57 protein-coding genes and 2 pseudogenes (1 of these 59 only partly in view) are annotated in these 53,535 nt (G+C 62.2%); 35 read left to right on the plus strand and 24 right to left on the minus strand.

The window, feature by feature from the left end; genetic code table 11:
- A pseudogene (araG, locus tag V6M90_RS22560) lies at positions 1-281 on the plus strand (L-arabinose ABC transporter ATP-binding protein AraG); the annotation flags it as partial.
- Positions 282-290: 9 nt separating this feature from the next.
- A complete protein-coding gene (gene araH, locus V6M90_RS22565) occupies positions 291-1,259 on the plus strand; it encodes an L-arabinose ABC transporter permease AraH (RefSeq protein ID WP_003173358.1) in 969 nt (322 codons plus the stop codon).
- A 54-nt stretch (positions 1,260-1,313) separates the two neighbouring features.
- Here araH and V6M90_RS22570 read toward each other — a convergent pair whose 3' ends face one another.
- Entirely contained in the window at positions 1,314-2,462 is a 1,149-nt protein-coding gene (locus V6M90_RS22570) for an aldose epimerase family protein (protein ID WP_332847157.1), read from the minus strand.
- Positions 2,463-2,598: 136 nt separating this feature from the next.
- Between V6M90_RS22570 and V6M90_RS22575 the strand changes: the two genes are divergently transcribed.
- Positions 2,599-3,366, plus strand: a complete 768-nt coding sequence (locus tag V6M90_RS22575; RefSeq protein WP_003173360.1) for an SDR family NAD(P)-dependent oxidoreductase — start codon at positions 2,599-2,601, stop codon at positions 3,364-3,366.
- A gap of 138 nt (positions 3,367-3,504) precedes the next feature.
- Here the strand turns inward: V6M90_RS22575 and V6M90_RS22580 are convergent, their stop codons facing one another.
- Positions 3,505-4,101: a glutathione S-transferase family protein gene (locus tag V6M90_RS22580; protein ID WP_332847158.1), complete on the minus strand. Its 597-nt coding sequence runs from the start codon at positions 4,099-4,101 to the stop codon at positions 3,505-3,507.
- Positions 4,102-4,243: 142 nt separating this feature from the next.
- On the opposite strand from V6M90_RS22580, the gene yghU reads away from it, so the two are divergent.
- Positions 4,244-5,077 (plus strand): glutathione-dependent disulfide-bond oxidoreductase, encoded by an 834-nt coding sequence (yghU, locus tag V6M90_RS22585; protein WP_003173362.1) that lies wholly within the window; start codon positions 4,244-4,246, stop codon positions 5,075-5,077.
- 66 nt (positions 5,078-5,143) lie between these two features.
- On the opposite strand, the gene V6M90_RS22590 is transcribed toward yghU, so the two are convergent.
- Genes V6M90_RS22590 through V6M90_RS22600 form a run of 3 tightly spaced genes read right to left on the minus strand, consistent with a single transcriptional unit; the run spans position 5,144 to position 7,870 of the window.
- Positions 5,144-6,070 carry a sugar ABC transporter substrate-binding protein gene (locus V6M90_RS22590; protein WP_141064992.1) on the minus strand — a complete coding sequence of 309 codons (927 nt, stop codon included), beginning with the start codon at positions 6,068-6,070 and terminating at the stop codon, positions 5,144-5,146.
- A gap of 19 nt (positions 6,071-6,089) precedes the next feature.
- A complete protein-coding gene (locus V6M90_RS22595) occupies positions 6,090-6,836 on the minus strand; it encodes a TIM barrel protein (protein WP_141065024.1) in 747 nt (248 codons plus the stop codon).
- A 29-nt stretch (positions 6,837-6,865) separates the two neighbouring features.
- Positions 6,866-7,870 carry a Gfo/Idh/MocA family oxidoreductase gene (locus V6M90_RS22600; RefSeq protein ID WP_332847159.1) on the minus strand — a complete coding sequence of 335 codons (1,005 nt, stop codon included), beginning with the start codon at positions 7,868-7,870 and terminating at the stop codon, positions 6,866-6,868.
- A gap of 184 nt (positions 7,871-8,054) precedes the next feature.
- Here V6M90_RS22600 and V6M90_RS22605 point away from each other — a divergent pair, with 184 nt between their 5' ends.
- Together V6M90_RS22605 and V6M90_RS22615 are read left to right on the plus strand one after the other, a co-directional pair.
- Positions 8,055-10,016, plus strand: a complete 1,962-nt coding sequence (locus V6M90_RS22605) for a sigma-54 interaction domain-containing protein (protein ID WP_332847160.1) — start codon at positions 8,055-8,057, stop codon at positions 10,014-10,016.
- A 168-nt stretch (positions 10,017-10,184) separates the two neighbouring features.
- A complete protein-coding gene (locus V6M90_RS22615; RefSeq protein WP_137220402.1) occupies positions 10,185-10,709 on the plus strand; it encodes a DUF2867 domain-containing protein in 525 nt (174 codons plus the stop codon).
- A gap of 35 nt (positions 10,710-10,744) precedes the next feature.
- Here V6M90_RS22615 and V6M90_RS22620 read toward each other — a convergent pair whose 3' ends face one another.
- Together V6M90_RS22620 and rtcR are read right to left on the minus strand one after the other, a co-directional pair.
- Complete coding sequence (locus V6M90_RS22620) at positions 10,745-11,044, minus strand: DUF6124 family protein (protein WP_003173369.1); 300 nt, start codon at positions 11,042-11,044, stop codon at positions 10,745-10,747.
- 379 nt (positions 11,045-11,423) lie between these two features.
- Positions 11,424-13,004, minus strand: a complete 1,581-nt coding sequence (rtcR, locus tag V6M90_RS22625; RefSeq protein ID WP_332847161.1) for an RNA repair transcriptional activator RtcR — start codon at positions 13,002-13,004, stop codon at positions 11,424-11,426.
- 212 nt (positions 13,005-13,216) lie between these two features.
- Here rtcR and V6M90_RS22630 point away from each other — a divergent pair, with 212 nt between their 5' ends.
- From V6M90_RS22630 to rtcA, 3 genes are read left to right on the plus strand one after another with little or no spacing between them, the layout of a single operon-like run.
- The gene (locus V6M90_RS22630; RefSeq protein WP_332847162.1) at positions 13,217-14,443 is read left to right on the plus strand and encodes an RtcB family protein; all 1,227 of its coding nucleotides are present in this window, start codon (positions 13,217-13,219) and stop codon (positions 14,441-14,443) included.
- A 14-nt stretch (positions 14,444-14,457) separates the two neighbouring features.
- Positions 14,458-15,258, plus strand: a complete 801-nt coding sequence (locus tag V6M90_RS22635) for a nucleotidyltransferase domain-containing protein (protein WP_332847163.1) — start codon at positions 14,458-14,460, stop codon at positions 15,256-15,258.
- Entirely contained in the window at positions 15,255-16,280 is a 1,026-nt protein-coding gene (gene rtcA / locus V6M90_RS22640) for an RNA 3'-terminal phosphate cyclase (RefSeq protein WP_332847164.1), read from the plus strand. Before V6M90_RS22635 ends, rtcA begins: the two co-directional genes overlap by 4 nt.
- Here rtcA and V6M90_RS22645 read toward each other — a convergent pair.
- Entirely contained in the window at positions 16,277-17,320 is a 1,044-nt protein-coding gene (locus V6M90_RS22645; protein ID WP_141065000.1) for a LacI family DNA-binding transcriptional regulator, read from the minus strand. The two genes, rtcA and V6M90_RS22645, sit on opposite strands and share 4 nt — an antisense overlap.
- Before the next feature lie 162 nt (positions 17,321-17,482).
- Between V6M90_RS22645 and V6M90_RS22650 the strand changes: the two genes are divergently transcribed.
- The 4 genes from V6M90_RS22650 to V6M90_RS22665 are packed head-to-tail and all read left to right on the plus strand — an operon-like array spanning position 17,483 to position 20,962.
- Positions 17,483-18,577, plus strand: coding sequence for a fatty acid desaturase family protein (locus V6M90_RS22650; RefSeq protein WP_332847165.1), 1,095 nt, complete (start codon positions 17,483-17,485; stop codon positions 18,575-18,577).
- A gap of 26 nt (positions 18,578-18,603) precedes the next feature.
- On the plus strand, positions 18,604-18,924 hold the full coding sequence (locus V6M90_RS22655; protein ID WP_003173381.1) for a MocE family 2Fe-2S type ferredoxin: 321 nt from the start codon (positions 18,604-18,606) through the stop codon (positions 18,922-18,924).
- A 2-nt stretch (positions 18,925-18,926) separates the two neighbouring features.
- The gene (locus tag V6M90_RS22660) at positions 18,927-20,126 is read left to right on the plus strand and encodes an NAD(P)/FAD-dependent oxidoreductase (RefSeq protein WP_332847166.1); all 1,200 of its coding nucleotides are present in this window, start codon (positions 18,927-18,929) and stop codon (positions 20,124-20,126) included.
- Between the two features lie 2 nt (positions 20,127-20,128).
- Complete coding sequence (locus V6M90_RS22665; protein WP_141065003.1) at positions 20,129-20,962, plus strand: sugar phosphate isomerase/epimerase family protein; 834 nt, start codon at positions 20,129-20,131, stop codon at positions 20,960-20,962.
- 318 nt (positions 20,963-21,280) lie between these two features.
- Here the strand turns inward: V6M90_RS22665 and V6M90_RS22670 are convergent, their stop codons facing one another.
- Positions 21,281-22,153, minus strand: coding sequence for an undecaprenyl-diphosphate phosphatase (locus V6M90_RS22670; RefSeq protein WP_332847167.1), 873 nt, complete (start codon positions 22,151-22,153; stop codon positions 21,281-21,283).
- A 177-nt stretch (positions 22,154-22,330) separates the two neighbouring features.
- Here V6M90_RS22670 and V6M90_RS22675 point away from each other — a divergent pair, with 177 nt between their 5' ends.
- Positions 22,331-22,837 (plus strand): GNAT family N-acetyltransferase, encoded by a 507-nt coding sequence (locus V6M90_RS22675; RefSeq protein ID WP_080547080.1) that lies wholly within the window; start codon positions 22,331-22,333, stop codon positions 22,835-22,837.
- On the opposite strand, the gene V6M90_RS22680 is transcribed toward V6M90_RS22675, so the two are convergent.
- Positions 22,815-23,759 (minus strand): GlxA family transcriptional regulator, encoded by a 945-nt coding sequence (locus V6M90_RS22680; RefSeq protein ID WP_003173388.1) that lies wholly within the window; start codon positions 23,757-23,759, stop codon positions 22,815-22,817. The genes V6M90_RS22675 and V6M90_RS22680 overlap by 23 nt on opposite strands.
- Positions 23,760-23,930: 171 nt before the next feature.
- Here V6M90_RS22680 and V6M90_RS22685 point away from each other — a divergent pair, with 171 nt between their 5' ends.
- From V6M90_RS22685 to V6M90_RS22705, 5 genes are all read left to right on the plus strand, one after another.
- Positions 23,931-24,539 carry a TetR/AcrR family transcriptional regulator gene (locus V6M90_RS22685; RefSeq protein WP_141065005.1) on the plus strand — a complete coding sequence of 203 codons (609 nt, stop codon included), beginning with the start codon at positions 23,931-23,933 and terminating at the stop codon, positions 24,537-24,539.
- 15 nt (positions 24,540-24,554) lie between these two features.
- The gene (locus V6M90_RS22690) at positions 24,555-25,232 is read left to right on the plus strand and encodes a type 1 glutamine amidotransferase domain-containing protein (RefSeq protein WP_003173391.1); all 678 of its coding nucleotides are present in this window, start codon (positions 24,555-24,557) and stop codon (positions 25,230-25,232) included.
- Between the two features lie 78 nt (positions 25,233-25,310).
- On the plus strand, positions 25,311-26,438 hold the full coding sequence (locus V6M90_RS22695; RefSeq protein ID WP_332847168.1) for an alkene reductase: 1,128 nt from the start codon (positions 25,311-25,313) through the stop codon (positions 26,436-26,438).
- A gap of 102 nt (positions 26,439-26,540) precedes the next feature.
- Complete coding sequence (locus V6M90_RS22700) at positions 26,541-26,813, plus strand: CopG family ribbon-helix-helix protein (protein ID WP_042944530.1); 273 nt, start codon at positions 26,541-26,543, stop codon at positions 26,811-26,813.
- Positions 26,801-27,094, plus strand: a complete 294-nt coding sequence (locus V6M90_RS22705) for a type II toxin-antitoxin system RelE/ParE family toxin (RefSeq protein ID WP_042944532.1) — start codon at positions 26,801-26,803, stop codon at positions 27,092-27,094. Before V6M90_RS22700 ends, V6M90_RS22705 begins: the two co-directional genes overlap by 13 nt.
- 3 nt (positions 27,095-27,097) lie before the next feature.
- On the opposite strand, the gene V6M90_RS22710 is transcribed toward V6M90_RS22705, so the two are convergent.
- Both V6M90_RS22710 and V6M90_RS22715 read right to left on the minus strand, forming a co-directional pair.
- A complete protein-coding gene (locus tag V6M90_RS22710; RefSeq protein WP_003173395.1) occupies positions 27,098-28,096 on the minus strand; it encodes an NAD(P)H-quinone oxidoreductase in 999 nt (332 codons plus the stop codon).
- Positions 28,093-29,319 (minus strand): YbfB/YjiJ family MFS transporter, encoded by a 1,227-nt coding sequence (locus V6M90_RS22715; protein WP_003173396.1) that lies wholly within the window; start codon positions 29,317-29,319, stop codon positions 28,093-28,095. The genes V6M90_RS22710 and V6M90_RS22715 overlap by 4 nt, the downstream gene beginning before the upstream one ends.
- A gap of 108 nt (positions 29,320-29,427) precedes the next feature.
- Here V6M90_RS22715 and V6M90_RS22720 point away from each other — a divergent pair, with 108 nt between their 5' ends.
- Together V6M90_RS22720 and V6M90_RS22725 are read left to right on the plus strand one after the other, a co-directional pair.
- Positions 29,428-30,303 carry a LysR family transcriptional regulator gene (locus V6M90_RS22720; RefSeq protein WP_305429292.1) on the plus strand — a complete coding sequence of 292 codons (876 nt, stop codon included), beginning with the start codon at positions 29,428-29,430 and terminating at the stop codon, positions 30,301-30,303.
- Positions 30,304-30,381: 78 nt separating this feature from the next.
- Complete coding sequence (locus V6M90_RS22725; RefSeq protein ID WP_332847169.1) at positions 30,382-30,768, plus strand: DoxX family protein; 387 nt, start codon at positions 30,382-30,384, stop codon at positions 30,766-30,768.
- A 54-nt stretch (positions 30,769-30,822) separates the two neighbouring features.
- On the opposite strand, the gene V6M90_RS22730 is transcribed toward V6M90_RS22725, so the two are convergent.
- The 3 genes from V6M90_RS22730 to V6M90_RS22740 all read right to left on the minus strand — a co-directional run bounded on the left by V6M90_RS22730 (position 30,823) and on the right by V6M90_RS22740 (position 34,015).
- Positions 30,823-31,641 carry an alpha/beta fold hydrolase gene (locus tag V6M90_RS22730; RefSeq protein ID WP_003173399.1) on the minus strand — a complete coding sequence of 273 codons (819 nt, stop codon included), beginning with the start codon at positions 31,639-31,641 and terminating at the stop codon, positions 30,823-30,825.
- Between the two features lie 89 nt (positions 31,642-31,730).
- Positions 31,731-33,122 carry an alginate export family protein gene (locus tag V6M90_RS22735; RefSeq protein ID WP_042944536.1) on the minus strand — a complete coding sequence of 464 codons (1,392 nt, stop codon included), beginning with the start codon at positions 33,120-33,122 and terminating at the stop codon, positions 31,731-31,733.
- Positions 33,119-34,015, minus strand: coding sequence for a glyoxalase (locus V6M90_RS22740; RefSeq protein ID WP_332847170.1), 897 nt, complete (start codon positions 34,013-34,015; stop codon positions 33,119-33,121). Before V6M90_RS22740 ends, V6M90_RS22735 begins: the two co-directional genes overlap by 4 nt.
- Positions 34,016-34,162: 147 nt before the next feature.
- Between V6M90_RS22740 and V6M90_RS22745 the strand changes: the two genes are divergently transcribed.
- Positions 34,163-35,230 carry an NAD(P)-dependent alcohol dehydrogenase gene (locus tag V6M90_RS22745; RefSeq protein ID WP_003173404.1) on the plus strand — a complete coding sequence of 356 codons (1,068 nt, stop codon included), beginning with the start codon at positions 34,163-34,165 and terminating at the stop codon, positions 35,228-35,230.
- A gap of 87 nt (positions 35,231-35,317) precedes the next feature.
- Here V6M90_RS22745 and V6M90_RS22750 read toward each other — a convergent pair whose 3' ends face one another.
- The gene (locus tag V6M90_RS22750; protein ID WP_003173405.1) at positions 35,318-36,190 is read right to left on the minus strand and encodes a LysR family transcriptional regulator; all 873 of its coding nucleotides are present in this window, start codon (positions 36,188-36,190) and stop codon (positions 35,318-35,320) included.
- Between the two features lie 93 nt (positions 36,191-36,283).
- On the opposite strand from V6M90_RS22750, the gene V6M90_RS22755 reads away from it, so the two are divergent.
- From V6M90_RS22755 to V6M90_RS22770, 4 genes are read left to right on the plus strand one after another with little or no spacing between them, the layout of a single operon-like run.
- The gene (locus V6M90_RS22755; protein ID WP_332847171.1) at positions 36,284-36,841 is read left to right on the plus strand and encodes a DUF4865 family protein; all 558 of its coding nucleotides are present in this window, start codon (positions 36,284-36,286) and stop codon (positions 36,839-36,841) included.
- A gap of 53 nt (positions 36,842-36,894) precedes the next feature.
- Positions 36,895-37,449 carry a histidine phosphatase family protein gene (locus V6M90_RS22760; RefSeq protein WP_141065015.1) on the plus strand — a complete coding sequence of 185 codons (555 nt, stop codon included), beginning with the start codon at positions 36,895-36,897 and terminating at the stop codon, positions 37,447-37,449.
- A gap of 45 nt (positions 37,450-37,494) precedes the next feature.
- A complete protein-coding gene (gene cobF / locus V6M90_RS22765) occupies positions 37,495-38,250 on the plus strand; it encodes a precorrin-6A synthase (deacetylating) (RefSeq protein ID WP_141065016.1) in 756 nt (251 codons plus the stop codon).
- Positions 38,251-38,261: 11 nt separating this feature from the next.
- Positions 38,262-38,981, plus strand: coding sequence for an alpha/beta hydrolase (locus tag V6M90_RS22770; protein ID WP_003173411.1), 720 nt, complete (start codon positions 38,262-38,264; stop codon positions 38,979-38,981).
- Positions 38,982-39,045: 64 nt separating this feature from the next.
- Here the strand turns inward: V6M90_RS22770 and V6M90_RS22775 are convergent, their stop codons facing one another.
- Positions 39,046-39,600, minus strand: coding sequence for a DcrB/PsbP domain-containing protein (locus tag V6M90_RS22775; protein WP_003173412.1), 555 nt, complete (start codon positions 39,598-39,600; stop codon positions 39,046-39,048).
- Positions 39,601-39,673: 73 nt separating this feature from the next.
- Positions 39,674-41,482 (minus strand): monovalent cation:proton antiporter-2 (CPA2) family protein, encoded by a 1,809-nt coding sequence (locus V6M90_RS22780; protein ID WP_003173413.1) that lies wholly within the window; start codon positions 41,480-41,482, stop codon positions 39,674-39,676.
- Between the two features lie 206 nt (positions 41,483-41,688).
- Between V6M90_RS22780 and V6M90_RS22785 the strand changes: the two genes are divergently transcribed.
- Complete coding sequence (locus tag V6M90_RS22785; protein ID WP_141065018.1) at positions 41,689-43,242, plus strand: DUF726 domain-containing protein; 1,554 nt, start codon at positions 41,689-41,691, stop codon at positions 43,240-43,242.
- 41 nt (positions 43,243-43,283) lie between these two features.
- Positions 43,284-44,603: an Nramp family divalent metal transporter gene (locus V6M90_RS22790; RefSeq protein WP_141065019.1), complete on the plus strand. Its 1,320-nt coding sequence runs from the start codon at positions 43,284-43,286 to the stop codon at positions 44,601-44,603.
- A 26-nt stretch (positions 44,604-44,629) separates the two neighbouring features.
- Here the strand turns inward: V6M90_RS22790 and V6M90_RS22795 are convergent.
- Positions 44,630-44,950 (minus strand): annotated as a pseudogene (locus V6M90_RS22795) (type II toxin-antitoxin system VapC family toxin); the annotation flags it as partial.
- Positions 44,951-44,998: 48 nt separating this feature from the next.
- A complete protein-coding gene (locus V6M90_RS22800; protein WP_003173417.1) occupies positions 44,999-45,931 on the minus strand; it encodes a LysR family transcriptional regulator in 933 nt (310 codons plus the stop codon).
- A gap of 117 nt (positions 45,932-46,048) precedes the next feature.
- Here V6M90_RS22800 and V6M90_RS22805 point away from each other — a divergent pair, with 117 nt between their 5' ends.
- From V6M90_RS22805 to V6M90_RS22815, 3 genes are all read left to right on the plus strand, one after another.
- Positions 46,049-46,537: a DMT family transporter gene (locus tag V6M90_RS22805; protein ID WP_003173418.1), complete on the plus strand. Its 489-nt coding sequence runs from the start codon at positions 46,049-46,051 to the stop codon at positions 46,535-46,537.
- Positions 46,538-46,541: 4 nt separating this feature from the next.
- Positions 46,542-46,994 carry a DMT family transporter gene (locus tag V6M90_RS22810; protein ID WP_003173420.1) on the plus strand — a complete coding sequence of 151 codons (453 nt, stop codon included), beginning with the start codon at positions 46,542-46,544 and terminating at the stop codon, positions 46,992-46,994.
- 89 nt (positions 46,995-47,083) lie between these two features.
- Positions 47,084-47,251, plus strand: a complete 168-nt coding sequence (locus V6M90_RS22815; protein ID WP_078824314.1) for a metallothionein — start codon at positions 47,084-47,086, stop codon at positions 47,249-47,251.
- 146 nt (positions 47,252-47,397) lie between these two features.
- Here the strand turns inward: V6M90_RS22815 and V6M90_RS22820 are convergent, their stop codons facing one another.
- Positions 47,398-47,670 (minus strand): hypothetical protein, encoded by a 273-nt coding sequence (locus V6M90_RS22820; RefSeq protein ID WP_003173421.1) that lies wholly within the window; start codon positions 47,668-47,670, stop codon positions 47,398-47,400.
- A 142-nt stretch (positions 47,671-47,812) separates the two neighbouring features.
- Between V6M90_RS22820 and V6M90_RS22825 the strand changes: the two genes are divergently transcribed.
- The 3 genes from V6M90_RS22825 to V6M90_RS22835 all read left to right on the plus strand — a co-directional run bounded on the left by V6M90_RS22825 (position 47,813) and on the right by V6M90_RS22835 (position 49,827).
- Complete coding sequence (locus tag V6M90_RS22825; RefSeq protein ID WP_042944539.1) at positions 47,813-48,577, plus strand: AraC family transcriptional regulator; 765 nt, start codon at positions 47,813-47,815, stop codon at positions 48,575-48,577.
- 89 nt (positions 48,578-48,666) lie between these two features.
- Positions 48,667-48,840, plus strand: coding sequence for a DUF1427 family protein (locus V6M90_RS22830; protein WP_003173424.1), 174 nt, complete (start codon positions 48,667-48,669; stop codon positions 48,838-48,840).
- Between the two features lie 27 nt (positions 48,841-48,867).
- Entirely contained in the window at positions 48,868-49,827 is a 960-nt protein-coding gene (locus V6M90_RS22835) for a quinone oxidoreductase family protein (protein WP_042944540.1), read from the plus strand.
- Positions 49,828-49,892: 65 nt separating this feature from the next.
- On the opposite strand, the gene V6M90_RS22840 is transcribed toward V6M90_RS22835, so the two are convergent.
- From V6M90_RS22840 to V6M90_RS22850, 3 genes are all read right to left on the minus strand, one after another.
- The gene (locus V6M90_RS22840; RefSeq protein WP_141065021.1) at positions 49,893-50,918 is read right to left on the minus strand and encodes a purine-nucleoside phosphorylase; all 1,026 of its coding nucleotides are present in this window, start codon (positions 50,916-50,918) and stop codon (positions 49,893-49,895) included.
- A 14-nt stretch (positions 50,919-50,932) separates the two neighbouring features.
- Positions 50,933-51,880, minus strand: a complete 948-nt coding sequence (locus tag V6M90_RS22845) for a nucleoside-specific channel-forming protein Tsx (RefSeq protein WP_332847172.1) — start codon at positions 51,878-51,880, stop codon at positions 50,933-50,935.
- A 172-nt stretch (positions 51,881-52,052) separates the two neighbouring features.
- Entirely contained in the window at positions 52,053-52,973 is a 921-nt protein-coding gene (locus V6M90_RS22850) for an AraC family transcriptional regulator (RefSeq protein ID WP_042945693.1), read from the minus strand.
- A gap of 207 nt (positions 52,974-53,180) precedes the next feature.
- Here V6M90_RS22850 and V6M90_RS22855 point away from each other — a divergent pair, with 207 nt between their 5' ends.
- Positions 53,181-53,535: the 5' end (the start) of an ABC transporter substrate-binding protein gene (locus V6M90_RS22855; protein WP_332847173.1), read on the plus strand. The gene runs 956 nt beyond the window's last position; the window shows 355 of its 1,311 coding nt (coding positions 1-355); the start codon lies at positions 53,181-53,183; the stop codon falls past the right edge of the window.

Consider the following 53,535-nt stretch of genomic DNA (forward strand, 5'->3'; position numbering starts at 1 on the left):
TCGGCCGCTGGCTGTCGATGCCGATGAAGGTGCTGCTGCTGGACGAACCAACCCGAGGCATCGATATCGGCGCCAAGGCCGAGATCTACCAGATCATCCATAACCTCGCGGCCCAAGGCATTGCGGTGATCGTGGTGTCCAGCGACCTGATGGAAGTCATGGGCATTTCCGACCGCATCCTGGTGCTGTGTGAAGGCGCCCTGCGCGGGGAACAACTGCGCGAACACGCCACTGAATCCAACCTGCTGCAGCTGGCCTTGCCGCGCCGCGTGACGAACTGAGAGACGACCATGACCACTCAAAACAACGCGTTGCCAACCGCACGCAAACCCCTGGATATGCGCGCACTGCTCGACAACTGGGCGATGCTGCTGGCGGCGGTGGGCATTTTTGTGCTGTGCGCCTTGCTGATCGATAACTTCCTCTCGCCGCTGAACATGCGCGGGCTGGGCCTGGCGGTGTCCACCGTGGGGATTGCCGCGTGCACCATGCTGTTCTGCCTGGCATCGGGGCATTTTGACTTGTCGGTGGGCTCGGTGATCGCCTGCGCCGGTGTGGTCGCGGCCATCGTCATGCGCGATACCGAGAGCGTGATGCTCGGCATTGGCGCGGCGCTGCTGATGGGCCTGATCGTCGGGTTGATCAACGGCATCGTCATCGCCAAGCTGCGGGTCAATGCGTTGATCACCACCTTGGCGACCATGCAGATCGTACGCGGCCTGGCCTACATCTTTGCCGACGGCAAGGCGGTGGGCGTGTCCCAGGATCAGTTCTTTATCTTCGGCAATGGCCAGTTGTTCGGCGTGCCGGTGCCGATCCTGATCACGATCCTGTGCTTCCTGTTTTTCGGCTGGTTGCTTAACTACACCACCTACGGGCGCAACACCATGGCCATCGGCGGCAACCCGGAAGCGGCGTTGCTGGCGGGGGTGAACGTTGATCGCACCAAGATCCTGATCTTTGCCGTGCACGGTCTGATCGGCGCACTGGCCGGGGTGATCCTCGCGTCGCGCATGACCTCGGGCCAGCCGATGATTGGGCAGGGTTTCGAGCTGACGGTGATTTCGGCGTGCGTGCTGGGCGGGGTGTCGCTGAGCGGCGGTATCGGCATGATCCGGCACGTGATTGCCGGGGTGCTGATCCTGGCGATCATCGAAAACGCGATGAACCTGAAGAACATCGACACGTTCTATCAGTACGTGATTCGCGGTTCGATCCTGCTGCTGGCGGTGGTCATCGACCGCATGAAGCAACGCTGATTCAAAGCCCCATGAGCGGCAAATATGGGAGGGGGCAAGCCCCTCCCACGGTTTTTAATCAGCGCTGAACTTGAAGACGGTGTTCTGGGTGTAGGTTTGTCCCGGGTTCAAACGAGTTGATGCAAAGCTGGGCTGGTTAGGCGCATCCGGATAGTGCTGGGTCTCCAAGGTAAACCCGCTCCAGTGCAAGTAAGTCTTGCCAGCCTTGCCCTTCACCGAACCGTCGAGGAAGTTGCTGGTATAGAACTGCACCCCCGGCTCACTGGTGTAGAGCTGCAAGCGCCGGCCCGACTCGGGGTCATGCACTTGGGCGGCGAGTTGCTTGAGGTCGCCCTTGGTGTCCAGCGCCCAGTTGAAGTCAAATCCGCCTTGCTTCGGTTCGGCGAATTTAAGCTGCGGATGATCGTCCTTGATGTGCTGGCCGATCGGCGTGGGTTTGAGGAAATCCATCGGCGTGCCCTTGACTGGGGCAAGTTCGCCGGTTGGGATCAGCGTCGCATTGACCGGCGTGTAGTGGCTGGCATGCAAGGTGGCAACCTGTTTGAGGATGTCCCCGTTACCCGCACCGGCCAGGTTGAAGTAGCTGTGGTTGGTCAGGTTGAGCACGGTGGGTTTGTCGGTGGTGGCCTTGTAGTCGATGTGCAGTTCGTTTTTATCGTTGAGGCTGTAGGTGACCTCGGTTTTCAGGTTGCCGGGGAAACCCATCTCGCCGTCCTTGGACAGGTAGGTGAGGGTGACCCCAACCGAGTCCTTGCCCTTGACCTGCGCGGCTTTCCACACCTGCTTGTCGAAGCCCTGGGCGCCGCCGTGCAACGCGTTGGGACCGTCGTTGAGCGGCACCTGGAAGCGCTTGCCATCGAGTTCGAAAGCACCGCCGGCAAGGCGATTGCCGAAGCGCCCGATGGTCGCGCCGAAAAATGCCGTACCGGCCTGGTAGCCCTGTACGTCGTCGAAGCCGAGCACCACGTCGTCGACCTTGCCGTGTTTGTCCGGCACCTTCAGCGACTGCAGCACGCCGCCGTAGGTGATGACCGTGGCTTGCATGCCATGGCTGTTGCGCAGGATGTACTGTTCGACGGGCGTGCCGTCGTTGGTTTTACCGAAAGGTTTGTGCTCGCTGCTGAGCCCTGCCGCCTGGGCGCCGCCGCTGGCGATCAGCATGGACATGGCAAGGCCCGAGAGCAGGTATCGAGGGTGCTTCATGGTCGAACTTCCTTTTGTTGTTTTGAGTGGAATAGTTCTACTAATAGCGATATTTTGTCGGTGTGACAGCGAATTTATAGCCTTAAACGCCGATTTCGTAAAATAAAATAAGACTAATTGATCGAGGCACCGTTATATGAGTACTGCACAGGCTGTTTATCCCGACCTTGAAGGCAAGACCGTACTGATCTCAGGGGGCGCCTCGGGTATCGGCGAATTCATGGTGCGCGCCTTTGCCGCGCAAGGCGCCAAGGTGGCCTTTGTGGACCGCGCACAGAGCCAGGGCGAACGCCTGGCGGCGCTGTTGAGTTCACAGGGGCGTACGGTGGAATTCGTATGCTGCGACATCACCGACGAAATTGGCTTTCGGGCGGCAATCACGCGGTTTGAGCAGTCGCTGGGGCCGATCACGGTGTTGGTCAACAACGCGGCGAACGACGTGCGCCATACCTTGGAAGACGTTGACTCGCAGATGTTCGACCAGCTGATTGCGGTCAACCTCAAGCACGCATTTTTTGCCGCCAAGGCGGTGGTGCCCATGATGAAAGGCGCCGGCGGCGGCTCGATCATCAACCTGGGCTCGGTCGGCTGGATGATGGCCTCCGCCGGCTACCCGGTGTACGCCGCCAGCAAGGCCGCCGCCCACGGCATGACCCGTGGCCTGGCGCGGGAACTGGGGCCTCACCATATCCGCGTCAATACGCTGGTGCCGGGCTGGGTGATGACCGAAAAACAACTGGCCATGTGGGTGGATGACGCGGCCAGGGAACTCATCGCCCGCAGCCAGTGCATGCCCGGCAGCGTGATGCCGGAGCATATCGCCAATATGGCGTTGTTCCTGGCCTCGGATGCCTCGGCGATGTGTTCGGCGCAGAACTTTATCGTGGATGGCGGTTGGGTCTGAGCCGAACACGTCAGTTCAGACAACCCAGATCAATGTGGGAGGGGGCTTGCCCGATAGCGGTGGGCCAGCAAAGGAAGTATTGGCTGACCCTGCCTCATCGGGGGCAAGCCCCCTCCCACATTTAAAAAACGATGTTGCTTATTCGATCGGGTAACGCTTGAACGCCGGATGCTGCTCCAGCCGCTCGGCGTGGCGTTTCAGGTTGGGGAACGCATCCGCCTTGACCGCGGTCGCCACGGTGAACTGGCTGAACGACCAGGCGACTGCCGCAGTGATGGACGCCTGGGTGAGTGTTTCACTGTCGGCCAGTTGCTTGTCCAGCAACGCATACGCCGCCAGCAGTTGCCCACTGACGCGCTCGAGCCATGGCGCATGCAGCTTCTCGGCGGGGCGCAGGTTGTGCTCATAGACGATCTGCACGCTTTTCTCACAGGCTGCCAGGGCTAGCCCCAGTACCTGCAGGTCCTTGGCGCGAGCCACGAGTGGTTGGGGCAGCAGCTTTTTATCGGCCGGCGCCAGCGCTTCCAGATAATCGAGGATCAGGCTCGAATCCATCAACACCGTGCCGTCGTCGAGTACCAGGGTAGGGGCCTTGACCACCGGGTTGATTTGGGAAAATTCCGCGAAGGTGCTAAACACCGACAGCGGCTCATGCACAAAATCAATTCCGTACAACTCCAGGGAAATCGCCACGCGACGTACGTAGGGCGAGTCCAACATGCCGATCAGTTTCATGAAGCCTCCATTGCGTTCAGGGTGTTGGGCTCTGGAGACTAAGGCCGGCGAGTCGACGGACGCAAGAGGGATATGGGCTCCCACAATCACACCCTTTGGTTTAGTCTGGAGCGCTTCGTTGATCGCTTCAGGAGCAGTGAGCATGACCGAGTACGTACCTCCCACCGTATGGACCTGGGACACCGAAAGCGGCGGCACCTTCGCCAGCATCAACCGGCCTGTCGCCGGCGCTACCCACGACAAAGAACTGCCTGTCGGCAAGCACCCGCTGCAACTCTATTCCCTGGCCACGCCCAACGGGCAGAAGGTCACCATCCTGCTGGAAGAACTGCTTGCACTGGGCCATACGGGCGCAGAGTACGACGCCTGGCTGATCAAGATCGGCGACGGCGACCAGTTCGGCAGCGGCTTCGTGTCGGTCAACCCGAATTCGAAGATCCCCGCCTTGATGGATCACAGCGGCGCCACGCCGATCCGGGTGTTTGAATCCGGCGCGATCCTGCAGTACCTGGCCGAGAAGTTCGGCGCGTTCTTGCCCACTGAGCCTGCGGCCCGCGCGGAGTGTTTGTCGTGGCTGTTCTGGCAGATGGGCAGCGCGCCTTACCTGGGCGGCGGTTTCGGGCATTTCTACGCGTATGCGCCGAGCAAGATGGAGTACCCGATCAACCGCTTTGCCATGGAAACCAAGCGCCAGCTGGACGTGCTGGATAAGCGCCTGGCGGTGAGCGAGTACATTGCCGGTGACGAATACACCATCGCCGACATCGCCATCTGGCCCTGGTACGGTGGTTTGGTCAAAGGCCGTTTGTATGGCGCGGCGCAGTTTTTATCGGTGCATGAGTACACGCATGTGCAGCGCTGGGCGGATGCGATTGACGCGCGGCCGGCGGTGCAGCGGGGGCGGCGGGTTAACCGGGTTTCGGGCGAGCTTTCAGAGCAGTTGGCCGAGCGACATGACGCGAGCGACCTGGACTAAAAGTGTGGGAGGGGCGGTGCGACGATTCGACTTGCCCCTCCCACATTTGCAGCGGTGTAAGCCAGGTTATTTGTAGCGCTGCTCGAACACCGCCACCTGTTCGGGCTCGATCAGCTCGAACGGCACCCACACCTCGGCTTCAATCGGCTCACCCTTGATCATCCGGATCGCCGACTCCACCGCTTTGGTGGCCTGGGCCTTGGGATCCTGGAACACCGACGCCGCCAGCATCCCACGCTTGACCGCCGCCAGCCCGTCGGGCAGGCCATCGATACCGATAATAGCCACCTCGCCCTTGGCCCTGCCGGACTGTTGCAACGCCATGGCCGCACCGATCGCCATCTCATCGTTGTTGGCCACAATCGCATCGAATTGCGTGCCCGCCAGCAGCCAGTTGCTGGTCAGGTCCATGCTTTTGCTGCGCTGCCATTCGGCGCTTTGCTGCTCCACCACCTTGATCCCCGGAAAGTCCTTGAGCACCTGCCTGGCGCCTTCGGTGCGGTCGTGGGTGGCGTTTTGTGCGAGGTCACCCATGATGATCGCCACCGTGCCTTTGCCGCCGAGTTTTTGCGCCAGGTAGCGCATCTGCAATTGCCCGGCCTCGATGTCGTTGGAGGCTACGGTGACCACGCCCTTGGGCAGGGTGCGTTCATCCGGATGGCGGTTGACGTACACCAGCGGCGTCTTGGCGGCCACTGCGGCGCGGGTCATGTTGGCGGTGGCGGAGGTGTCCACCGGCAGCACGATCACCGCGTCGACTTTCTGGTTGAGGAACCCCTCGACCTGGTTGAGTTGGCGCACCACGTCGCCCTGGGCATCTTCGAACTGGATCTGTACATCCTGCTGCCTGGCGGCGGCTTCCAGGCCGGTGCGTACATAGGTCATGAAGTTATCGTCGACCCTGGCAATGCTGACCCCGATGCGGTAAGCGGCGAAGGTCCATTGGCTGAACAGCAGTAACAGTGCGGCAACGAGCAATGAATAACGAGGCATGAGGATGTTCCTTTTATTGTTATAGGGTGAATGCTTGGCGGAAACGCTCCAGGGCCAGTTCGCTGTCGCCGCTGGCCCAGCCTTCCAGGCCGACCACGCCGCTGTAGCCTATGCCGTGCAAGGCCCTGGCGATGGCCGGGTAGTGGATTTCACCGGTACCGGGCTCCTTGCGCCCCGGTACGTCGGCCACCTGGATTTCACCGATGGCAGAGCCTGCGCGGTGGATCAGTTCGATCAGGTTTCCTTCGCCGATTTGCGCGTGGTACAGGTCCAGGTTCATTTTCAGGTGCGGGCTGCCCACGGCTTCGATCAACGCCAGGGTGTCGTCGGCGCGGGCGAACGGGGTGCCGGGGTGGTCGACCTCGGTGTTGAGGTTTTCCAGCAGGAACACGCGGCCTGCGTCTTCCCCCAGGCGCGCGATTTTCTCCAAGGTCTTGCAGGCGCTCAGCCACATGCGCCCGGTGGTCTGGCTGACGGGTTGCACCGGCAGGCCACCGTCACCCAGGCCGGTGCCGTGCAGGTTGAGGCTGGGGCAATTGAGGCGCTCGGCGACGCTCAAGGACTCGCGGGCGCTGTCGAGCAAGCAGCGGCTGCCGTCGGGATCGGTGAGGGTGCCGCTGATATAGCCGGTCATCGAGGTGAAATTGGCGCCGGTGGCGGCGAGGGCGTTGATGTCCTTGTCTGTCCAGCTCCAGATTTCCGCGCAAAAGCCCAGTGCATGAATGCGTTTGACGCGCTCGACGAAGGGCAGGTCAAGAAACACCATCTCGGCGCTGATCGCCAGCTTGAACGGGATCACAGGGCCACCGCCTGGCCTTGCTCATAGGATTCGATGCAAGCGCGGGCAATCGCCAGCGCCGCTCGCGCATCTTCGCCGCTGGCCAAGGGCTTGGCGCCGCTGCGCAGGCAGTCGACAAAGTGGTTGAGTTCGGCAACGTAGGCGTCGCGCAGCAGGTCGGTGTCCAGGCGCTGGGTATCGGCCTGGATGCCCTGGGCCAGGTAGCGCAGCAGGTCGGACTCCTGCACGCCGCCCATGGTGAGCATGCCGGCGCTGCCGAACACTTCGCCGCGCACGTCGTAGCCATACACCGCTTGAAAGTTCGCTTCGGCGGTGGCAATCGCACCGTTGTCGAAGCGGATCGTGGCCACGGCGGTATCGAGGAAGCCTCGGCTTTTGTAGTCCGGGGCGATCAGGGCGTCGGCCATTACGTGGACTTGCACCGCCTCGGCGCCGGGGTTGAGGTAGCGCAGGGTGTCGAAGTCGTGGATCAGGGTTTCCAGGAAGATCACCCATCGTGGCGAGTTGGCCGGGTTGTTCAGCGCCGGGTCGCGGGTGAGCGAGCGCAGCAGTTGCGGCGTACCGATGCGCCCGGCCAGCACGTCGAGGTGGGCTGTGCGGAAGCTCTTGGCGAACCGGCGGTTGAAGCCGACCTGCAACGCAACGCGGGCATCGGCGGCGGCGGCAATGGCGCGGTCGGCTTCATCGAGGGTGATGGCCATGGGTTTTTCGCAGAAGATTCCTTTGCCGGCGCGGGCAGCGCGGATCACCAGTTCGGCATGGCTGCGGGCGGGGGCGGCGATGATGACGCCGTCGATGTCCGGGTCGTCGAGCAACTGTTGTGGGTCGGTGTAGACCTTGTCTACCCCCAGTTCAGCCGCCAGGCGCGCGGCCTGGCCGGGGGTGGGGTCGGCTATCGCGGCCAGGCGGGCGCCGGGGATATGCCGCGCGGCGGTCAGGCCGTGGAAGCTGCCCATGCGCCCGGCACCGATCAGGCCCAGGCGGATGATTTGTGTACTCATGTGGTGACCCCTTCTTATTGTTGGCCTCAGGACAGTCCTGGCGGCAAAGGGGTGAGAGCAAGGGCTGTGCCAATTTATAAGTTATTGATAATTAATGGTTTATATAAAATCTATAAACAATAAGTGTTCATTTTGATGACATGCCTATACTGACATGTCAAAAAAATGAACATGGAGACGGCGAATGAACATGGCCTTCAGCGTACAAGACCTCGATTACCTCACGGACCTGGGGCCTGCGGCGCTGAATGAGGGTCCCATCGCCGCGCTGGAGCAGGCGTGGCGTGATTGCCAGGACGGCCGGGTGCAACGCCCAGCCGGTGTCCGCCAAGTGATATGGGAATCCTGGCGGCGCAGTGTCCAGGCCGCTATCGACCCCGCCGACAGCCAGTACCGCTTTGTCGCGGCGCAAACCCTGGCGGCCACTCTGGCCACCCACCGAGTACTGATCGCCGCCGCCGCGCAGGTCATGCATGGCTTGCTGGCCTACAACCCTCGCGGGCATATCAACCTCACCGATGCCGATGGCACCACCCTGTATTTTTGCGGCCTGGATATCACCCCGGTGGGCAGCCGCTTGCTGGAATCGGTACAAGGCACCAACTGCACCGGCCTGGCATTGGCCGAAGACCGTCTGGTCTACGTGCTGGCCGAAGAAAACTTCGCCGTCGGCCTGCGCCAGCGCCGCATGCACTGCGCCGCCGCGCCGATCAGGAATGCCCGGGGCCAGACCCTGGCCATGCTCACCCTCACCGCCGAACCCGGCTGGTTCCACTTCCACACCCTGGGCACTGTGCAGGCCGCGGCGGAGGCCGTCTCCCGGCAGATGGCGCTACAAGCATTGCTCGAAGAACAGCAGGCCATGCTCGAAGTGCTCAACGAAGGGTTGGTGGTGCTGGATGAGCGCGGCTGCATCAAGGCGCTCAACCGCTATGCCCGGCAGTTGTTCGGAGTGGGGCTGGAGCTGATTGGCAGTCCGTTCCAGCGCCTGGGGCGCAGTGAATTGAGCGATCCGCCGAGTGAGCCTGTGCGCGACCTGGATTGCACCTTCCACCTGCACGACCGTAGCCAACTCGCGTGCCTGGTCTCGGTGTGCCCGCTGGAGCAGGGCGGGGTGATTGTGTCGCTGCGCGAGAACCGGCGCATTCGCGAAATCACCCGGCGTATTGTCGGTACCCAGGCGCGCTATACCTTCGACACCATCCAGGGTACATCGCGGGCGATCCAGGATGCGTTGCACCTGGCGCGTATCGCCAGTCGCAGTGATTCCACCACGCTGATCCTGGGGGAAAGCGGCACCGGCAAGGAGCTCTTCGCCCAGGCCATCCATAACGCCAGCGAGCGTTGCAACGGCCCGTTCGTGGCGGTCAACTGCGGCGCGATTCCCCGGGACCTGGTGCAGAGCGAACTGTTCGGCCATGTCGAGGGCGCCTTCACCGGCTCGGCCCGTGGCGGCTCGGCGGGCAAGTTCGAACTGGCCGATGGCGGCACCATTTTTCTCGACGAAATTGGCGACATGTCCTTCGACGCCCAGGTCAGCCTGCTGCGCGTGTTGCAAGAAGGCGAAATTGCGCGCGTCGGGGCCAAAAGCGCACGCCAAGTGGACGTGCGTATCATCGCCGCCACCCACCGCAACCTGAGTCAGGCCGTGGCGGAGGGTGCCTTTCGCGAGGACCTCTACTACCGCCTCAACGTACTGAACCTGACCGTACCGCCCCTGCGCATGCGCCGCGATGACATCCCATTGCTGGCGCGGCACTTTCTCACGCGCTGTGCACGCTCGCTGCGTAAATCGGTGCAGGGTTTTTCGCCGCAGGCATTGGCCTTGCTCTCGGCGCATGTCTGGCCGGGCAACGTGCGCGAGCTGGAAAACGCCATCGAACGGGCAACCAACCTGGCCATGAGCGAGTTGATCCAGCCCGGCGATCTGCCGTTGGACACCAAGCCTCGCCCACTGGTCCGTGCCTATGAGTCGCAACCCACGCAGGACCTGAGCAGCCACGAAATGCACGCTATCGTCGCCGCGCTGAAAAACACCAGCGGCAATATCCGCCTGGCCGCTCAACAGCTGAACGTGTCGCGGGGTGGGCTGTATAACAAGATGAGTCGGTTTGGGTTGAGTGCCGGGGATTTTCGGGGCGGATGAGAGGGTATGGCGCAACTCTGCGCTGGCGGGTGCCGGTCGGCGCACTATAGGATGGGATGGTTGGTTGATCTGGTTCGATGTCGGCAAGCGCCGTGCGACGTTGCGCCCGGTTCTGCCGGCTGGGTAGCAAGAAACCTATTGAGTAGTCAGATCTAAGGAGAGATCCCGATGCCCCGCGAAGTTGAACCCATTATGTGCGTACCCGTCCCATCGAGGTCCGGCATTACTCACCTTTACACGTCAACGAACCTGACAGACGCTTTTGCGATCCGGCTCCCGGTGGGCACATCGAGCAACCCGGATTTGCTGGCTCGATTCATCCTTTTCCACCAGCCGTCCTGGATCGGATGGCTCCTGAAAGTGCGAGACACTCTCGTTGTGTGTCTGGGGCTCAAGACAGCCAAGCATCTGGCATCACTGGCTGATCGGGTTGGCCCCTTCAAGGTCTACAGCACGAACCAGACTGAAATCGTGTTGGGAGAGGACGACATGCACCTCGACTTCCGGATATCGGTCCTGTGTTCTGAAGAGGCAGAGTCGGAAGGCAGTCGCCAACTGGTTTTTTCAACCGTGGTCCAGTGCCACAACCGTCTGGGCCGGGCCTACCTCTTCGTGATCGCCCCCTTTCACCGCTTGGTCGTCAAGGCCAGCCTGCGCCGTGCCGCACGCATCGGTTGGCCTCTGGCTGGCTGAGTCGGTGTGGCTTGGCTCCCACATTTGAACTGAGTTTAGGCCGAGGGCTTCATGCACTCGATAGAGCGATCCACTGTGGTCCTGGCAATCTCCAGCAAATGCCACACCGCCAGAATCTTCGCGCGCTGAGGATTGTCGAGTGCCTCGCCGCAATCCAGCGCAGTTGCCGAAGCACTGTCGAGCAAACTGGCGGTGTAGAGCAGAGCATCTTCGAAGCTCAGGTCTTCGTTGATGGCGTGAAAGCCTTGGGTGGGCAAATAGTGGTCGATGGCGCGGTTAAAGGCGGCACGGTCTTTGGCGGGGTCGCGGGGTGGGTCGGGTAGGACTTTATTCATTGTGTAACTCCTATTGAGCAAGGGAGCTACCGCCAACGCTGCTAAACGAGGGTGGCAGCTGTACGCGGGTTAGCAGACCGGTCAATAGGAAAACCAGCGCACCCGAGGGTGCCCCGCGCACAGCCACCATAAAACGCAGAGGTGAACCGTGTGCCTATTGACGTCAGGCTGCTAAACCCGATCACTGAAATCCAGCGACGCAGCGAAGACTAGCCACCGATTGCAACAGGCACAAGGCGGCGGAGATTGTCTAGGAAACGTCCTGCAATTAAAAGGGAGGCGCCTTGCTGGCCCTTTACAAGCCATGACCAAATGCAATTAGCCCCACATGGAAAATACGGTGCGTGAGCGAGCGCCTGCGCCGCGATTACCACCTGCGCTACGGCTTCAACTGCTTCCAATCAATCGAAAACCGCGCCAGGTATTTGCGCAGCCGATCCGCATCGTTCGGTTGCGCCTTGGCCTGGCGTGAGACGCCAAACAAGCGTCGGCCTGCATCGGACAGGCTGTCGGCTTGCAGGCATACGTCGATAACGGCTTTGAGTTGTAGCTGGTCAAACAGATCCAGGTCGGCCGGCAGGCACGCGTGGGGTGCGCTGATGCCCCAGGCATAACGCAGGCGCTGTATTTCCTCCTCAACCTGGGCTTGATCGATACGCCCGCTGTCGGCCAGTGTCGCCATGCGTGTGAGGGAGGCCGACAGTTCGCGAAAGTTGCCCAGCCAGGCCGCCTCGCTGGAGCAGGCAAATGCCAGGTAGCGGCGCCGCGCTTCCAGATTGAAACGCACGCGACGGCCTTGTTCGCGGGCGTGGCGCTCCAGCTCGAAGTCGAGGTTCGGCTCGATGTCTTCGCGGCGGCCCGCCAGGCCCGGCAGGTCGAAGGTCCACAGGTTGATGCGCGCATAGAGGTCTTCGCGAAACAACCCTTCGACGACGCGCCCGCGCAGGTCGCGGTGGGTGCCGGCGATGATCAGGAAGTCGCTGGCCACTTCGGTGTCGGCGCCCATCGGGTAGAAGCGTTTTTCTTCGATGGCCTTGAGCAGCATGGCCTGTTCGTCGAGGCCCAGTTCGCCGATTTCATCGAGGAACAGCATGCCGCCATGGGCGGCGCGCAGCAGGCCGTCGCGGGCGTTTTGCGCGCCGGTGAAGGCGCCCTTGATATGCCCGAACAGCGCGGACATGGCGCCATCGCCGCGCAGTGTGGCGCAGTTCACTTCAACGAAGCGGCCCTGCAGTTGATGGCGGCTGCGCTTGAGTTCGTAGATGCGCCGGGCGAGGAAGGATTTGCCGGCGCCGGTCGGGCCGATCAACAGCATCGGCGCGGTTGAGCGCACGGCCACGCGTTCGATCTGCTCGATGGAGGCGTTGAAGGCAGGGTTGCGTGTGGCGATCCCGGATTTGAGAAACGCCAGGCCTTCCAGGCGCTGGTGGGCGAAACGCGAGGCGATGCGGTCGTAGCGCGACAGGTCGAGGTCGATCAGGGCATGGGTGCCGGTGGCGGGTGCGTTGGCATCCAGGCGTCGGCTGGGGGAGGTCTGGATCAGGCGGGCCGGCAGGGTGCGCGCTTCGGTGAGCAGGAACCAGCAAATCTGCGCCACGTGGGTGCCGGTGGTGATATGCACCAAGTAATCCTCGCGCTCGGTGTTGAAGCGGTAGGCACTGGTGAAGTCGTGCAACGCGCCGTACACCTCTTCGAAATCCCAGGGATTGGCCAGCGGCATCGGGTGCAGGCGCACCTCGGTGTGGGGCGAGATCTGCTGGATGTCGGCACGCACTCGCTCGGCAAGGCTGACATCGCGTGCGTCGACGTCGTGGATCAGTTCCAGGCGGTCGATCTGCAGGTCATCCTGCTGGCACAGCCCGACGCTGGGACGCCAGTGGTTCCACCGATTGGCGCCCTTGCCGACGCGATCCAGCTTGGAACCGATAAATCCGATGGCGACCGTGCGCTTGTGTTTCATGACTGGACCACAATATAAGTAACGATATGTAAGGATAGGAATAGAGCGATTGGTTTGTCATCGCTTTTCAGCGATAAAAAATACAAAATAAAAAATACTTATATAAAACAATAGGTTACGTATTTTTTAACAGCGAGCGGAAAACCTGGCACGTCTGCTGCTATCACCAGGACAACGCCGCAACGTCGGCTTCTGAAAAAAGAATCGAGATCATGCAAAACAACACCTACCAGCTGCTGGAAGTCGCCAACGGCAAACCGATCAAGCTCTGGACCGAAGGCGTTCCGGTGGAGCCCGAAGCTCGTCAGCAGTTGATGAACACCGCCAGGATGCCGTTTATCTTCAAGCACCTCGCGGTGATGCCGGATGTGCACCTGGGCAAGGGCTCGACCATCGGCAGCGTGATTCCCACCGTGGGCGCGATCATCCCGGCGGCGGTGGGGGTGGACATCGGCTGCGGCATGATCGCCGCGCGCACCACGCTGATGGCCAGTGACTTGCCGGATAACCTGCATGGCCTGCGTTGTGCCATCGAGGCCGCCGTGCCCCATGGCCGTACCCGCAGCCGTAAAGGCCGTGACAAAGGTGCGTGGGAAGACGTACCGGCCCAGGCCGATCAGGTATGGGCCACGTTGCATCCGCGCTTCAAGGCGATCACCGACAAGTACCCGCAACTGGAGCGTAGCAACCACCGCCAGTACCTGGGGACGTTGGGTACCGGCAACCACTTTGTCGAGGTGTGCCTGGATGAAGCCAACCGAGTCTGGTTCATGTTGCACAGCGGCTCGCGGGGTGTGGGCAATGCCATCGGCAACCTGTTTATCCAGCTGGCCCAGGCAGACATGCGCCAGCACCTGGCCAACCTGCCGGACCGCGACCTGGCGTATTTCGAGGAGGGCAGCCAGCACTTCGATGACTACGTGCAAGCCGTGGGCTGGGCGCAGGATTTTGCCCGCCAGAACCGCGAGTTAATGATGCGCGCGGTGGTCCAGGCCACGCGACAGGTGATCGGCAAACCGTTTGAAGTGGCGCTGGAAGCGGTGAACTGCCATCACAACTATGTGCAAAAAGAGCGGCATTTTGGCGAAGACATCTTGGTGACCCGCAAGGGCGCGGTCTCCGCGAAAAAAGGCGAGCTGGGGATTATCCCGGGCTCCATGGGCGCAAAAAGCTTCATCGTGCGCGGGCTGGGCAACGAAGAATCGTTCTGCTCGTGCAGCCATGGTGCCGGCCGCACCATGAGCCGCACCAAGGCGAAGAACACCTTCACCGTCGCCGACCAGATCCGCGCGACCGCCCATGTGGAGTGCCGCAAGGACGCCGATGTGATCGACGAAATACCGATGGCCTACAAGGACATCGACCAAGTCATGCACGCCCAGCGCGAGTTGGTGCAAGTGCTGCACACCTTGCGCCAGGTGGTGTGCGTCAAGGGATAAACGGAGGAATCGAGATGCAAAGGGAAGAACGGCACCCATTGAGCGACGCCATGCGCGCCCGGGTTGCGCAGGAACTGGACCGAATAGAGCGCGAGCGCAATGTGAAAGTGCTGTATGCCTGCGAATCCGGCAGCCGCGCCTGGGGTTTTGCGTCCACCGACAGCGACTACGATGTGCGCTTCGTCTACGTGGAAAAACCTGATTGGTTCATGCAGGTGGATGCGCCGCGCGACGTGATCGAACGTCCGCTGGATGACGAGTTGGACGTGAGTGGTTGGGAACTGCGCAAGACTTTGGGCCTGCTGCGCAAATCCAATCCTACGTTACTGGAGTGGCTGGATTCGCCGTTGGTGTATCGCCAGGAAACCGAGGCCACCGCGCAGTTGCGGGCGCTGGCCGAAGCCTTCTACAGCCCGCCGGCTGCGCGTAATCACTACCTGTCGATGGCCAGGAAGAACTTTCGCGGTTACCTGCAAGGCGAAACGGTACGTTTCAAGAAGTACTTCTACGTACTGCGGCCGTTGCTGGCGGTGCGTTGGATCGATCTGGGCCTGGGGCGGCCGCCGATGACCTTCGCCGACTTGCTGAGCACGGTGAACGACGCGGCTCTGTTGGACGAAGTGGCGACGTTGCTGGCGCTCAAACGCAATGCCGGTGAGGCGGCTTATGGTCCGCGGCGGCCGGCGCTGCATGCCTTCATCGTGGCTGAGCTGGAGCGCGAGGTACCGGTATTGCCACGCACTCGGGAAGACTCGCAACGACTGGACCGCTACCTGCGGGACACAGTCAAACGCTTTGCACAAGGATGGTTATGAAACAGGACGTGATTGAACTGGATGGCGCCATCGGCGGTGGCCAGGTATTGCGCAGTGGCGTGAGCCTGTCGATGGTAACCGGGCGAACGTTGTTCATCAGGAACATCCGCGCCAAACGCAGCCGCCCGGGGTTGATGCGCCAACACTTGACGGCCGTGCTGGCAGCGGCCCAGGTGTGTGGCGCGCGGGTGGATGGCGCTGAGCTGGGGTCGCAAACCCTGCGCTTTGCGCCGGGGCCGATTCAAGGCGGCGACTACCGCTTTGCGATTGGCACGGCGGGCAGTTGCACCCTGGTGTTGCAAACGCTGATGCCGGCGTTGCTACGGGCACCGACCGCCAGCCGCGTGACCCTTTGTGGCGGCACTCATAACCCGCTGGCACCGCCAGTGGACTTTTTGCAACGCGCCTGGTTGCCGCTGTTGCGGCGCATGGGCGCGCGTGTCGAGTTGACTCTGGTCCGGCATGGTTTCGTCCCGGCCGGTGGCGGCGAGTTGCAAGCGTTTATCCAGCCCGGCGAACTGGCGCCGTTGCACCTGACGCAGCGTGGCACGTTGCTGCAAGCGCGGGCGACCACGCTGAGCGCCGGCCTGCCCGGCCAGGTGAGCGAGCGCGAGTTCAAGCGCGTACGTCAGCGACTGGGCTTGCGTCTGGCGCAGTTGTCTGCGGTCGAGATAGACCCCGATCAAGGCCCGGGCAATGTGCTGATGCTGGAGTACGCACACGAGCACGTCACCGAAGTGTTCAGCGCCTTTGGCATGGCCAGGGTTCGCGCTGAAACCGTGGCCGATGAGGCGATCAACCAGGCCCTGCAATGGCAGGCCAGCGACACGGCGGTGGGCGAACACCTGGCCGATCAACTGCTGTTGCCGATGGCATTGGCGGGCGGCGGCAGTTTTACCACCGCGCAGATGAGCGATCATTTGCACAGCAACATGGCGGTGATTCGCCGCTTCCTGCCGGTAGTGATTGAAAGCCACGAGCAGGAGGAGGGCGGGTTGAAGGTTGAGTGTCGGGCGCGCTAAATATTTTCGGAGGTGACAATCCGCGGCGCTATATGCACCCGATGCCGCACCGCATCAAACCCCTCGGCACTCTGCAATTGCACCAGCAGTTCCACTAGCGCCACTGCCGTCTGGCGCGGCTGCGAGTCCATCACCACATCGATCAGGCCCTGGCTCAACGCCTGGCGTGACAGCTCGGTGGACTCCTGCAAAATGCAGCACAGCGCCGGGCGCTTGGGCAGTTGTGCCAGGGCACTGATGATGCCGTCGCCCCCGCCGCCCACCACGCACAGCCCACGCAGGTCGGTGTGGCGGCTGATCAGGTCGAGGGTGGCTTCTTCGGTGATGTCGCAGTTATCCAGGTTGATCAGCGGTTCCAGCGGCTTGAGCCCCGGTGCGTGTTCGGCCAGGTAGCTGTGCAGGCCTTCGACCCGTGCCTGGTGGCCGAGGAAACGATGGCCGCCGAGCAGGATCCCTACGCTGCCTTTGCGCGCACCGCAGGTACGTGCGAGCAACCAGCCCATGGTGCGCCCGACCACGTGGTTGTCCTGGCCCACGTAGGGTTCCAGGGCCTGCTCATGAATATCCGAGAGCAGCGCCACCACCGGCACGCCGGCCGCGCGGATCTGTGCCAGGCACGCGTTGATCAGTGGATGGGCAAAGCTGACCACTGCCAGCGCGTCGCACTGCACGGCCAATTGCTCGATCTGCGCGACGATGGCGCTCGGCGTGCGGTCATTGATGTAGTCGAACTGGCAGGTGAGGTTGGCCGTGGCGTGATGCTCGGCGGCGTCGCTGATCGACTGCGCCAGGTTCGCGTAGAACGCCTGGGCCGTGCCCAGCAGCAGGATGCCGAAACGGTAGGTGGGGCGGCGTTCGCGAATGCGTTGGCCGATCAGCCGCGCGGCAAAATAGCCCACGGCTTCGGCGGCCTGGAACACCTGTTCGGCGGTGTCCGGGTTCACCGGCGCACGCGCGTTCAATACGCGGTCGACGGTGGCCACGCTGAGGCCCGCCTGGGCGGCGACGGTGGCGATGGTTGGGCGTTTGTTGTTGTGCATGGCTGGCCCCTTGTGCGTCTTGATAGAAAACTATCAAGCCCCGCTGGGCCTGGATGATAGCTTGATAGGGAATGGATTCAAGGCCTTGAGAGGGATTTGGCCGCACTCTATGGTTGGTCTCGCAAAGCATCTGAAACTTTTCGCTTGCGGAGAACAATAACAATGCCTGAACACACCGCCCAAACCGCCCGGCGCGACTACAGCCTCACTGGCCCCGAAGCTGCCCGCGCGGCTGAAAAAGGCCTGGTCTCGGCCAGTTGGTATCAATCGCCGATTTCCCGTAAACGCATGAAAGAACTGATGCAGCGCCGCGACGGACCCGCGTTGCTCGACACGGCCATATGGGTGGCTGCGCTGTTGGCCACCGGTTTTGGTGGTTACTGGTTCTGGGGCTCGTGGGCCTGCGTGCCCTTCTTTATCGTTTACGGTGTGCTCTACGGCACCGCTTCCAACCCGCGCTGGCACGAGACCGGCCACGGCACTGCGTTCAAGACCCGTTGGATGAATGACGTGCTGTACCAGGTCGCGTGCTTCATGTGCATCTTCGAACCCCATGTGTGGCGCTGGAGCCATGCCCGCCACCACACCGACACCATCGTCGTCGGGCGTGATCCGGAGATTGTCGAGCCGCGTCCGCCGAGCCCGTGGATGATGTTTCTCAGCCTGTTCAATTTGCCCCTGGCCTGGAAAACCTTCAGCGGCGTGGCACGCCATGCGGTCGGGCGGATGAGTGCCCAGGAGCAGGACTTTATCCCTGAATCGGAGTGGCCCAAGGTGTTCCGCGCCGCGCGGATCTGGGTGGGTCTTTATGCGGTGCTCATCGGCACGGCGTTGTACCTGCACAGCTGGCTGCCGCTGATGCTGGTGGGCCTGCCGAGTATTTATGGCGCCTGGCTCGGCTACATATTTGGTCTGACCCAGCACGTGGGCCTGGCCGAAGACGTGCTCGACCACCGCAGCAACTGCCGCACCATCTACATGAACCGCGTGCTGCGCTTTATCTACATGAACATGAACTACCACCTTGAGCACCACATGTACCCAATGGTGCCGTACCACGCCCTGGCGCAATTGCACGAAGAGATCCGCGGCGACTGCCCGCCGCCGTACGCCAATCTGTTCAAGGCTTACCAAGAGATCATCCCGACGCTCTGGAAGCAGCGCAGCGACCCGACGTATTTCGTGCAGCGGCCGATTCGCTCCCAGGCGGAACCGGCTGCCAATGCCCCGGCACATGCAGAAGCTGCTGTTAGCTAATCCTCCTTAAAACAAGAGATAACACCATGAACGATCAATGGATCGACGTCTGCGCCGTGGGCGAAATAGACGAGGAAGACGTGCTGCGCTTCGATCACGGTGCCCACACCTATGCGGTGTTCCGTTCGGCCGACAATGAATTTTTTGCCACCGCTGGCCTGTGCACCCACGAGAAAATCCACCTCGCCGACGGCCTGGTGATGGACCATGTGGTCGAATGCCCCAAGCACAACGGGCGTTTCGATTATCGCTCGGGCAAGGCCCTCGGCGCGCCAGTGTGCGTCAATCTCAAGACCTACCCGGTGCGGGTCGAAGCGGGGCGGGTTTTACTCGCTGTCACGGCGTGATGATGAGCGACGCTCTGATCATCGTCGGCGCCGGCCATGCCGGTGGCCGTGCGGCGTTGACCCTGCGCGAAGAAGGGTACACCGGGCGCCTGGTGCTGATCGGCGACGAACCGCACCTGCCCTATGAGCGGCCGCCGCTGTCCAAGGGGTTGCTGCAGGGCACCACGGACCTGACGGCGTGCAGCCTGTGCGACAGCGCACGGATGGCTGAGTTGAATATCGAACATATCGCCGGTAACCCGGTGACCTGTTTGCAGCCACAGCAACAGCGGCTGCAACTCGCCGATGGCCAATGGCTGGGCTATGCCGGTTTGCTGCTGGCCACTGGCGGCCGGGCGCGGCGTTTGCCTCAAGCGCAAGGCAACCTGCTTTACCTGCGTACCCATGATGAAGCCGTGGCCCTGCGCAGTGCCTTGCGTCCCGGCGCGCGGCTGGTGATTGTCGGCGGTGGGTTTATCGGTCTTGAGGTCGCCGCCACGGCCCGAAGCCTGGGCTGTGAGGTCAGCGTGCTCGAAGCCGGGCCGCGTCTGGCGGGTCGGGTATTGCCGCCGGTGATCAGCCAGGCGCTGTTGGATCTGCACCGCGGTCAAGGGGTCGATGTTCGGTTGAACGTGGCAGTGGAAACCATCCATGACGACGCCGTGCAATTGGTTGACGGGCAGGTGCTGCCCTGTGACCTGGTGGTGGTGGGCATCGGCATGCAACCCAATCTCGAACTGGCCGCCAACGCAGGATTGGAGGTCGGGCAGGGCATTCGCGTGGACGCGTACCTGCGGACCAGCGCGCCGAACATCTATGCGGCTGGCGATGTCTGCGAGTTTCGCCTGGCGGGTGAGTATCAACGCCAGGAAACCTGGCGCAACGCCGAGGCGCAGGGGCGGCATGCGGCGTTGAATCTGTTGGGGCGTGAGGTGGCTTTTGACGCAATCCCCGGTTTCTGGTCCGACCAGTACGATTGGGGCTTGCAGACGGTGGGTGTGATGAGCGCCGCGACAGTCAGTCGCGTACTGCCGGCAGGCGGCCTGCTGCTGTTCTACCTCGATGCAGAGGGCCATTTGCAAGGCGCCTGCGGCTGGGGGCCGGGCAACAGCGTGGCCAAGGACATCAAGTTGTGCGAACGCCTGATCAGTGCCCATATCCCGCTCGACCCGGCCGGCCTGGCCGATCCTGAGCTGTCCCTTAAACAGTTGCTGCGAGGCTGACGATGCGCCAATTCCTGGTATTCCAATCGCTGTGGGCCATGCAAACCGAACCCGGCACGCTTGACGCGCAGCTGGATCGAATTGCCGAGGCCGGATTCGACGGCATCACCGATCACTATTGGCGGCCCACCGAGGTGGCGCGCCTGCACGCCGCCGCCTCGGCCAGGGGCTTGCAGGTCGAAGGGCAGTTGTTCCCGCAATCGGTGGACGACCTGGCCGCCGCGCTGGATGTGATCAACGGCTATGGCTGCCACCACCTCACCCTGCAAGCCGACGTGCGCCCGCGTACCCAGGTCGAAGCGGCCCGGCTGATCGAAGGCTGGCAACGCCTGGCCGAGCAGGTGGACTTTCCGGTGCTGCTGGAAACCCACCGTTATCGCCTGACCAATGATCTGCTGTTCACCCTCGACCTGCTGGCGCAGATGCCCGATTTGAAATTGCTGGCCGACCTGTCCCACTACGTGGTCGGGCGCGAACTGCCCGAGCCGGGCGCAGTCGAGGACGATGAGCAGATCCGCACGATCCTGCGGCACAGCTGGGGTTTTCATGGCCGCGTCGCCAGCTGCGAGCAGGTGCAGGTATCGCTGGAATTTCCCCAGCATCGCGCCTGGGTCGAGCGCTTCACCGGCTGGTGGCGCTATGGGATCGAAGACTGGCTGGCCCGCGCCGATACGCCGCAGAGTTTGTCGTTCACCTGCGAACTCGGTCCGCCGCCTTATGCGATTACCGGCGCGGATGGGCGCGAGATCAGTGATCGCTGGGCTGAGGCGCTGAAGATGAAAGCACTGATTCGCCAGGTTTGGGGCGATTGCGTGCTGGTCGCCTCGAAGAGCTGATGGAGCGCAATCGGGGCGTAGGTATTTACACATCTCGGATGCGACTTGAACCTGTGGCGAGGGAGCTTGCTCCCGTGACGACCGAGCAGCTGGTACATATCTACCTAATGCCCTGCGATCCAAATGTGGGAGTGGCGGTGCGACGATTCGACTTGCCCCCCGATGGCGGTCTGACAGCCGACCAGAATGTTGGATTCGACCGAGTACATATCCATTCCTGCGGTAACGGCCGCTTATGGTTCCGCTTTTACAGCGTGTCACTTTTGGAAGAGCGCTGTACGGACCGGAGACATGGTGGACGAAGCTATACAGACAGACTCAACTCAATAACCCGGTGCTCACCGCCACAATCAGAAACACCCCCAACAGCGCCCGGTAGATCACGAACGGCCAGGTGGAAAAGCGCTCCAGAAACTTCATCAGGCCCCAGATCGCAAAGAACGCCGAGATGCTGGCCACCACCAGCCCGAACAGCAGATGCGGCCAGGCGTGGGGCGGCAGGTCGGCGTGCAGCAGCACCCACAGCTCTTTCAAACCGGCAAGCGCGATGGCGGGCAACCCCAGCAGGAACGAAAAACGTGCGGCTTCTTCGCGCTTGAAGTTCAGGAACAGCGCGGCGGTCAAGGTTGAGCCGGAACGTGATACGCCAGGAATCAACGCGCCAATCTGCGCGATACCCACGATCAATGCATCGCGCAGGCGCATCTGGCCCACCTCGCGGGTATGCCGCGCACGCAACTCGGCCGCCGCCAGCAATACCGCCATCACCAGGCAGGCAATGCCAATCACCATCAGCCCGCGCAACGGCGAGTTGCACGCGTTCAAGGTCGAAGACAGCACCAGGCCGGCGATGCAGATCGGTATCGTCGCCAGCACGATCGCCACCGCCAGCCTGAACCAGCGGTCGTTATAGTCACCCCGGCGCACCGCGCCGATGCTGCCCGTGGTCACCTGGCGAACATCGCGCCAGAAATAACTCACCACCGCCGCCAGCGCCGCCAATTGCATCGCCGCCGAAAACGCCGAGCCGGGGTCTTGCCAGCCGAGCAGGGCGGGGACCACACGCATATGGGCGGTGGAGGACACCGGCAGCAATTCGGTAATGCCCTGGATCACTCCCAGGATGAAGATCTGCAGGTAATCCAGGGACGCAAAGCCCACATCCAGGCCGGCGGAACAGACGTTCGTCAAAATAGGTGTCCTTGAGAAAGGGGATTTTGGCGAAGTCTATTCGAAATGTTTCAGCGCTTCGGCAAGGGCGCGCGGCTATTTGCAATCGGTTCAGCCAATAGAAAGGTTCGCCGCTGTATTGGACTGTTCCGGCGATTTGTGAACAATGGCGCCCTGCGTTTTTTCACTGAGAGCCCCATGCCTGAAACCACTGTCGAACTGATTCAGACCGGTCCTGAAGAGGCCCAACTGATCCGCAACCTTTACCAGTATTACGCCTATGAGTCCTCGGACTGGGAGCAGGAAGATGTCGAGGCCGACGGCCGCTTCTACATCCACGACGAACACCTGGCCCGCTACTGGCAAGACCCGCGCTGGAGCGCCAATCTGCTGCTGGTGGATGGCTTTATCGCCGGCTTCCTGTTGATCGAGGACAGCGAGGTGCCGGGTATCGACGCGCTGGAGCTGGCCGACCTGTTCATCCTCAAGCGCTACCGCCGCAAAGGCATTGGCCGGGCCATCGCCACCCAGGTGCTGTGCAGCGGCGAGGCCAATTGGCTGGTGCGCTTTTATGATCAGGACGAAGTGTCCCAGGCGTTCTGGCGCACGGTACTGGATAACCTGCCGCGCCCGGTGCAGACGATTGAACTTGAGGATGAGCCGCAGTTGGTGAGTTACCTGATCACGCGTGCGGCGCTGCATTAAACGCCTGCTGCATCGCCTGCGGCGGTTGCCCGAATGCGCGTAGAAACGCCTGGCGCATGCGTTCGCGGTCGCCAAAGCCGGTTTCGCGAGCCACCACTTCCACCGGATGACGGCTGGTTTCCATCATCGCCCGTGCGGCTTCCACGCGCAGGGCTTCGATGGCCTTGGCCGGGGTTTGCCCGGTTTCTTCGCGGAACACCCGGCTGAACTGGCGCGGGCTCAGCCGCGCGACATCGGCCAGGGCTTCCACCGACAGGTCGTGCGTCAGGTTCTCGCGGGCGTAGGCCAGGGCCAGTTGCACGCGGTCGGACTTGGGGTCCAGTTCCAGCAACGCCGACAATTGCGACTGCTCGCTGCCCCGGCGCTGGGCGATCACCAGTTTGCGCGCAATGCGCCGGGCCAAATCGCTGCCCAGGTCGTTCTCCACCATGGCCAGCGCCAGATCGACACCGGCGCTCATGCCCGCGCCGGTCCACACCTGGCCGTCCACCACGAACAGTTTGTCTTCTTCCAGGCGGATGGCCGGGTAGCGCTTGCGGAACGCCGGGGCGTGAATCCAATGGGTGGTGGTGCGCTTGCCTTCCAGCAACCCGGCTTCGGCCAGTACAAAGATGCCCATGCACAGCGAGGCGACCCGGCGCGATTGGGCCGAGGCGGCCTTGACCAGTTCCAGCAGGTTGGCGTCCGGCAGGCGAAACTCCAGGTAGCCGCTGACGATCAGCGTGTCATAGCCCTCGGCCCGAACCACTGAGGTGTTTACCGAAAAACCCTGGGAGGTCATCACCGCGCCGCCGCTTTCCGACACCAGGTGAAACTCATAGGCCGGCTCGCCGCGCAGCAGGTTCGCGCACTCGAACACCGAACCCAGGCTGAGGCTCAGGGATTGAAAGTTCGGGTAAACCATCAGCGCAACGCTGTGCATCGTCATTCTCCAAGGCGGCGGGAGAGGGGATTGTCGGCGGGTGCCGGGTAAACGGCAACCGACTTCGGAGCGTGTCCGGAATCCTTGCGCATCTGACATTGTGAGCGTTTGGCGCGGCCCCTAAGATTCCCTCAACGAACTAGACGACTGGTCTAATCGGACAGGTGAAACATGAACAGCGAAACCAAAAGTGCACGGCAGACCATTCTCGACACGGCCCAAGTCCTTGTCGGCCGCAAGGGGTTTTCTGCGGTGGGCCTGAACGAAATACTTCAAGCCGCCGAGGTGCCCAAGGGTTCGTTCTATCACTACTTCAGCTCCAAGGATGCGTTCGGCGTGGTGTTGCTCGACACCTACTTCGACAACTACCTGCACGGCATGCAGCAACTGTTCGACGCGCCGGGCCTGAGCCACTGCGCCAAATTGATGCGCTATTGGCAAGCCTGGACCGACAACCAGACCGGCTGCACCGACGCGGGCAAATGCCTTGCCGTCAAATTGGGGGCGGAGGTGTCTGACCTTTCAGAGCCGATGCGCCTGGCGCTGCAGCGCGGTACGTCACGCACCATCGAATTACTCGCCACGTCCCTGCGGCGCGGCGTTGAAGATGGCTCCCTGGTGCTGGAGCACGGCCCGCACACCCTGGCCCCTCAGCTCTACGCGTTATGGCTGGGCGCCAGTGTGATGAGCAAGATCACCCGCACGTCCGCGCCTTTCGATGAGGCGCTGCGACTGACCCGACAGCTGTTGGGTCAACCTGAATACACTGACATTCACTGATCGAGGCACTGGAACATGAAAGTATTAATGGTACTGACCTCTCACGACCAGCTTGGCGATACCGGGCGCAAGACCGGCTTCTGGCTCGAAGAGTTTGCCGCACCCTATTACGCGTTCAAGGACGCCGGTGCCGAGGTTGTCCTGGCATCCCCGGCCGGTGGCCAGCCGCCGTTGGACCCCAAGAGCGATGAGCCGGATGCGCAAACCGAGCAGACTGAGCGCTTTGGCAAGGACCCGGCCGCCCAGCAGGCGCTGGCCACCACGGTGAAGCTGGACACAGTCAACGCTGATGACTTCGACACTGTGTTCTACCCAGGCGGCCACGGCCCGCTGTGGGACCTGGCGGAGTCGCCGGTGTCCATCGCGCTGATCGAGGCCTTCGAACGGGCCGGCAAGCCGGTTGGTTTTGTCTGCCATGCGCCGGGCGCCTTGCGTCACGTCAAGGCGATCAACGGTGAGCCGTTGATCAAGGGCCGCCGCGTCACCGGGTTCTCCAATTCGGAAGAAGAAGCTGTCGGCCTGACGCAGGTGGTGCCGTTCCTGATTGAAGATGAATTCAAGCAGTTGGGCGGCAAGTATGAGAAGGGCGCCGACTGGCAGTCCTTCGTGATCGTCGATGGTTCGTTGGTCACCGGGCAGAACCCCGGCAGCTCCAGCGAGGCGGCCAAGGCCCTGCTGAAACTCACCGCTTGAATTAACTGACCGCTCCATTCATTGGCGACTCTCAAGAGTCGCCAATGCTTTTGCTCGCCCTGAATTTGGTATATCCCCATGAATGACCGCATTTTGAATACCCCGATAAAACTGGGCCACCACACCCTGAACAACCGCGTGGTGTTGCCACCGTTGACCCGTCAGCGCAGTGCCCAACCCGGTGATATCGCCACCGAACTGATGGCCGAGTATTACCGCCAGCGCGCCGGCGCAGGTTTCATGGTCAGCGAGGGCACGCAGATCGAGCCGCGTGGCCAGGGTTATGCGTGGACACCGGGCATCTACGCCCCGGCGCAGATCGATGGCTGGCGCAAGGTCACCGATGCGGTGCATGCCGAGGGTGGGGTGATCTTCGCCCAGCTGTGGCATGTGGGGCGGGTGTCGCATAACGCCTTGCAGCCCGGCGGCGCCGCGCCGGTGGCGCCTTCTGCATTGCAGGCGTTGCAGGCCAAGGCCTTTATCGAAACTGCGCCTGGCGCCGGTGCGTTGATGCAGCCTCCGGTACCGCGTGCCTTGGCCGCGCTGGAGATCGAAGAGTTGGTCGGGTTTTACGCCCAGGCCGCGCGCAATGCGCTGGACGCCGGGTTCGACGGGGTCGAAATCCACGCGGCCAACGGTTACCTGGTCAACCAGTTCATCTCGGCCCACTCCAACACCCGTGACGATGAATACGGCGGCTCCCTGGACAACCGCCTGCGCTTTCTGCGCGAGATCGTCGAGGCGGTATGCAAGGTGGTCGGGCCGGAACGCCTCGGCGTGCGCTTTTCACCGTTGTTCAGCGGCACCGACGAGGACCGCGTCTACATTGGCCTGGTGGAAGAAGATCCGCACCACACCTATATCGAAGCGATCAAGGTGCTGGAAGCGTCGGGCATCGCCTATGTCTCCATCGCCGAGGCCGACTGGGACAACGCTCCCGTGTTGCCCGACAGCTTCCGTGAAGCCGTGCGCAGCACCTTCAGTGGGCGCATCATCTATGCCGGGCGTTACACCGCCGAGCGCGGCGCCAAACTGGTGGACGCGGGGCTGGCGGACTTGATCGCGTTCGGGCGGCCGTTCATTGCCAACCCGGACCTGCCGCAGCGGCTGTTCAATGGCTGGCCGTTGAACCCGCTGCGCGAAGAGGGAATGTATGGTGGGAGTGAGGTGGGGTATACCGACTATCCTGCGTATGCCCGTCCTTAGGCGAGTTCCCTTCGTCGGGTCTCGGCGGTCAAATGGACAGGCCAGGATGCGATTGCTACCTTATTAAAAGGTAATACCTTTTGATAATCGAGGGTTCGTATCATGGCCACGTCTATAAAAATCGATGATGATTTGAAACATCGCATCCAGCAGTTGGCCGTTGCCCGCCAGCGCACCGCTCATTGGATCATGCGAGAAGCGCTCTCCCAGTATGTTGAAAAAGAAGAAGCACGTGAAAGCTTCAAACAGGAGGCATTGTCGTCCTGGAAAAACTATCAGGAAACAGGCCAGCACTTGACTGGTGCCGAGACCAGAGCGTGGCTTGATACGTGGGGAACCGAGCAAGAGTCGGAGCAGCCCAAGTGCCACGACTGATTATGACGGCAACGGCGCTGGCCGGCCTGGAACGCTGCCGGCGTTTTCTAGTGGAAAAGGACCGGCAGGTGGCACGCAGAGCCGCTCAGGTCATAAGTAACCAGTTGGTGCGCCTGGAAGCTGACCCCAATATTGGCCGGCCCTTTGATCAGTTACCCGAATTACGCGAACTTGTTATCGCCTTTGGCGATGCAGGCTACGTAGCGTTATACCGCTTCAACCCTTCCGAGTCGGCCGTTTATGTGTTGGCCTTCCGGCATCAGAGAAAAGCGGGATACTGACTATCACACCACTCGCAACACAATCTTGCCGATATGATCCCCACCCTCCATCCGCGCATGAGCCTGGGCGGCGTCGGTGTAGTCGTACACCTTGTCGATGATCGGCAGGCAGCGACCCGCCGCCAGCACCGGCCAGATGTACTCGCGCAGCTGTTCGGCAATCGCCGCTTTCTCTTCGCCGGTGCGCGGACGCAGCAGTGAGCCTGTGATTACCGCGCGCTTGCCGAGGATGGTCAGCAGGTCGACATCATTGGCCCTTGCGCCGCCGAGGAAACCCAGTATCACCAGATGCCCGTCCATGGCCAGGGCCTTGAGGTTGTTGTTGAGGTAGGAGCCACCCATGATGTCGAGGATCACATCCACGCCTTGGTCGTGGGTCTGCTCGGCGATCACCTGGGCGAAATCTTGCTCGCGGTAATTGATCGGTTCGCCACCCAACGTGGCAATGGCTGCGCATTTGTCGGCACTGCCGGCGGTGGCGAAAGCCTGGATGCCGAACTCGCGGCACAGCATCAGCGCGGTGGTGCCGATGCCACTGGTGCCGCCGTGGATCAGCACGCGCTGGCCGGTGTGTGCGTCACCGAGGCCGAACAGGTTGGCCCATACGGTAAAGAAGGTTTCGGGCACGGCGGCGGCCTGGATCCAGTCCATGCCCTCGGGGATCGGCAGGGCTTGGCCGGCGGGGACGGCGCAGTACTGTGCGTAACCGCCGCCGTTGGTCAGCGCGCACACCTTGTCACCCAGGTTGAACGTTGACACGCCGTCGCCCAGCGCCACCACTTCACCGGCCACTTCAAGGCCAGGATACGGGCTCATGCCGGGTTTGAGCGGGTACTTGCCGGCGCGTTGCAGCGCGTCGGGGCGGTTGACCCCGGCGGCGTGCACGCGAATCAGGATCTCGCCGGGGCCGGCCACGGGTACATCGACCTGGCGCGGTTGCAGCACTTCAGGGCCGCCGGGAGCGGTGATTTCAATCAGGGTCATGTCTTTGGGAAGCGTCATTTGAGAGTACCTGCAGCGATGAGCGTATGGGTTGGGACCGCATCGAGCGGCCGGCGGTTCAGCAGGAGCATGCCCAGTTCCAAGGCCAGCGCGACCACGATCGCCGCGGCGGCGATCACGAACAATACAGCATGCTGACCGCCACTGAGATTGAACAGCGCCGAATAGGCGAAGCCTGCAATCGCCTGGAACGTGGCAAAGGATACGGTCGCGCGGCTCCAGGCCACTTGTTGCTGGTGATGGTTGGAGATCAACTCGTGCACCCGTGCCAGCGCCAACGGCACGATGCCCGGCGGGAACGAGCCGAGGATCACCGCCAGTGCGGCGAGTGCCATTAAGTGACTCGACACCGACAACGCGCCCACCGCGATGGCCTGCACCACCAGCACCAGGCGGATACTCAAGCGAGCGCCGAGTTTGTCCGCCAGAAACCCGTAGGTCACCGGCCCCGCAATCGAACCCAGGCCGTACATCACCCAGATCATCGCCCCCACATGCGCCCCGGCACCGAGGCCCCTGGCCACATAGTCCACCAGGAACACCATCGCCGGCACCAGGCCCGCGGCCATGAACGCGTACTGGGCAAACAGCAGGTATACGCCCGCCGGGGTTGGCGACCCCGCGTCGGCCTGCGCGGGCGCTTCATGCAGCGTGCCGCCAGGCCAGGCAAACCAGCTGGCGGCCGTCAGCACTACGGCCAGCAGGCCCAGGCCGAACCAGGTTTGCTGCAGGCCAAGGCTCAACAACGGCGGCACCAGCGTGCCCGAACCGGCGATGCCCAAGCCGATGCCCAGGAAAATCGCACCACTGGCCAGGCCTCTGCGCGCAGCGGGGACATGGGGCAGCACGGTGGCGGCCACCAGCACCATGATCGCGCCGCCGGCGATGCCCGACAGCAGGCGCCAGCCGAAGAACCAGGCCACCGACAAAGGGAAGCCACAGGCAAAGAATGCCAGGGTCACCGCGACCATCATCAGGCGCAGGGCGTTCTTGTTGGAGGTGCGCCGGGCGATGGGGCGACCGATCAGTGCGCCGATCAGGTAACCGACCAGGTTGGCGGCGCCGAGGTACACCACGTCGCTGGCGGAAAACCACTGCGCCTGGATCAATGAAGGAATCAACGGGGTATAGGCGAAGCGCGCCAGGCCGATGCTGACCAGGCTGGCGCACAAACCGGCGAAGATCGGCAGCCAGACGGCGCTGCGGGGTGGGGTGTCGTGCATGATGGCGATCCTGAGGATTTTTTCTGGTGCCCAGCATATCCACGATTGAAGGTGCAATAATGCAGCGATTACACGGCACAATGATGCATATATGCAGCAGGAGAGGACATGAACTGGGATGATGCGAGGGTCTTTCTGGCGGTGTGTCGCGAATCCACATTGCGCGGTGCCGCACGGGTGCTGGGAGTGGATCAGGCCACCGTCGGGCGGCGGATCAATGCCTTGGAAAAGTCCTTGAGCGCAACCTTGTTCCTGCGCACTTCCGAAGGCTACGCGCTGACCGCCGTAGGCGAAGCCGCGTTGCATTCGGTGGAAAAAATGGAGCGTTCGGCACTCGATCTGGAGCGCCAGATCCAGGGCCTGGACGATCGCCTGACCGGCACCGTGCGGGTCAGCACCACCGACTCCCTGGCCATTGATTTCCTGATCCCGGCCATCGCCAGCCTGCACGGCAAGCACCCCGATGTGCGCGTGCAGTTGGATGCCTCCACGCAGATTCTCAGCCTGGCCAAGCGCGAGGCCGACATTGCCGTGCGCAATACCCGCCCCGACAACCCCGACCTGATCGCCCGGCGCATCGCCTGCTGGCCAGTCGGGCTGTTTGCCGCCCAGGCCTATATCGACCGCCACGGCGTCCCCGACCCCGGCAGCCTGTTCGACGGCCACGACCTGGTGGTCTACCAGCCTTACCTGCAGACCCACAAGGACCTGACCCTGGTCAGCGAACCCCTGGGGCGCGGGCGGATTGTCGCGGCGTTGAGTTCCAGCCTGTTGGTGCGCCGCTCCATCGCGGCCGGGCTCGGTATCGGTGAGATCCCGGTGTACACCGGCGAACGCGACGGCCTGGTGCGCCTGTGGCCGGAGCGTGTGCGCCCGTTGCCTTACGATGTATGGCTGGTGACCCACGCCGACCTGCGCCACACCGCACGGGTGCGGGCGGTGATCGATGAGATCGTCGCGGCGTTTGCCGGCACGGGGGAGTGAAGGTCAGCACAGGCTTGCAAGCGTGCATGCGCCTCGGTGGACACAATCGACGTCGATAACCACCTACAGGGAGCGCATATGAACGAATCAAAACACCAGGATCTGGGGCTGTTGTTCCTGCGGGCGAGCGGGGCGCTGTTCCTGCTGTGGGTGCATGGCTTGCCCAAGGTGCTCAACTACAGCGAACAACTGAAGCTGATCGAAGACCCGTTTCACTTGGGTGTGCACATTACCTTGTTGCTGGCGATTTTCGCCGAGGTGCTGTGCCCTGTGTTGATCGTCGCCGGGGTGCTGGTGCGCCTGGCCTGTTTGCCGATCCTGGCGGTGCTGTTGATCGCCATGCTGGTGGTGCATCCGGAGTGGACGTTGTTGGAAGGGCAGTTCGGTTGGCTGTTGCTGATCATCTTTACCGGCGTACTGATCGCCGGGCCGGGTCGCTTCACATTGGGCGGGCGGTTTGCCTGAATAAAAAGGGCCGGGCAAGCCCGGCCAAATAAGGAGAGCGGTGTTTCAGCTGTTTCAGCGGTTCAGGAACGCCAGCAGGTCTTCATTCAATGCCTGGGCGTGGGTCACGGCGAACCCGTGGGGCGCGTCCTTGTAGACCTTCAACTCGGCGCCCTTGATCATCTCGGCCGCCACCTTGCCGGTGGTTTCGAACGGCACGATCTGGTCGCCGTCGCCATGGATCACCAGGGTTGGTACGTCGATCTTGGCCATGTCCGGGCGGAAGTCGGTTTCGGAGAACGCCGTGACGCAATCCACCGTCGACTTGAGCGAAGCCAGCATCGCGATCTGCAGGGTCTGGCTCAGCGTGCCTTCGGACACCACCTGGCCTTTGTTGAGGCCGAAGAACGGGGTGTTGAAGTCTGAGATGAATTGCGCCCGGTCCTTGAGCAGGCCCGCCTCGATACCCGCGAATACTTCGGCCGGCACGCCCTGCGGGTAATCCGCGGTCTGGCCGAAGATCGGCGTCACCGCACCCAGCAGCACCAGGCCGGCAACGCGGGCGCTGCCGTGGCGCGCGATGTAGCGGGACACGTCGCCGCCGCCCATGGAGAAGCCCACCAGAGTCACGTCCTTGAGGTCCAGGTGTTCGATCAATTGCGCGATATCGTCGGCGAAGGTGTTGTAGTCGTTGCCGGTCCACGGCTGGTCCGAACGGCCAAAGCCACGGCGGTCGAACGCGATGGTGCGGTAGCCGCGACTGCTCAGGTATTCCATCTGGTATTCCCACATGTCGGCATCCAGCGGCCAGCCGTGGCTGAACAGCACGGGCTTGCCGCTGCCCCAGTCCTTGAAGTAGATCTGGGTACCGTCTTTGGCAACGAATGTGCTCATGCAAAACTCCTTGATAGAGGTGGGTAAAACGCGGGGTCACTATTGCCGTTAAGCCGGTTCGTGGCTTGTACCGGTGTGCTTGTTTGGGGCTACCAACTGAACTTGAGTTCGACACCCAGGTAGTTGCTGTCCGCGCCGCCGGCATTGCGCAGGGTTTGCCCTACTGCGTAATGCACCGCTTCGACCGCGCCGGTGAGGTTGGGGGTAAAACCATAGTCGGTACGCAGTTGCGCGTAGGCGCCGGTCCAACGATCGCCCTGGCCGGCGGTGCCTGCCACCGGCAGGTTGGGTTGGGTGTACACCGCGTCGCTGGTGGTCTGTCGCCATAACAGGCCGACGGCGGTTTGCACGCTGAGTTTGTCGATTGGTTTTACCGTGATCGACGGCTTGACGTGGATCAGGTTGCTGTAGCCGGTGTAACCCGCCAGCGAAAAATAATAGCCGTTGGGGAACAGTGGGTTGAAGGTGCCAACAGTGCCGTCGCCGGTCCTGCGGTCGCCGGAGGCGATGTCCAGTTGCAGGCCGATACGCGGTTTCCAGGCCAGGCTGTCGAAGGTGTAGCCGGTGCGGCTGCCGCCGGCCCAGGCGCGAATATCCTTGCTGCCCACCGAACCACTTTGCAGCATGGCTTCGATGTCCCAGTCAAAGCCCAGGGCAGCGCCGCCCAGGCGCGCGTCGAACAGGTGGCGGGTCTCGTCGCCGTCGGCATCCAGGTAATGCGCGGCGCTGCGCTCATACACGCCGTAGTAGGCCGACAGCTCGTTCTTGCCCCCCACCAGCCGCTCGACGCGCACCATGTGAAAGCGCGCGTCGCTGTTGGACTTGTCGTCGAAATGCCGACCGTCCTGGTACTGCACCGGCTGGCTGGCGATGCCGATGAAGCGCCAGTTCGTGGTCTCCCAGTCCGCCCACAGCGCATCGAACGACTGCCGCACATTCGGGCCGTCCCGCGAGGAGATGAAGCGCTGCAAGTCGAAGGCAAAGTCCTGGCGTCCGGCCCGTGCCTTGAACGTGCCGCTGTCGAAGGTGTTGACGTACTCGGCAAAGGCCAGGCGCAGGTCGACGCGGTTCTGGTCGGCACCGCCGATGGTGGTCTTGTCATACGCCCGCACATCTTCCAGCTGGGTGAACACCCGCCAGTGTTCGTTCAGATGCAGGTCGGCGTGTACCTGGAAACGCTGGATCAGGTAGCGATCACGCTTCACGTCCTTCACGCCGAAACCACTGGCGTCGTTCATCTCGAAACGTTCACGCAAAGTCGCCCCGAGCGACAGGTAGGTGTACGGGTTGGCGCCTGACAACGGGATGTACTTGAGGTTGTCCAGCGCTTGCGTGCGCAGCGCCGGGTTCTGCAGTACGGACCAGTCTTCCTGCCAGCGATTGGCCTTGATGGCCGGCCGCGTCGGTTGCTCGTCGGCGTGGACGCCGCCGGCGAGCAGCGGCCACAGCACGGCCAGGCTCCAGCCTGTGCGACGCATCATTTTGCGGCGTTGAGTTGGTGAATTTCCGCGACGTAACCGCCGGGGAACTCGACCAGCGCGCTGCAACGGCCTTTGCTGTCGAACGCCGGCACGAGCACTGTGGCACCGGAACCGGTGGCTTTGCCCAGTGTGGCGGTCAGGTCGGCCACTTGGTAGCCGGTGGTTTCGTGGCCGAAGGGGTAGGGCAACTGGCCATTGGTGACCAGCACCGCCATGCGCCCGAACGGCGACTCGATATCGACACGCCGGTAGGTGCCGTTGGCTTGGCCCACGTCGATGCCCGGCGCATGCTTGTCATCGGTCAGCACTTTGCCGTGGGAGAAGCCCACGAACCCTTTGATAAACGCGTCGGCCCGCTCGGCGCTGAGGTACACGCGGTTTTCCGGGACGGTCTGGAAGGCCGCATAGTCCGGGGTCTTGGTGTGCCAGTAGAGCTGCATGTTCACGCCGCCCGGCCATTGCACCACGGCGTCACGCCCGATGGGGTCCGGGAAGTCGCTGACGATCACCGCGGCGCCGTTTTCGCGGGCGGCCTTGAGCGCGACGTCCATGTCCTTGACCAGATAGCCGTTGCGCTCCTGGCCGAACGGATGCGGAATCGGCGTGGTGAAGCCGAACAGCGACACCGTGCCCGCCGGCGTCTGCAGCAATTGCGAAGTGGTGCTGCTCGGCACCGGCAGCACATTCACCACCACCTGGGCCGTGCTCTTGCCGCCAAAGGTGGCGAGGAAGCTCTGGGCGAAACGGTCAACATCCGCCGGGGCGACATACACATGGCTGGTGTCATATTGCGGCGCCACGGCCACGCTCGGGGTTGCCGCGAAGGCATTGCCCATCATTGCGCTCGCCAGCAGCGTCAATGCCACGGATACCTTGATTGCTTTGTTACGCATGCCCATTCTCCAGCGCTTCTACGGGATAGAAAGCCGTGAGGTTAGGGGCAGGGGCGTGGTGGGAATTGTATGGACGTGCTCGGTTGAACGATTCAGCGTCTATGCTGGTCGATTGACTTTCAACGTCAGATCACACAGGTGAACGAAATGGCCAAGACTTACAGCTATGCCGCCCAGAACGCCAAGGACTCACTCAAACCCTTTACCTTCGAGCGCCGCGCGCCGGGGGCGGACGATGTGCAGATCGACATTCTTTATTGCGGCGTGTGCCACTCCGACCTGCACACCGTGCGCAACGAGTGGAGCAATACCCTTTACCCGTCGGTGCCCGGCCATGAAATCGTCGGCCGCGTCACGGCGGTAGGCGCCAATGTGAAGGCCTTCAAAGTCGGCGACCTGGCCGGCGTCGGTTGTATGGTCGACAGTTGCCAGCAGTGCGCGTCCTGCGCCGAGGGCGAAGAGCAGTACTGCGAGAACGGCTTTACCGGCACCTACAACGGCCCGGTATTCGGCGGTGAAAACACCTTCGGCGGCTACTCGGACAACATCGTGGTCAAGGAAAAATTCGTGCTGCGCATCTCCCACGACGCTGCCAACCTGGCCGCCGTGGCCCCGCTGCTGTGCGCCGGCATCACCACCTATTCGCCGCTGCATCACTGGAAGGTCGGGTCCGGCAAGAAGGTCGGCGTGGTCGGCCTCGGTGGCTTGGGGCACATGGCGGTGAAGATCGCCCACGCCATGGGTGCGCACGTCACGTTGTTCACCACGTCGCCGAACAAGCGCGAAGACGGCCTGCGCCTGGGCGCCGACCAGGTGGTGGTGTCCAGGAATGCCGATGAAATGGCGGCCGTCGCCAACAGCCTGGACTTCATCCTCAACACCGTCGCCGCGCCGCATGACCTCGATGCGTTCCTCAACCTGCTCAAGCGCGATGGCACCATGACCCTGGTCGGCGCCCCTGACAGCCCGCACCCGTCGCCGACGGTGTTCAACCTGATTTTCAAGCGCCGCAGCCTGGCCGGTTCGTTGATCGGTGGCATCCAGGAGACCCAGGACATGCTCGACTTCTGTGCCGAACACGGGATCGTCTCCGACGTGGAGATGATCGATATCCAGAGCATCAACGAGGCGTATGAGCGGATGCTCAAGGGCGATGTGAAGTATCGGTTCGTGATCGATATGCAGAGTTTGAAAAAGGAACGCCAGGCGGCGTGAAACACGCCTTGCTGAAACGTTGACGATCTAATGTGGGAGCGGCGGTGCGCCGCTCCCACCTTTTTTCGTCACACGCAATTGCCGCCGCTATGAAGGATTGCGCAGCACGCCGCGAAACGTCGCACTCAATGCGCGCAATGTGTCCTTGGAACGGCCATCATTGATGCGGCTGTAAAGCACCACTTCGCTCATCGGCAGCGGGGGCAAGTCGTACTGCTCACTGACGTCCACCGCGCCTGCCGGTGCCACGCGGTAGGCGAGGGCAGCCACGCCGAGCCCGGCGCTGACGGCGGCCCCCACGGCCATGACGCCGCCGCCGACAAACACTTCGATCCAGTCGATGCACGCCGTATCCAGTGCGCGCGTCGCCAAGTGGCGTACACCGCAAGGCGCGGCCATGGTCGCCATGCGCAGTGGCTGACCGGGGCTGTGCTGCCAGGCAGGGGCGGCGAACCAGCCAAAGCGCTCCACGGCTAACACTTCGCCGTCCTGGCGGTCGCCCTCGTTACGCACGATCACCGCGTCCAGCTCATTGCGGTCGAAGGCGGCCATCAGGTCGCGGGACGAGGCAATACGCACTTCAAGGATCACCAGCGGGTCATAGGCCGCCATGCGGCTGAGCCAGATCGGCAAGTCCGGTCCGGCCACATGGTCACTGATGCCGATCACCAGACGACGGGGCGCTGTGCTGCCCATATCGCCCAAGGCGCGTTCGTGGGCATTGAGCAGGGCACGGGCGGCCACGATAAAAAGCTCACCCCGAGGCGATAGCCGCACCTGTCGTGGGGTGCGCTCCAGCAAGCGATAACCGAGGCGTTCTTCCAGGCGCTTGAGCTTGAGACTGATGGCCGCCTGAGAGGTGTCGAGGGCTTCGGCGGCACGGGTGAAACTGGCGAAATCGGCCACCAGCACAAAGGCCTGGACGGTATCGATATCAAGGGGTTTTGACGTGTCAGTCATATTGGATGTTTATCGCAATTATATTGGTCGATATCTTGCTGAAATCATTGCCGCTGCGCAAGCTGGACGCTCAATCTGCACAGGAGCTGATTCATGTTTGCCAAACAGTATTCACACCGCTTGCCTGCCGACTACGACATGGACGTGATACGCCACCGCGCCGCGCAATTGGGGCCAGTGTGGGATCGCACCGAAGGGTTGCTGTTCAAGGCATTTATCGCCCAGGAGCGTGGGCAGGCACCGGGCGTGAGCAATCTGTATGCGTCCGTGTACCTGTGGTCCGACCCTTTGCAGGCCGCTGACTTCTTGCTCGGCGAGCGTTTTCAGAAGGTGCTCGATAGCTTTGGTCGGCCCGACATTGAGAGCTGGTTGCCGTTGGATGTTCTGCGCGGCCCGGCGCAGAGTGCGTTGAGCCTGTATCGCGAGGAGTGGGCGCTGGAACCGGGGGCTGACCGGTTGGCAAGGCTGGTCGAAGAGAAACGCCGCAATCGGCAGTTGGCCGATAGCAGCGACACGTTCGCGGTGTTCCTGGCCTTGGACGTGCAGGCATGGCGCCTGGTGCGGATCACTTTATCGAGCCACGCTCTGGATCCTGGCCATCCGGGCACCGGTTACCAAGTGCTCTATCTGGCCCAAGGCGTTGCGTCATAAGGCCAACTGCGCCAGTCTTGGTGGCCTCGACCTCTGCGTATCAGCGATCCACGATGCAAGCCACCCGTTTGACCCTCATCTGCCACGCCGTCACGCCCCTGCAAAAACAGGGGCGCTTTCCCGATGACGAGTCGGTGGTGATGGATTGGCAAGGCGCAGCATTGTCCTTGGCCGGTCGCTATAAGAAAGAACCGCGCCTGCTATGTGGGCCAGAAGCGCGCACGCGACAGACGGCGGGGTTGTTCGGCGCGCACCCGGTGATCGAGCATGCCCTGCGCGACGGCAACCTTGGCGTCTGGAAAGGCCAGGCAATCGGCGAGCTTGAGGGGGATTTATTGACTGCCTGGTGTACCGACAGCACGTGCGCACCGCACGGTGGTGAGTCCGTGGAGCAGGTGTGCAAACGGGTCGGGCAATGGATGAAAACCCTCGAAGCCCAGCCTGGCCATGTCGTGGCCATCACCCACCCCTTTGTGATCCGCGCCGCGCTGCTGTACGTCATGCAGTTCCCGGTCTCGATGTTTTACCGGATCGACGTCGAGCCGCTGTCGGCAACCCAATTGCGCTTCAACGACGTATGGCGCCTGCGCCTGGAAACTCACGCCTGAGTACGTGAACATGGCAAAATCCACGCCCCGCAATGAGAGCAACCCATGAAACGCATCCTGATCATTGGCATTGGCGCCGGCAACCCTGACTACATCACGATGCAGGCCGTGAAGGCGCTGAACCGCACCGACGTGTTTTTCCTGATGGACAAGGGCCAGAGCAAAGACAAACTGATCGACCTGCGCCGCGAGATCTGTGAAACCTATATCACCGAGCCCGGCTACCGTTTTGTCGAGGCCGATTGCCCGGAGCGTGCGCGCGGTGAGATCGACTACACCACCGCCGTGCAGGACCTCAACCGTGATAAGCAAGCCACCTTCGAACGCATGATCAACGAGGAAATGGCCGACGGGGAGGTGGGCGCGTTCCTGGCCTGGGGCGACCCGGCGCTGTACGACAGCACTATCCGCATCCTTAAGGCGATCCTGGCCAGTGGCCGTTGTGCATTTGAGTTTGAAGTGATCCCCGGCATCACCAGCGTGCAGGCCCTGGCCGCCCAGCATAAGGTGGCCTTGAACCGCATCGGCAAGTCCGTCGAGATCACCACCGGCCGCCGCCTGGCGGCGGGGCAGGCCAGTGATGCCGATACCCTGGTGGTCATGCTCGACGCTGAAGATTCCTACCGCACGGTGGCCGATCAGGACCTGGATATTTACTGGGGCGCCTACCTGGGCACGCCGGACGAGATCCTGATCAGCGGCAAGGTCAGCGAAGTGGCTGACGATATCCAACGGGTGCGCAAGGCCGCGCGCCTGGCCAATGGCTGGATCATGGACACTTATTTGTTGCGCAAACCCTGAGGTCGCATCCCATGTTTAAACGCCTTGCCCTCGCGCTGGCCCTGGTGGCCGGCGTTGCCCACGCTGATTCCGAGTTGCACACCGATTTGCCACTCGCGTACCTGGAACAGACCCAAAGCGACGCGCGCAACGAGCCGCTGGTGATCTTTTTGCACGGGTTCGGCAGCAATGAGGAAGACCTGTTCGGCATCAAGGACGCATTGCCCTCCACCTGGACGTACCTGTCGGTCCGCGCGCCGACGCCGGTGCAACCGGATGGCTTTCGCTGGTTTACCAAGACGCCGGGTGACGGCGATTACGATGGTGTGACCGCAGATTTGCAGAGCAGCGCCAAGCTGATCAAGGATTTTATCGGCAAAGCCAGCGCCAAGTATCACACCCAGCCTGACCGGGTATTCCTGGTGGGCTTCAGCCAGGGTGCGATCATGTCCTACGAGGTTGCCTTGCGTGATCCGCAACAGGTGCGCGGCATTGCGGCGCTCAGTGGTAGCGTGCTGCCGGTGCTCAAGGCTGAGCTCAAGCCGGACGAGCGCTTGGGCAAACTGGCGATCTTTATCGGCCACGGCACCCTGGATCAGGCACTGCCGTATGCGTCGGCGACGCGGGCGAATGAAGTGTTGGTGGGGTTGGGGTTGCAGCCGGAATTTCATGCTTACCCAGGGATGAAGCACACCATCAGCGAGGCGGAAGTGCAGGACCTGAAGGCCTGGCTTGAATCGAATGTAAAGTGAGCACGGTTGAAATGTGGGAGGGGTGCCCCTCCCACATTGGATATTCACTCTTTGGGCGATCGGGTTACTTATTGCCCGTGATTTGTTTCACCAGTGCAGCATGCCCCTTCGCATCATCGGCCCGCGAGATCGCCTGGATCACCACCAGTTGGTTGCCCGAACCACCGAGGAACGTGGAATTGAGCGTCTTGCCGCCGCCCTGGGTGGCGGTGCTGTCCACCTGGCGCAGGCCGAGGCCCTTGAGGGTCAGTTTTTTCTCGCCGAGTTTCTTGAAGTCGGGCAGGGCGGCGCTCTGCTCCTTGACGAAACCGGCCACGGCGCCGTCGAGGAACTGCGGGTCGTTGTCGCCGATCTTGACTCCGTCTTTGCGCAGGGTTTCGGCGACGATCACCACACTTTTCGTGGTCTGGTTGGCGTACATCGTGCCTTGGGTGGCGGCGGTGCCGTCCTCGGCCTTGCCGGCCGGCAGGGTGTCGGCGGTATAGGCCTTGGGCAGAGTGAAGGTGAACTTGCCGCCCAGGGTGGAGATAGTCTGGGTGGTCGGCTTGGCGGCGGCGAACACGCCGCCGGCGGTCAGCGCGAGGACCAGCAGGGCAGCGGTCTTGGTGAAGGTGGCCATGAAGCGCTCCAGGGGATGAACGAAATTGCGGAGCATTCTGTCAGAAAATTCTCAATTTCGTTCATCCGTAGCCTTACACCTTGTCGGACTCTTCCTCAAGCCTGTCCATTTCAAACAGCCGCGCCAATTCGGCTCGCGCTTCCTGGGCGGTCTGCATCACCTTGGCCGCGTCGTCGTATACCGCGTGCTGGGCGGCGAGCACTTGCAGGTCGTGGTTCTTGAAGCGGGTGATGCGCGCATCCGCCTGGGCCTGGCTCAGCCCAAGGCCCACGAGGGTGCGGCGACTCATTTCCAGGCTGGAATAGAAGGTTTCGCGAATCGGCGAGGCGTCCAGGTCCACCAGGCGATGCACGTGCTGGCGGTTACGGGCGCGGGCGATGATCTTCATGTGTGGGTAAAGATTGCGCACCAGTTCGGCGGTCTTGATGTTGATCTCCGGGTCGTCCATGGCGATCACAAAGAACTCGGCCTGGTCGACCTTGGCCGCATGCAGGATTTCGGGGCGTTGCGGGTCGCCATAGAACACCGGCATGCCGCCGAAACTGCGGGTCAGCTCGATGGTTTCCACCGAGGTGTCGAGGGCGATAAACGAGATATTCTGCGCGCGCAGGATCCGCGCCACGATCTGTCCCATACGGCCCATGCCGGCAATCACCACGCGTGGCGCGTCACTTTCGATGGCGCGGTATTCCTCGGGCACTTCCACCGGTTTGACCTTGGGCTTGAACAGCTTCGGACACACCAGCAACAACAATGGCGTGACCGCCATGGACAGGGTAATGGTGAGCACCAGGATGTCGTAGAGGTGCGGTTCGAACAGGCCCTGGTCGCGCCCGATCTTGAACACCACAAAGGCGAACTCACCGCCGGCCGCCAGTACCACGCCCAGGCGCAGGGCGCTTTCGCGGTTGAGGTCACCCACCAGTCGGCCCACGGCGTAGAGCAACGGCAGCTTCAGGCCGATCAGCAGCAGGGTCAGGCCAATCACCACCAGCGGTGAACTGAGCAGCAGGCCGAGGTTGGCGCCCATGCCCACGCTGATAAAGAACAGCCCCAACAGCAAGCCCTTGAACGGTTCGATCTGGGACTCCAGTTCGTGGCGGTACTCCGAGTCCGCCAGCAGCAAACCGGCGAGAAACGCGCCGAGGGCCATGGACACACCCACCAGTTCCATTAGCCAGGCGGTCCCGATCACCACCAGCAAGGCGGTGGCCGTGGACACTTCACGCAGGCCGGTCTTGGCGACGATGCGAAACACCGGGCGCAACACGTAGCGCCCGCCGATGATCACCACGGCGATGCTGCCGAGGATCTGCAGCACGTGTTGCAAGCCTTCGGCTTCGGTGGTCGGGTGATCACTGCCGGCCAGCAGCGGGACCATGGCGATCAGCGGGATCGCGGCGATGTCCTGAAACAGCAGAATCGCAAACGCCAGACGACCGTGGGGCTGGTTCAACTCCTTGCGCTCGGCCAGGCTTTGCAGGCCAAACGCGGTGGACGACAGCGCCAGGCCCAGGCCCAACACGATGGCGCTGTTCCAGGCCTGGCCAAAGACCCATAGTGCTACCGCGCCCATCACCAAGCCGGTCAACAGCACCTGGGCCAGGCCGACACCGAACACGGCCTTGCGCATTACCCATAAACGTTTGGGCGATAGCTCAAGGCCAATGATGAACAGCAACAACACCACACCCAGTTCGGAGAACTGCGCGACGCTTTGCGGGTTGCCGATCAGGCCCAGTACTGACGGGCCGATGATCACACCGGCAAACAGATAACCGAGCACCGCGCCCAGTTGCAGGCGCTTGGCCAGCGGCACGGTCAGCACAGCGGCGAGCAGGAACACTACGGCTGCTTGTAACAGGTTGCCTTCATGGGGCATTGCGAACTCCAGAATCTTTAAAGCCAATCAACAGGTGCGTATTAGAGCGCTTTTTAGAGGTTGAAAATTGTGTTTTTGAGAGGGATTTTTGGAGGTGGGGGCAGCGCTGCAACGAAAAGCGCCTGGACATGCGCCGGTCAGGATTCACCTACCTGTCGCTCTCCCTTTGTTACTATCGCTTCCCCGTCACCAGGAGTCAGCGCCCCATGCAACACCAGTGGGATGAAATGCACCGCACCCGCAAGCCCACGTTCGTGCTGTGCGGTGAGCCCCAGGGCGATGTGCTCAATCTCTACGTTCACGGCTACTCGGCGTTTTTCAACCGGCAACAGCTGGGCAGCTTCAAGGCACAGCTGGCCGGTATCGAAGGCTCGACCAACTTGATGCTGTTCTGGCCGGCGGGGCACTTTCTGGAAAATCTGTTTGCGCCGTTCAAGGACGTGATCGCTGCGATGCTCGGCGGCGGTGGCCTGGGGGCCGCCACTGTGGGGGTGGGCAAGGCGATCGCGTATTTTCTTGATCACTATAAAAGTGTCGAGGCGCGGGTGGACGAAGTGGCCAGGAGTTTGCTGCCGGAATTGGCGGAGTACCTGCACGGTGAGTCGCTGCAGGTGCGGCGCATCAACCTGATCGGTCATTCGCTGGGGGCGCGGATTCTGGTCAAGAGTCTGCTGGCCAGCCCTGAAACCGCACGCGAGCTGCCGTTGGACAACCTGCTGCTGATGGGCGGGGCGATCTGTACCTCCAGCCCTTGGGATGACGTATCGGCGCCGCTCAAGGGCCGGGTGATCAACTGCCATTCCAGCAAGGACTGGGCGCTGGCCCTGAAGCCGGACACCGAACGCTGCATTGGGCGGTATGCAATCCCGGTGACTCCGGCGCTGAAGGCCAAGGTCTGCAATGTGCATTTGGCCAGCTTCGACCATGCCGCCTATTGGCCGCAGTTGCAGACGGTGGTGCAGTACACCGACCTGCTGCACGAGCGGCGCGGCATGATCCGCTCCGACCAGCGCAGTGCCGAGGTGCGTTTTGCCGAGGAGGACGTCGAACTGTTCCCGGCCCTGGTGCAGGCGCGGCCGGAAGAGTTGAAGTTCCTCGCCGAACTGATGGCGCAAAAACGCAGCGCGTCGATTGATGCCAAGGTACGCGAGCCGCTTAAACTGGCCATCGAGTTGCAGCGCATGGGGGGCGACAGCTTCATGAACCTGGCCCGTGGTCATGGCGTGAGTTATCGCCAGATCGCCGAAGATGTGGCGCAGCGACTCGGGATCAAATTTGACCAGCCGCTTGCAAGCGTGGTGCTGGCAGACCTTGAAGCCCAGGTCGCAGAGACCCTCATCGAGCAGTACAAAGACAAGCTCAGTCACGCCGACCGTCAGGTATTCGACGCCGAGCTCAAGGCCGCCGCGCTAAAAGAGCAGGGCGTGTTCAATCGCATCGACATCGGCCGTTCGGCCACCACCGCGTTGAGTGGTACGGCATTGGCCGGCCTCACCGGGTTTATCCTGCGCCGGGGCGCGGCCACGGCAATACCGGTGGTGGGCCAGGCGTTGGCGGCGGCAATGCTGCTGGTGAGCGGCGTGCGGGCGTTTTCCGGGCCCGCCTATTCGATCACCACCCTGGCGGTGCTGGTGATCGGGGTGATTCGCCAGCGCATGGAGCGTGAGGCGCTGAATCAGGAGATGGACCTGGTGGCACAGGTGGTGGAAGCGTTTGAGCTGCCTCGGGACACGGTGATGCGCACGGTCGCATCCGACTGATAAGCTGCGCGCCTGTCTAGTGTGTTTGCCTGGGATACTGCGTGAAATTCAGCCTGCCAAAAATCGCTACCGCCCCATTCTGCCCGCCGGAAGTGGCGGGTTCGGTCGTCGTTGACCCCAACGCTTCGTTCTTCAAGCGCATCCTGATGTTCGCCGGCCCCGGCCTGCTGGTCTCCATCGGTTATATGGACCCGGGCAACTGGGCCACCGCCATCGAGGCGGGTTCGCGCTACGGCTACAGCTTGTTGTTCGTGGTACTGCTGGCCAGCCTGGCGGGGATGGCGGTGCAGTGCCTGTGCTCGCGGCTGGGCATCGCCACCGGCAAGGACCTGGCGCAATTGTGCCGCGAGCGCTACAGCAAGCGCTCTGCGCGGACCCAGTGGGTGCTGGCGGAAATCTCGATCATCGCCACGGACCTGGCCGAAGTGCTTGGCTGTGCGCTGGCGTTTCACTTGCTGCTGGGTGTGTCGTTGACCACCGGCATTGTCATCACGGCGTTTGACACCTTGTTGATCCTGGCTTTGCAGAACCGGGGTTTCCGCCGCCTGGAAGCGATCATGCTGGCATTGGTGGCGACCATCGGCGTGTGCTTCTTTGTCGAGCTGCTACTGATCAAACCCTACTGGCCGGACGTGTTGAGCGGCTTCACCCCCTCACTCTCGGCCATCAGCGATGCCGCGCCGCTGTACCTGGCCATCGGTATTCTGGGCGCTACCGTCATGCCGCATAACCTCTACCTGCACAGCTCCATTGTGCAAACCCGCCTGATTGGCAAGGACCTGGCCAGCAAACAGGACGCGGTCAAGCTGGCGCGCATCGACACCATCGGCTCCCTGGCGCTGGCCTTGCTGGTCAATGGCGCGATCCTGGTGCTGGCCGCCGCTGCGTTCCACAAGACCGGCCACACCGACGTGGTGGAGATCCAGGACGCCTACCATCTGCTTGATCCGCTGGTCGGCGGCGCATTCGCCAGCATCCTGTTCGGCATTGCCTTGCTGGCGTCCGGGCAAAGTTCGACCTTTACCGGCACCATCGCTGGTCAGGTGATCATGGAGGGCTACCTGAACCTACGTATTCCCTGCTGGCAACGCCGCTTGATCACCCGTGGGCTGGCGTTGATCCCGGCATTTCTCGGCGTGTGGCTGATGGGCGACGATGCCATCGGCAAATTGCTGATTCTGAGCCAGGTGGTACTGAGCCTGCAGTTGCCCTTTGCGCTGTATCCGCTGATCCGCATGACCGGTGACAAACAACTGATGGGGCCGTTCGTCAATCGATTGCCGACCCGGGTACTGGCGTGGTTTTTGTTTGCTGTGATCAGCGGGGCGAATGGGTGGTTGATTGCGCAGTGGGTGTTCTGACGTGAGCACTCGCTGTTGAACGAGACCTACACCAGGATTGCCAGGGAAGTGTAGAGGGCAACCTGAGGATCGGCCGTCAACAGTTTCATCGGCTCGCTCATGGCGGTTGCTACGATGAGCCGATCGAAAGGGTCCTTGTGATGAGGCTCGAGATCCTTCACCGCAATGGCGTGTTCTGAGGTGACCGGCAGTTCGACAAAACCGCTCTCCAGGCAGTACTCACGGATTTCAGCAAGGTCGAGGGTGAGTTTCCCCAACCCTGCCTTGATCGCCATTTCCCAGAATGTTGCAGCACTGACGTAAATCTCTGCGGCATTTTCAATCAGTTTTCGGGCTTTGCCGGATAGTGGCCCGTAAAAACAGAACGAGCCTACGTTTTCGACGAGGAAATTTCCTCATTTGTCCCAATACGGCACGGTGCCAAAACACGCGACAAAATAGTCAATCACCGTCCTTACCTTCAGCGACAGCCGCCGGCTCCCCGGCCACAACGCCGCAATCTGCTGCGGCTCCAGCGTGGTCGCGACCTCGTATTGCGTGAGCACCGCCTGCAAGGTCCCGGCGCGCAAGCTTTCGCCGATCAGCCAGGACGGAAACACCACCAGCCCCAGGCCTTGTTCGGCGGCGTGGGTGAGGGTGTCGGCGTGGTTGCCGGTGATCGGGCCCTTGACGCTGTAGGGCGTCCAGTCGCCCCCGTCGCGCCGAAAGAACCAGCGTTCCTGGCCGTTGATGCCTTTGTAGGCCAGGCAGTGATGTTCGCTCAGTTCGTCAGGGTGGCGGGGCGTGCCGTGGCGGGCCAGGTAGGCGGGGCTGGCGGCGATGCGAAAGCGCTGGGGCGCGAAGATGCGCGCCTGCATGCTGGAGTCGTTGAGCACGCCGATGCGGAACAGCAGGTCGGTGCCGTCTTGCAACGGGTCGACGAAGGTGTCGGTTTGCTGGATATCCAGTTGCAGCTTGGGGTAGCGCCGGCACAACTCGCCCAGCCACGGCGACAGGTGGCGCTGGCCGAACACCATCGGCGCATTGATGCGCACCAGGCCGCTGGGTTCGCGTTCCTGCTCCTGCAAGGCCTGGCTGGCGGCTTCGAGTTGTTCAAGCACCACGCGTGCATGGCGTCCCAGCAAACGCCCGGCCTCAGTGGGCGTGACCGCGCGCGTATGACGATAGAGCAACTGCTGGCCGAGGGCCTGCTCCATCAGTTGGATCTGCCTTGAGATCGAAGAGGGCGCCAGCCCCTCGCGGCGTGCCACTTCGGAGAAACTGCCGTGGTCCAGCACCGCGACAAACAGGCGCAGCGCCTTGAAACTCAGTTCGTTCAAACCCTGCATCGTGGCTCCAGGTTGTGCGTTCTGCGCAAAGGTGTTGTCGGCATGCTCCCATTTATTGCACAGCGCAGCCACCGGATAATCCGCGCCATCAATTCTTTGTTCAAGCGCAGGTGATGTATGCGGGCCAGTTCTATCGACGGTGTGGCGCCAGCCAGACCCCAACATAACGTTCTGCGGTTGTTGCTGTTGCCGCTGGTGATCCTGGCCGGCATGGGCCTGTCGGTAGAGGCCGGCTTGCTCGGGCCATTGGGCGAGCAGGTGGGGCACTTATGGGCGACGTTGAGCATTTTTGGCGTTGGCGCGGCGGTCCTGTCTCTGCTGTTGCTGTTCAGTGGTCCGCAGAAGGGCCCTGCGCTGACCGAGTTGCCGCGCTGGCAGCTGATCGGTGGCTTTCTCGGGCCCATCTACGTGGTGGTGCTGACCCTGGCCACGCCCCATATCGGTATTGCCATGACGATGATCGCGATTCTGTCGGGGCAGGTCGGCAAGAGCGTGCTGATCGACCATTTCGGTTGGTTCGGCGCGGCGCGCAAGCGGGTCAATGGCGAGCGTTGGATCGCCTTGGTGTTGATTGTGGCGGCACTTGTTCTGATCTCACGAGGGTAAGGCGATGAATCTGATTCTGTTATTGGTCGTGGTGGTGGCGGCGGGCGCGGTCTTGAGTGTGCAAGCGGCCATCAACGGCCGGCTGGGCCAGACGGTGGGCGTGCTGCGCAGCAGCCTGGTGACGTTTGCGGTTGGCGCCCTGGTCACGGCGTTGCTGATTTTCTTCTTCGAACCGGCCCAGGCGGTGAGCTTGCTGCAAGTGCCGAAGTGGCAGCTGACCGGCGCGTTGTTTGGCGTGGTGTACATGATGGTGATGGTCGGCGCGGTGCCCGTAGTTGGCACGGCGGTGGCCACGGTGGCGGTAATCACCGGGCAATTGGGCATGGGCATGTTGATCGACAACTTCGGCTGGCTGGGCAACCCGGCTATCGAGCTGTCGGGCAGCCGGATCCTGGCGATGGTTTGCCTGGCCCTGGCGCTGGTGTTCATGTACCGCAGCAATACGCGCACCGATTGATGGTTTGAACGATCGGTGTGGGCCGGCAGTCACTGCTTAAGGTGCCGGCGCTCGCCGCACCGTGACGACCATGAAGAAGGAGTCTGAACATGCCAGATCAAACCTGTGCCTGCCCACACTGCAAATGTGTACTGGGCGCCGACGCGGTTATGAAAGACGGTAAGGGCTATTGCTGCCAGGGGTGCGCCGAGCATCATGCGCACGGTGAGCCTTGCGCGGCAGCGACGGGCTGCGAGTGCGCCAAGGCGGCCCACTAGCACTGAGTAAGCATTGTGGACGCGGGCTTGTTGGGGTGAGTGGGGCTTGTGCTGCGATTCGATCCAAGGGCTGCTTCGCAGCCCAGCGCAGGGCAAGCCTGCTCACCACAACAAGCTTATTGCACATGACATCTCGGGCATCGTGGCTATTGGGTTTCCAGCTCGAGCCGCAAGCTATGGTCGGCCATGCGCTGACGATCCTTCACCACGCCGCTGGTCCGCCGGCCCTCCAGCGCAAACACCACGGTTTGCGCATCGTGCAAATCCTCGGGCAGCGGTTGGAACACCTTCAACACCAGCCAGCCGGGTGTGCGCTGCAGGCTTACCTGGCATTCGGCCTGTTTGGCCAGCGGCCCGAACAGCGTGTCCTGGGTGTAATCGATTCTCGCCTTGCCGTTTACCGGCGCTGATGACGTCATGGGACGTTCCTCCTTGTTTAATCCTGGTGAGGTTCAATCCTGGTGATATAGGCAAGTGATCCCGCGGGTGGGTGAAAATTCACTCGGATTGTCGAGCGGTGGTCATTACCATGGCGGCTCACCCTCGATTGATGTGTACGCCATGGCCCTGGCCGCGCCCCCCGACCTCAGTGATTACGCCGTCCCTGTGCAGCCGCTGGCACGAACCTACCCGCGTGGGTTGTATGTGGAGCCTCACAGCCACGACTGGGGGCAGTTGCTCTACGCCATGAGTGGGGTGATGTGGGTCGAGACGCCTCGCGAAGCGCTGGTGGTGCCACCCCAGCGGGCGGTGTGGCTGCCGCCTGGCGTAGAGCACGGCATTCGCGTGGTGTCGGATCTGCAGATGCGCAATATCTACCTGCGTCCGGCCCTGGCGGCGACGTTGGACGACCAGGTGCAGGTGATCGAGGTGGGTGGGCTGCTGCGCGAGCTGATCGTCAGGTTGGTGGAGGAGGGCGACAAAGGCGATGCGCGCTACTACGACGCCGTGGTCAACCTCGCGTTGCTTGAGTTGCAACGGGCACGCCGCTCGCCGATCCGCATCGCCATGCCGGTGGATGCCGATCGCCGGTTGATCGGCGCCTGTCAGGCGGTCATGGCCGCGCCGTCCCTGGTCATCTCCTTCGAGCAACACGCGCAGGCGGCGGGCGCCAGCGTTCGCACCCTGGCGCGTCTGTTCCAGAACAACCTGGGCATGGGGTTCGCCGAATGGCGTCGCCAGGTGCAGCTGGCCACGGCGGTGGCAGAGTTGATCCAGGGCCGGCCGGTCGGTGCTATTGCCCGGTCCCTGGGCTATTCGCCCAGCAGTTTCAGCGACATGTTCCGTCGCGAACTCGGTGTCGCGCCTTCGCACTACAACCGCTGAGGGGTTGGCCGAAATCCTGAAGTGGTTGGCCGATGCTTCGGATTCAGGCTCCTTACACTGCGCCCATCGACCCTAACGGCGCAGCCCCTATGAACTACCTTATTTCCCTCGCTATCGGCCTGTCTGTCGGCGTGATTTATGGCGCTTTGGACTTTCGCTCTCCCGCACCGCCCGCTATCGCCCTGGTGGGGCTGATGGGCATGCTGCTGGGTGAAAAACTCTGGCCCCTGGGGCGTGAGTTGGTCAGCGGTTGGTTGTCCTGATTCCCTCTCCCTTCGATGGATGCACTCATGAAAGCACTGCAATTTTCCGCCGCCGGCAACCTGGCCGCGCTGCGCCTTGTCGATATCGCCACCCCGGTGCCGGCCGCCGGTGAAGTGCGGGTACAGATCAAGGCCGCGGGCCTCAACCCCAGCGATGTCAAGAACGTACTCGGCCGGTTCCCCTACACCACGCTGCCGCGTATTCCGGGGCGCGACTTTGCCGGGGTAGTGGTCGAAGGTCCGCAGGCACTGCTTGGCCAGGAAGTCTGGGGCACCGGACGCGACCTGGGTTTTTTTGCCGACGGCTCCCACGCTGAGTACCTCACCGTGTCGGCCAAGGGCGTGGCGCATAAACCCGCGCAGTTGAGCTTTGCCCAGGCCGCCAGCCTCGGCGTGCCGTACACCACCGCCTGGGATGCCCTGCAGCGCAGTGGCGTGGGCCAGGGCACGCGCTTGCTGGTGATTGGCGCGAATGGCGCCGTCGGCAGCGCAGCCCTGGCGCTGGGGAAAATACTCGGCGCACAGGTGCTGGGCGCGGTGCGCAAGGCGGATCAGGTGCAGGTGTTGCGGGCGCAGGGTTTCGACGCGGTTGCACTGGGCGAGCCGCAAGACCTCGGCGCGCAGGTGAATGCCGTGTTCAAAGGCGGCGCCGACGTTATCTTCGACACCACCGGTTTCTGGCTGCCTGCCGCGGTGGCAGGCCTGGCGCCGTTCGGGCGCATTGCAATCATCGCCGCCCCGGTGGACGGACAGGTGCAATTGCCGGCCCTGGCGCTGTATCGCAAGGGTGGGTCGGTGGTGGGGATCAACTCGTTACTCTATAACTGCGAGCAATGCGCGGTGATGCTGGAGCAGTTCGGGCGGTTCTTTGATGAAGGTTCGTTGCCCTTGCCGACGGGGTTGCGTGAGGTGGCGTTGGCGGATGGGATACGCAGCTACGAGGAAGTAAATAGCGGCAGCGCGGATAAGATCATCTTCGTGTTTTAACACCATGCGAATGTGGGAGGGAGCAAGTCGAATCGTCGCACCGCCCCTCCCACAGTTGATCTCCCCTAGGCTTCTGGAACGCCTTTTTCCCAGGCCGACCAGTTCTTGAGGATCGCCTGTACCAGCGGATTCCCCGTGCGGTACAGGTTCTCCAGCGCCGGCACAAACCCACCCTGATCGGCATATTTGAGCAGGTTATCCACTTCGCTGTAGCCTGGGTAAGGCCGGTCGAAATCGGAACCGGCCCGCACCACAGCCAGGCGCTGGATATCCACCAACCCTTCACGACTGGCGCGCAGCAGCGCCTCGTAGGTGGAGTTGTCTTCCTGCTGTGTGGTGCAGTACTCGCCTTTGTTGTCGGTAAGCAACTTGGTCCAGACCTCGGCGCGTTCGCTCAGGCGCGTGCCGGAGAACCAGGTATTGCCCGCCAGCGTGTCGCAACGGGTGACTTGCGGCGGCTGGTTGGCTGGGGCGGCGGGGTAGTGCGCGCGCCAGGCGGCGGATTCCTTGCTCTCTGTGAGTTTGACGTTGTGCGACAGGGCAAAGGCCTTGGCCTGCAACTTCGGGTTCAGCTCGAATACTTCGGTCTTGTAGTCCAGCGGCGGTTTTTCATTAGGGCCTTTGGTGTTGATACCGATGTAACCGGTCGGCCACTCCTTGGGCGCATCGCGTGAATCCAGCTCCCATTGGGTGCCGAATTCCACCAGGTAATGCGCCCAGGCGGCGGTGCCGATGGTGCCGTGCTTGGGGTTGATGCCGGCGATCCCGGCGATCAGGAAGTAACTCTGGCGCAGATCGAATTTGGGCGACAGGGCCAGCGCCAGGGTGGACGCGGCGGCGTTGGTCTGGCCCATGCCGGTCACCAGCAGGCAAACCTGTTGGGTGTTGCAGCGAATCACCGGGTATTCGGCGGACAGGCCCGGCACGCGCACCTCCTGTTTAAGCGCCAGGCGATCGATCCAGGTCTGCGCCTCGGGGGCGAACATGGTGATCAGCATCACCTTGGGTTTGATCGGCGCGGTTTGGGCCAGCACCACATGGGGCAGCAGGGTCAGGCCGACAGCTATCGAGAGGCGGGTCAACGTATTCATCTAAAGCTCCTTGATCAGAATTGGTAGCCCACGCCGGCGTAGTAACCCCAGCCGTCAGAGCGTGCGCGGAAGTTGCCTTCGCCGAAATTCAACTCGCTGCCATCTTCCCAGTTGCCGCCGTTATGGAAGTAACGCCCCACCAGCGTGAAGCGCAGGTGGGTGAAGGAATACAGCAGCACGTTGGTCGCCACCGTGGAGTTGGCGGTGCGTGCCGGGTTGTCCTTGTGCAGGTTGGAGCCGAAATCGTGGTTGGTAAAACCGATGTAAGTCAGCGAGGCACCGTTGTCGAAGGAGGCGATGGGCACGATGTACTTCATCTGCGCGCGGTAGCCGTCCCAGGAATATTCGTTGCTGGCGCCGTAGTTTTCCCACTGGTAACGCCCGTAGAAGTTGGCCGACAGGTTGACCCGCGAGTGAGTGTCGATGTCGGTGCCCAGGCCGCTGTACAGCGTGTTGGCGCGGTTTTCCTTGCGGCTGCCGTGGTCGTAGATCCAGTCGAACGCCACGTACCACTTCTTGAACGGGCCGATGGCCAGGCTGCGTCCGGCCAGGTAGTCGATGGAGATACGCGGCTCATGCTCCATGAACACCGGCGAGCCATGGTCCCATACGCCTTTGTCATTGCTGTTACCGATGCCGAGGATCTTTGGCACATCGATATAACCGTACAACTCGAAGGGCCCCTTGCGGCCGAAGTACTCGTATTCCAGGTAGATATCGTCGGAGGGTTTGGGGCCGAAACTGATGTCCTTGCTGCCGATCAGCGTGAGGTCCTGGTTGAACCATTCGGACAGGTAGGCGCCTTTTTTCGGGCTGGTGGTTTCAGGGCTGAGGGTTTCGCCCTGTGCTGAGTCATCGGAGGGCTTGTCCTGCGCCAAAATGGGCGTGCTGAGTACTCCCGTAACGGCGGCCAGTAGCAAGGAAACACCAAAGCAAGCACGAGGCCTTGAGGTGAGCTGCATTGAAAATCCCTATTCATACGCGGTTTGAACCCGTTTCAACGGGTGGTGGCGAACCTGGCGGCCAAGTTCGTACCGCAAACGTTTGCACAGGTTGTACCAACTTTGCCCAATGGCTTGAATGGCCTAATAAAATGTCGAATTAGTCGACCTTTTGATCAGAAATGACTGGGTGTCATTTTTCGCTGCGATTGAACAGGTACAGGGCGGTTTCACGGCGATATTCGCTCGGCGTCTGGTTCATCTCGATACGAAAGTGCCGGTTGAAGTTGGACAGGTTGGCGTAGCCCACCTCAAAACAGATATCCGCCACCGACCTATCGCTTTGCAGCAACAGCCGGCAGGCGCGCTGCACGCGGAACTTGCGCATCAGGTCGATAAAGCCATGGCCGGTGTTGCGCTTGAAGAACCTCGAGAAGCCCGGTTCGCTCATCTCCAGTTGCCGGGCGATCACCGACAGGCGCAGGTCGCCGGTGAGTTCGCGCATGAGGTAGTCGAATGCCTTGTTGATGCGCTCGGCGCTGCGTGCGTCGAGCGTGGGCGCGTAGCAAGGACTGGCCAAGGCCTTGGCTTGTGCAGGGGGCGCATTCTTCAACGTGTCGAGCAGTTGCAGGAACAGGATCAGCCGCTGCAGGCCGTGGGCGCGGCCGATGTCTTCCATCAGTCGGGCAGCCTCTAAGGCGGTGTCGCCGCTGAACTCCAGGCCGCGTCGGGCCAATTCAAACAACGGCTGCACATCGCCCAACTCCGGCAGGGTTTCGCGCAGGGCGAGAAGGGCGCCACCGTCGAATTGCAGCACCACGTCGCGTCCGCTCAGGTGTTCGTCGGGGGCCAGCTCGCCGATCCAGTCGTGGGGCAGGTTCGGGCCGATCAGCGCGACATGGCCGGCATTGAACGCACCGATATAGTCACCCGCCACCAACTTGCCGCTGCCTTGGCGGATCAGGTGGATTTCGAATTCGGGGTGGTGGTTCCAGCGCGCCAGGGCGTAGGGGTAGTCATGTTCGAACCAGCGGAAGCAGTGGTCCGGCTCGGGCAGGATCACTTCCAGTTCCGCGGGGCGGTGTTCAAACAGTTCGGCGCGGCTGACGGGCATGGTGCTGCCTGTTTTTTTGGATTTCAGCAAAAATACGCGGTCCTGGACGGTAAGCGCTACCCCCGATTTCGTCCGGTACCGGTACTTTTTTGATCCGGGCGACGGGGTTAAAAAAGTATCAGCCGAGCATCCCCCATGCGTTTGTGAGGGCCAGGCCAAACTGCTGTAATCGGCCCTCAACAACAAAAACAACAGGTGGAAACCGCCATGTCATCGTTACCCAAAGCACTGTTCCTGCTGTCCGGCCTGACCTTGGCGCTGCCCAGTCATGCCGCCGATACCGTGACCATCGCCACGGTCAACAACAGCGACATGATCCGCATGCAGCGCCTATCCAAGGTGTTCGAGCAGCAGCACCCGGACATCAAGCTCAACTGGGTGGTGCTTGAAGAAAACGTACTGCGCCAACGCCTCACCACCGACATCGCCACCCAGGGCGGGCAGTTCGACGTGCTGACCATCGGCACTTACGAAACTCCGCTATGGGGCGCCAAACAGTGGCTGGAACCGCTCAACCAACTGCCGCCCGATTACGACGCCGAGGACATCTTCCCTTCGGTGC

It is taken from the genome of Pseudomonas lactucae (assembly GCF_036688725.1).
Lineage (GTDB): Bacteria > Pseudomonadota > Gammaproteobacteria > Pseudomonadales > Pseudomonadaceae > Aquipseudomonas > Aquipseudomonas lactucae.

What these genes read in the sequence shown, in the direction of transcription:
- araH (WP_003173358.1), top strand. Translation starts at nt 291, where the DNA reads ATGACCACTCAAAACAACGCGTTGCCAACCGCACGCAAACCCCTGGAT.
- V6M90_RS22570 (WP_332847157.1), bottom strand. Translation starts at nt 2,462, where the DNA reads ATGAAGCACCCTCGATACCTGCTCTCGGGCCTTGCCATGTCCATGCTG.
- V6M90_RS22575 (WP_003173360.1), top strand. Translation starts at nt 2,599, where the DNA reads ATGAGTACTGCACAGGCTGTTTATCCCGACCTTGAAGGCAAGACCGTA.
- V6M90_RS22580 (WP_332847158.1), bottom strand. Translation starts at nt 4,101, where the DNA reads ATGAAACTGATCGGCATGTTGGACTCGCCCTACGTACGTCGCGTGGCG.
- yghU (WP_003173362.1), top strand. Translation starts at nt 4,244, where the DNA reads ATGACCGAGTACGTACCTCCCACCGTATGGACCTGGGACACCGAAAGC.
- V6M90_RS22590 (WP_141064992.1), bottom strand. Translation starts at nt 6,070, where the DNA reads ATGCCTCGTTATTCATTGCTCGTTGCCGCACTGTTACTGCTGTTCAGC.
- V6M90_RS22595 (WP_141065024.1), bottom strand. Translation starts at nt 6,836, where the DNA reads ATGGTGTTTCTTGACCTGCCCTTCGTCGAGCGCGTCAAACGCATTCAT.
- V6M90_RS22600 (WP_332847159.1), bottom strand. Translation starts at nt 7,870, where the DNA reads ATGAGTACACAAATCATCCGCCTGGGCCTGATCGGTGCCGGGCGCATG.
- V6M90_RS22605 (WP_332847160.1), top strand. Translation starts at nt 8,055, where the DNA reads ATGAACATGGCCTTCAGCGTACAAGACCTCGATTACCTCACGGACCTG.
- V6M90_RS22615 (WP_137220402.1), top strand. Translation starts at nt 10,185, where the DNA reads ATGCCCCGCGAAGTTGAACCCATTATGTGCGTACCCGTCCCATCGAGG.
- V6M90_RS22620 (WP_003173369.1), bottom strand. Translation starts at nt 11,044, where the DNA reads ATGAATAAAGTCCTACCCGACCCACCCCGCGACCCCGCCAAAGACCGT.
- rtcR (WP_332847161.1), bottom strand. Translation starts at nt 13,004, where the DNA reads ATGAAACACAAGCGCACGGTCGCCATCGGATTTATCGGTTCCAAGCTG.
- V6M90_RS22630 (WP_332847162.1), top strand. Translation starts at nt 13,217, where the DNA reads ATGCAAAACAACACCTACCAGCTGCTGGAAGTCGCCAACGGCAAACCG.
- V6M90_RS22635 (WP_332847163.1), top strand. Translation starts at nt 14,458, where the DNA reads ATGCAAAGGGAAGAACGGCACCCATTGAGCGACGCCATGCGCGCCCGG.
- rtcA (WP_332847164.1), top strand. Translation starts at nt 15,255, where the DNA reads ATGAAACAGGACGTGATTGAACTGGATGGCGCCATCGGCGGTGGCCAG.
- V6M90_RS22645 (WP_141065000.1), bottom strand. Translation starts at nt 17,320, where the DNA reads ATGCACAACAACAAACGCCCAACCATCGCCACCGTCGCCGCCCAGGCG.
- V6M90_RS22650 (WP_332847165.1), top strand. Translation starts at nt 17,483, where the DNA reads ATGCCTGAACACACCGCCCAAACCGCCCGGCGCGACTACAGCCTCACT.
- V6M90_RS22655 (WP_003173381.1), top strand. Translation starts at nt 18,604, where the DNA reads ATGAACGATCAATGGATCGACGTCTGCGCCGTGGGCGAAATAGACGAG.
- V6M90_RS22660 (WP_332847166.1), top strand. Translation starts at nt 18,927, where the DNA reads ATGAGCGACGCTCTGATCATCGTCGGCGCCGGCCATGCCGGTGGCCGT.
- V6M90_RS22665 (WP_141065003.1), top strand. Translation starts at nt 20,129, where the DNA reads ATGCGCCAATTCCTGGTATTCCAATCGCTGTGGGCCATGCAAACCGAA.
- V6M90_RS22675 (WP_080547080.1), top strand. Translation starts at nt 22,331, where the DNA reads ATGCCTGAAACCACTGTCGAACTGATTCAGACCGGTCCTGAAGAGGCC.
- V6M90_RS22680 (WP_003173388.1), bottom strand. Translation starts at nt 23,759, where the DNA reads ATGCACAGCGTTGCGCTGATGGTTTACCCGAACTTTCAATCCCTGAGC.
- V6M90_RS22685 (WP_141065005.1), top strand. Translation starts at nt 23,931, where the DNA reads ATGAACAGCGAAACCAAAAGTGCACGGCAGACCATTCTCGACACGGCC.
- V6M90_RS22690 (WP_003173391.1), top strand. Translation starts at nt 24,555, where the DNA reads ATGAAAGTATTAATGGTACTGACCTCTCACGACCAGCTTGGCGATACC.
- V6M90_RS22695 (WP_332847168.1), top strand. Translation starts at nt 25,311, where the DNA reads ATGAATGACCGCATTTTGAATACCCCGATAAAACTGGGCCACCACACC.
- V6M90_RS22700 (WP_042944530.1), top strand. Translation starts at nt 26,541, where the DNA reads ATGGCCACGTCTATAAAAATCGATGATGATTTGAAACATCGCATCCAG.
- V6M90_RS22710 (WP_003173395.1), bottom strand. Translation starts at nt 28,096, where the DNA reads ATGACGCTTCCCAAAGACATGACCCTGATTGAAATCACCGCTCCCGGC.
- V6M90_RS22715 (WP_003173396.1), bottom strand. Translation starts at nt 29,319, where the DNA reads ATGCACGACACCCCACCCCGCAGCGCCGTCTGGCTGCCGATCTTCGCC.
- V6M90_RS22720 (WP_305429292.1), top strand. Translation starts at nt 29,428, where the DNA reads ATGAACTGGGATGATGCGAGGGTCTTTCTGGCGGTGTGTCGCGAATCC.
- V6M90_RS22725 (WP_332847169.1), top strand. Translation starts at nt 30,382, where the DNA reads ATGAACGAATCAAAACACCAGGATCTGGGGCTGTTGTTCCTGCGGGCG.
- V6M90_RS22730 (WP_003173399.1), bottom strand. Translation starts at nt 31,641, where the DNA reads ATGAGCACATTCGTTGCCAAAGACGGTACCCAGATCTACTTCAAGGAC.
- V6M90_RS22735 (WP_042944536.1), bottom strand. Translation starts at nt 33,122, where the DNA reads ATGATGCGTCGCACAGGCTGGAGCCTGGCCGTGCTGTGGCCGCTGCTC.
- V6M90_RS22740 (WP_332847170.1), bottom strand. Translation starts at nt 34,015, where the DNA reads ATGCGTAACAAAGCAATCAAGGTATCCGTGGCATTGACGCTGCTGGCG.
- V6M90_RS22745 (WP_003173404.1), top strand. Translation starts at nt 34,163, where the DNA reads ATGGCCAAGACTTACAGCTATGCCGCCCAGAACGCCAAGGACTCACTC.
- V6M90_RS22750 (WP_003173405.1), bottom strand. Translation starts at nt 36,190, where the DNA reads ATGACTGACACGTCAAAACCCCTTGATATCGATACCGTCCAGGCCTTT.
- V6M90_RS22755 (WP_332847171.1), top strand. Translation starts at nt 36,284, where the DNA reads ATGTTTGCCAAACAGTATTCACACCGCTTGCCTGCCGACTACGACATG.
- V6M90_RS22760 (WP_141065015.1), top strand. Translation starts at nt 36,895, where the DNA reads ATGCAAGCCACCCGTTTGACCCTCATCTGCCACGCCGTCACGCCCCTG.
- cobF (WP_141065016.1), top strand. Translation starts at nt 37,495, where the DNA reads ATGAAACGCATCCTGATCATTGGCATTGGCGCCGGCAACCCTGACTAC.
- V6M90_RS22770 (WP_003173411.1), top strand. Translation starts at nt 38,262, where the DNA reads ATGTTTAAACGCCTTGCCCTCGCGCTGGCCCTGGTGGCCGGCGTTGCC.
- V6M90_RS22775 (WP_003173412.1), bottom strand. Translation starts at nt 39,600, where the DNA reads ATGGCCACCTTCACCAAGACCGCTGCCCTGCTGGTCCTCGCGCTGACC.
- V6M90_RS22780 (WP_003173413.1), bottom strand. Translation starts at nt 41,482, where the DNA reads ATGCCCCATGAAGGCAACCTGTTACAAGCAGCCGTAGTGTTCCTGCTC.
- V6M90_RS22785 (WP_141065018.1), top strand. Translation starts at nt 41,689, where the DNA reads ATGCAACACCAGTGGGATGAAATGCACCGCACCCGCAAGCCCACGTTC.
- V6M90_RS22800 (WP_003173417.1), bottom strand. Translation starts at nt 45,931, where the DNA reads ATGCAGGGTTTGAACGAACTGAGTTTCAAGGCGCTGCGCCTGTTTGTC.
- V6M90_RS22805 (WP_003173418.1), top strand. Translation starts at nt 46,049, where the DNA reads ATGCGGGCCAGTTCTATCGACGGTGTGGCGCCAGCCAGACCCCAACAT.
- V6M90_RS22810 (WP_003173420.1), top strand. Translation starts at nt 46,542, where the DNA reads ATGAATCTGATTCTGTTATTGGTCGTGGTGGTGGCGGCGGGCGCGGTC.
- V6M90_RS22815 (WP_078824314.1), top strand. Translation starts at nt 47,084, where the DNA reads ATGCCAGATCAAACCTGTGCCTGCCCACACTGCAAATGTGTACTGGGC.
- V6M90_RS22820 (WP_003173421.1), bottom strand. Translation starts at nt 47,670, where the DNA reads ATGACGTCATCAGCGCCGGTAAACGGCAAGGCGAGAATCGATTACACC.
- V6M90_RS22825 (WP_042944539.1), top strand. Translation starts at nt 47,813, where the DNA reads ATGGCCCTGGCCGCGCCCCCCGACCTCAGTGATTACGCCGTCCCTGTG.
- V6M90_RS22830 (WP_003173424.1), top strand. Translation starts at nt 48,667, where the DNA reads ATGAACTACCTTATTTCCCTCGCTATCGGCCTGTCTGTCGGCGTGATT.
- V6M90_RS22835 (WP_042944540.1), top strand. Translation starts at nt 48,868, where the DNA reads ATGAAAGCACTGCAATTTTCCGCCGCCGGCAACCTGGCCGCGCTGCGC.
- V6M90_RS22840 (WP_141065021.1), bottom strand. Translation starts at nt 50,918, where the DNA reads ATGAATACGTTGACCCGCCTCTCGATAGCTGTCGGCCTGACCCTGCTG.
- V6M90_RS22845 (WP_332847172.1), bottom strand. Translation starts at nt 51,880, where the DNA reads ATGCAGCTCACCTCAAGGCCTCGTGCTTGCTTTGGTGTTTCCTTGCTA.
- V6M90_RS22850 (WP_042945693.1), bottom strand. Translation starts at nt 52,973, where the DNA reads ATGCCCGTCAGCCGCGCCGAACTGTTTGAACACCGCCCCGCGGAACTG.